The 49,304-nt window shown below is 44.1% G+C and carries 53 protein-coding genes and 1 riboswitch; of the genes, 18 read left to right on the top strand and 35 right to left on the bottom strand.

The features are described from left to right. Positions 1-448: 448 nt before the first annotated feature. Positions 449-898, top strand: a complete 450-nt coding sequence (locus H2O73_RS19155; protein WP_182110530.1) for an RNA recognition motif domain-containing protein — start codon at positions 449-451, stop codon at positions 896-898. Here H2O73_RS19155 and murI read toward each other — a convergent pair. Genes murI through H2O73_RS19140 form a run of 3 tightly spaced genes read right to left on the bottom strand, consistent with a single transcriptional unit; the run spans position 864 to position 4,310 of the window. Then, complete coding sequence (gene murI, locus H2O73_RS19150; protein WP_182110529.1) at positions 864-1,655, bottom strand: glutamate racemase; 792 nt, start codon at positions 1,653-1,655, stop codon at positions 864-866. The two genes, H2O73_RS19155 and murI, sit on opposite strands and share 35 nt — an antisense overlap. Positions 1,656-1,686: 31 nt before the next feature. After that, positions 1,687-2,373: a Dph6-related ATP pyrophosphatase gene (locus tag H2O73_RS19145; protein WP_182110532.1), complete on the bottom strand. Its 687-nt coding sequence runs from the start codon at positions 2,371-2,373 to the stop codon at positions 1,687-1,689. A 44-nt stretch (positions 2,374-2,417) separates the two neighbouring features. Beyond that, the gene (locus tag H2O73_RS19140; protein WP_182110528.1) at positions 2,418-4,310 is read right to left on the bottom strand and encodes a TonB-dependent receptor domain-containing protein; all 1,893 of its coding nucleotides are present in this window, start codon (positions 4,308-4,310) and stop codon (positions 2,418-2,420) included. A 52-nt stretch (positions 4,311-4,362) separates the two neighbouring features. After that, positions 4,363-4,563, bottom strand: a riboswitch (cobalamin riboswitch). 184 nt (positions 4,564-4,747) lie between these two features. On the opposite strand from H2O73_RS19140, the gene trmA reads away from it, so the two are divergent. After that, on the top strand, positions 4,748-5,854 hold the full coding sequence (trmA, locus tag H2O73_RS19135; RefSeq protein ID WP_182110527.1) for a tRNA (uridine(54)-C5)-methyltransferase TrmA: 1,107 nt from the start codon (positions 4,748-4,750) through the stop codon (positions 5,852-5,854). Between the two features lie 68 nt (positions 5,855-5,922). On the opposite strand, the gene H2O73_RS19130 is transcribed toward trmA, so the two are convergent. Both H2O73_RS19130 and fabR read right to left on the bottom strand, forming a co-directional pair. Next, positions 5,923-6,312, bottom strand: a complete 390-nt coding sequence (locus tag H2O73_RS19130; protein ID WP_182110526.1) for a YijD family membrane protein — start codon at positions 6,310-6,312, stop codon at positions 5,923-5,925. Then, entirely contained in the window at positions 6,312-6,953 is a 642-nt protein-coding gene (fabR, locus tag H2O73_RS19125; RefSeq protein WP_182110525.1) for an HTH-type transcriptional repressor FabR, read from the bottom strand. Before fabR ends, H2O73_RS19130 begins: the two co-directional genes overlap by 1 nt. 248 nt (positions 6,954-7,201) lie before the next feature. Between fabR and sthA the strand changes: the two genes are divergently transcribed. Beyond that, on the top strand, positions 7,202-8,632 hold the full coding sequence (gene sthA, locus H2O73_RS19120) for a Si-specific NAD(P)(+) transhydrogenase (protein ID WP_182110524.1): 1,431 nt from the start codon (positions 7,202-7,204) through the stop codon (positions 8,630-8,632). Positions 8,633-8,710: 78 nt separating this feature from the next. Here sthA and H2O73_RS19115 read toward each other — a convergent pair whose 3' ends face one another. From H2O73_RS19115 to H2O73_RS19105, 3 genes are all read right to left on the bottom strand, one after another. Next, positions 8,711-9,529: a class I SAM-dependent methyltransferase gene (locus tag H2O73_RS19115; RefSeq protein WP_182110523.1), complete on the bottom strand. Its 819-nt coding sequence runs from the start codon at positions 9,527-9,529 to the stop codon at positions 8,711-8,713. Between the two features lie 91 nt (positions 9,530-9,620). Next, a complete protein-coding gene (lexA, locus tag H2O73_RS19110; RefSeq protein WP_182110522.1) occupies positions 9,621-10,241 on the bottom strand; it encodes a transcriptional repressor LexA in 621 nt (206 codons plus the stop codon). Between the two features lie 85 nt (positions 10,242-10,326). Next, a complete protein-coding gene (locus H2O73_RS19105; protein WP_182110521.1) occupies positions 10,327-10,689 on the bottom strand; it encodes a diacylglycerol kinase in 363 nt (120 codons plus the stop codon). Positions 10,690-10,883: 194 nt separating this feature from the next. Between H2O73_RS19105 and plsB the strand changes: the two genes are divergently transcribed. Continuing rightward, complete coding sequence (plsB, locus tag H2O73_RS19100) at positions 10,884-13,340, top strand: glycerol-3-phosphate 1-O-acyltransferase PlsB (protein ID WP_182110520.1); 2,457 nt, start codon at positions 10,884-10,886, stop codon at positions 13,338-13,340. Between the two features lie 70 nt (positions 13,341-13,410). Here plsB and ubiA read toward each other — a convergent pair whose 3' ends face one another. Together ubiA and H2O73_RS19090 are read right to left on the bottom strand one after the other, a co-directional pair. Further along, complete coding sequence (ubiA, locus tag H2O73_RS19095) at positions 13,411-14,265, bottom strand: 4-hydroxybenzoate octaprenyltransferase (protein WP_182110519.1); 855 nt, start codon at positions 14,263-14,265, stop codon at positions 13,411-13,413. Continuing rightward, positions 14,266-14,805, bottom strand: coding sequence for a chorismate lyase (locus tag H2O73_RS19090; protein WP_182110518.1), 540 nt, complete (start codon positions 14,803-14,805; stop codon positions 14,266-14,268). It lies immediately after the preceding gene. A gap of 162 nt (positions 14,806-14,967) precedes the next feature. Here H2O73_RS19090 and H2O73_RS19085 point away from each other — a divergent pair, with 162 nt between their 5' ends. Continuing rightward, the gene (locus tag H2O73_RS19085; RefSeq protein WP_182110517.1) at positions 14,968-15,378 is read left to right on the top strand and encodes a flagellar basal body-associated protein FliL; all 411 of its coding nucleotides are present in this window, start codon (positions 14,968-14,970) and stop codon (positions 15,376-15,378) included. A gap of 48 nt (positions 15,379-15,426) precedes the next feature. Here H2O73_RS19085 and glpG read toward each other — a convergent pair whose 3' ends face one another. The 6 genes from glpG to ftsY all read right to left on the bottom strand — a co-directional run bounded on the left by glpG (position 15,427) and on the right by ftsY (position 20,860). Then, positions 15,427-16,248, bottom strand: coding sequence for a rhomboid family intramembrane serine protease GlpG (gene glpG / locus H2O73_RS19080; protein WP_182110516.1), 822 nt, complete (start codon positions 16,246-16,248; stop codon positions 15,427-15,429). An 8-nt stretch (positions 16,249-16,256) separates the two neighbouring features. Beyond that, a complete protein-coding gene (gene glpE / locus H2O73_RS19075; RefSeq protein ID WP_182110515.1) occupies positions 16,257-16,577 on the bottom strand; it encodes a thiosulfate sulfurtransferase GlpE in 321 nt (106 codons plus the stop codon). A 393-nt stretch (positions 16,578-16,970) separates the two neighbouring features. Continuing rightward, positions 16,971-17,828: an RNA polymerase sigma factor RpoH gene (gene rpoH / locus H2O73_RS19070; RefSeq protein WP_182110514.1), complete on the bottom strand. Its 858-nt coding sequence runs from the start codon at positions 17,826-17,828 to the stop codon at positions 16,971-16,973. A gap of 184 nt (positions 17,829-18,012) precedes the next feature. Next, positions 18,013-18,975, bottom strand: a complete 963-nt coding sequence (gene ftsX, locus H2O73_RS19065; protein WP_182110513.1) for a permease-like cell division protein FtsX — start codon at positions 18,973-18,975, stop codon at positions 18,013-18,015. Next, entirely contained in the window at positions 18,965-19,639 is a 675-nt protein-coding gene (ftsE, locus tag H2O73_RS19060; RefSeq protein WP_182110512.1) for a cell division ATP-binding protein FtsE, read from the bottom strand. The genes ftsX and ftsE overlap by 11 nt, the downstream gene beginning before the upstream one ends. 27 nt (positions 19,640-19,666) lie before the next feature. Continuing rightward, on the bottom strand, positions 19,667-20,860 hold the full coding sequence (gene ftsY / locus H2O73_RS19055; protein WP_182110511.1) for a signal recognition particle-docking protein FtsY: 1,194 nt from the start codon (positions 20,858-20,860) through the stop codon (positions 19,667-19,669). A 210-nt stretch (positions 20,861-21,070) separates the two neighbouring features. Here ftsY and rsmD point away from each other — a divergent pair, with 210 nt between their 5' ends. Together rsmD and H2O73_RS19045 are read left to right on the top strand one after the other, a co-directional pair. After that, positions 21,071-21,670, top strand: a complete 600-nt coding sequence (rsmD, locus tag H2O73_RS19050) for a 16S rRNA (guanine(966)-N(2))-methyltransferase RsmD (RefSeq protein WP_182110510.1) — start codon at positions 21,071-21,073, stop codon at positions 21,668-21,670. Positions 21,671-21,680: 10 nt separating this feature from the next. Beyond that, the gene (locus H2O73_RS19045) at positions 21,681-21,947 is read left to right on the top strand and encodes a DUF1145 domain-containing protein (RefSeq protein WP_182110509.1); all 267 of its coding nucleotides are present in this window, start codon (positions 21,681-21,683) and stop codon (positions 21,945-21,947) included. Between the two features lie 57 nt (positions 21,948-22,004). Here H2O73_RS19045 and H2O73_RS19040 read toward each other — a convergent pair whose 3' ends face one another. The 4 genes from H2O73_RS19040 to H2O73_RS19025 form a co-directional block, all read right to left on the bottom strand. Then, complete coding sequence (locus tag H2O73_RS19040; RefSeq protein ID WP_182110508.1) at positions 22,005-22,592, bottom strand: YhgN family NAAT transporter; 588 nt, start codon at positions 22,590-22,592, stop codon at positions 22,005-22,007. 102 nt (positions 22,593-22,694) lie between these two features. Further along, positions 22,695-22,928: a YecH family metal-binding protein gene (locus tag H2O73_RS19035; RefSeq protein ID WP_220457672.1), complete on the bottom strand. Its 234-nt coding sequence runs from the start codon at positions 22,926-22,928 to the stop codon at positions 22,695-22,697. A gap of 69 nt (positions 22,929-22,997) precedes the next feature. Beyond that, complete coding sequence (locus tag H2O73_RS19030) at positions 22,998-23,621, bottom strand: lysoplasmalogenase (RefSeq protein ID WP_182110507.1); 624 nt, start codon at positions 23,619-23,621, stop codon at positions 22,998-23,000. Positions 23,622-24,579: 958 nt separating this feature from the next. Beyond that, positions 24,580-24,945 carry a DUF4145 domain-containing protein gene (locus H2O73_RS19025; RefSeq protein WP_182110506.1) on the bottom strand — a complete coding sequence of 122 codons (366 nt, stop codon included), beginning with the start codon at positions 24,943-24,945 and terminating at the stop codon, positions 24,580-24,582. 253 nt (positions 24,946-25,198) lie between these two features. On the opposite strand from H2O73_RS19025, the gene H2O73_RS19020 reads away from it, so the two are divergent. Next, positions 25,199-25,528 (top strand): DUF2500 domain-containing protein, encoded by a 330-nt coding sequence (locus tag H2O73_RS19020; protein ID WP_182110505.1) that lies wholly within the window; start codon positions 25,199-25,201, stop codon positions 25,526-25,528. A gap of 22 nt (positions 25,529-25,550) precedes the next feature. Here the strand turns inward: H2O73_RS19020 and H2O73_RS19015 are convergent, their stop codons facing one another. The 7 genes from H2O73_RS19015 to rhtB form a co-directional block, all read right to left on the bottom strand. Further along, positions 25,551-26,564, bottom strand: a complete 1,014-nt coding sequence (locus H2O73_RS19015; RefSeq protein WP_182110504.1) for an acyltransferase — start codon at positions 26,562-26,564, stop codon at positions 25,551-25,553. A 117-nt stretch (positions 26,565-26,681) separates the two neighbouring features. Further along, on the bottom strand, positions 26,682-27,902 hold the full coding sequence (gene arsJ, locus H2O73_RS19010) for an organoarsenical effux MFS transporter ArsJ (RefSeq protein ID WP_182110503.1): 1,221 nt from the start codon (positions 27,900-27,902) through the stop codon (positions 26,682-26,684). A 70-nt stretch (positions 27,903-27,972) separates the two neighbouring features. Next, on the bottom strand, positions 27,973-28,464 hold the full coding sequence (locus H2O73_RS19005) for a cyclin-dependent kinase inhibitor 3 family protein (protein WP_182110502.1): 492 nt from the start codon (positions 28,462-28,464) through the stop codon (positions 27,973-27,975). 10 nt (positions 28,465-28,474) lie between these two features. Further along, complete coding sequence (locus tag H2O73_RS19000; protein WP_182110501.1) at positions 28,475-29,476, bottom strand: ArsJ-associated glyceraldehyde-3-phosphate dehydrogenase; 1,002 nt, start codon at positions 29,474-29,476, stop codon at positions 28,475-28,477. 20 nt (positions 29,477-29,496) lie between these two features. Next, positions 29,497-29,838, bottom strand: a complete 342-nt coding sequence (locus tag H2O73_RS18995) for a metalloregulator ArsR/SmtB family transcription factor (RefSeq protein WP_182110500.1) — start codon at positions 29,836-29,838, stop codon at positions 29,497-29,499. A 120-nt stretch (positions 29,839-29,958) separates the two neighbouring features. Further along, positions 29,959-31,185: an EAL and HDOD domain-containing protein gene (locus H2O73_RS18990; RefSeq protein ID WP_182110499.1), complete on the bottom strand. Its 1,227-nt coding sequence runs from the start codon at positions 31,183-31,185 to the stop codon at positions 29,959-29,961. 31 nt (positions 31,186-31,216) lie between these two features. Further along, complete coding sequence (rhtB, locus tag H2O73_RS18985) at positions 31,217-31,834, bottom strand: homoserine/homoserine lactone efflux protein (protein WP_182110498.1); 618 nt, start codon at positions 31,832-31,834, stop codon at positions 31,217-31,219. An 85-nt stretch (positions 31,835-31,919) separates the two neighbouring features. Here rhtB and H2O73_RS18980 point away from each other — a divergent pair, with 85 nt between their 5' ends. Both H2O73_RS18980 and H2O73_RS18975 read left to right on the top strand, forming a co-directional pair. Beyond that, a complete protein-coding gene (locus H2O73_RS18980; protein ID WP_182110497.1) occupies positions 31,920-32,909 on the top strand; it encodes an alpha/beta fold hydrolase in 990 nt (329 codons plus the stop codon). A 127-nt stretch (positions 32,910-33,036) separates the two neighbouring features. Beyond that, on the top strand, positions 33,037-33,864 hold the full coding sequence (locus H2O73_RS18975; RefSeq protein WP_182110496.1) for a Cof-type HAD-IIB family hydrolase: 828 nt from the start codon (positions 33,037-33,039) through the stop codon (positions 33,862-33,864). A 33-nt stretch (positions 33,865-33,897) separates the two neighbouring features. Here H2O73_RS18975 and H2O73_RS18970 read toward each other — a convergent pair whose 3' ends face one another. After that, the gene (locus H2O73_RS18970; RefSeq protein ID WP_182110495.1) at positions 33,898-34,365 is read right to left on the bottom strand and encodes an EVE domain-containing protein; all 468 of its coding nucleotides are present in this window, start codon (positions 34,363-34,365) and stop codon (positions 33,898-33,900) included. Between the two features lie 38 nt (positions 34,366-34,403). Between H2O73_RS18970 and H2O73_RS18965 the strand changes: the two genes are divergently transcribed. Continuing rightward, positions 34,404-35,945 carry a COG3650 family protein gene (locus tag H2O73_RS18965; RefSeq protein WP_182110494.1) on the top strand — a complete coding sequence of 514 codons (1,542 nt, stop codon included), beginning with the start codon at positions 34,404-34,406 and terminating at the stop codon, positions 35,943-35,945. After that, positions 35,945-36,553, top strand: coding sequence for a tRNA-uridine aminocarboxypropyltransferase (locus H2O73_RS18960; RefSeq protein WP_182110493.1), 609 nt, complete (start codon positions 35,945-35,947; stop codon positions 36,551-36,553). The genes H2O73_RS18965 and H2O73_RS18960 overlap by 1 nt, the downstream gene beginning before the upstream one ends. A gap of 4 nt (positions 36,554-36,557) precedes the next feature. On the opposite strand, the gene yigB is transcribed toward H2O73_RS18960, so the two are convergent. The 6 genes from yigB to lptM are packed head-to-tail and all read right to left on the bottom strand — an operon-like array spanning position 36,558 to position 41,203. Further along, on the bottom strand, positions 36,558-37,271 hold the full coding sequence (gene yigB / locus H2O73_RS18955) for a 5-amino-6-(5-phospho-D-ribitylamino)uracil phosphatase YigB (RefSeq protein WP_182110492.1): 714 nt from the start codon (positions 37,269-37,271) through the stop codon (positions 36,558-36,560). A gap of 42 nt (positions 37,272-37,313) precedes the next feature. Continuing rightward, positions 37,314-38,243, bottom strand: a complete 930-nt coding sequence (gene xerC / locus H2O73_RS18950; protein WP_182110491.1) for a tyrosine recombinase XerC — start codon at positions 38,241-38,243, stop codon at positions 37,314-37,316. After that, positions 38,215-38,919, bottom strand: a complete 705-nt coding sequence (locus tag H2O73_RS18945) for a DUF484 family protein (protein ID WP_182110490.1) — start codon at positions 38,917-38,919, stop codon at positions 38,215-38,217. Before H2O73_RS18945 ends, xerC begins: the two co-directional genes overlap by 29 nt. 13 nt (positions 38,920-38,932) lie before the next feature. Beyond that, entirely contained in the window at positions 38,933-39,763 is an 831-nt protein-coding gene (gene dapF / locus H2O73_RS18940) for a diaminopimelate epimerase (protein WP_182110489.1), read from the bottom strand. Between the two features lie 10 nt (positions 39,764-39,773). After that, positions 39,774-41,027, bottom strand: a complete 1,254-nt coding sequence (gene lysA, locus H2O73_RS18935; RefSeq protein WP_182110488.1) for a diaminopimelate decarboxylase — start codon at positions 41,025-41,027, stop codon at positions 39,774-39,776. Positions 41,028-41,086: 59 nt separating this feature from the next. Beyond that, positions 41,087-41,203 carry an LPS translocon maturation chaperone LptM gene (gene lptM / locus H2O73_RS23435; protein WP_438696097.1) on the bottom strand — a complete coding sequence of 39 codons (117 nt, stop codon included), beginning with the start codon at positions 41,201-41,203 and terminating at the stop codon, positions 41,087-41,089. 75 nt (positions 41,204-41,278) lie between these two features. On the opposite strand from lptM, the gene cyaY reads away from it, so the two are divergent. After that, positions 41,279-41,593, top strand: a complete 315-nt coding sequence (gene cyaY / locus H2O73_RS18925) for an iron donor protein CyaY (RefSeq protein WP_182110486.1) — start codon at positions 41,279-41,281, stop codon at positions 41,591-41,593. Positions 41,594-41,644: 51 nt separating this feature from the next. Here cyaY and H2O73_RS18920 read toward each other — a convergent pair whose 3' ends face one another. Then, on the bottom strand, positions 41,645-44,176 hold the full coding sequence (locus H2O73_RS18920) for a class I adenylate cyclase (RefSeq protein WP_182110485.1): 2,532 nt from the start codon (positions 44,174-44,176) through the stop codon (positions 41,645-41,647). 346 nt (positions 44,177-44,522) lie between these two features. Between H2O73_RS18920 and hemC the strand changes: the two genes are divergently transcribed. The 5 genes from hemC (at position 44,523) to H2O73_RS18895 (ending at position 49,114) form a co-directional block, all read left to right on the top strand. Next, the gene (gene hemC, locus H2O73_RS18915; RefSeq protein WP_182110484.1) at positions 44,523-45,461 is read left to right on the top strand and encodes a hydroxymethylbilane synthase; all 939 of its coding nucleotides are present in this window, start codon (positions 44,523-44,525) and stop codon (positions 45,459-45,461) included. Positions 45,462-45,466: 5 nt separating this feature from the next. After that, on the top strand, positions 45,467-46,213 hold the full coding sequence (locus H2O73_RS18910; RefSeq protein ID WP_182110483.1) for a uroporphyrinogen-III synthase: 747 nt from the start codon (positions 45,467-45,469) through the stop codon (positions 46,211-46,213). Further along, positions 46,210-47,448 (top strand): uroporphyrinogen-III C-methyltransferase, encoded by a 1,239-nt coding sequence (locus H2O73_RS18905; protein WP_182110482.1) that lies wholly within the window; start codon positions 46,210-46,212, stop codon positions 47,446-47,448. The genes H2O73_RS18910 and H2O73_RS18905 overlap by 4 nt, the downstream gene beginning before the upstream one ends. After that, positions 47,448-48,629, top strand: a complete 1,182-nt coding sequence (locus H2O73_RS18900; RefSeq protein WP_182110481.1) for a heme biosynthesis protein HemY — start codon at positions 47,448-47,450, stop codon at positions 48,627-48,629. The genes H2O73_RS18905 and H2O73_RS18900 overlap by 1 nt, the downstream gene beginning before the upstream one ends. A 134-nt stretch (positions 48,630-48,763) precedes the next feature. Further along, the gene (locus H2O73_RS18895; protein ID WP_182110480.1) at positions 48,764-49,114 is read left to right on the top strand and encodes a c-type cytochrome; all 351 of its coding nucleotides are present in this window, start codon (positions 48,764-48,766) and stop codon (positions 49,112-49,114) included. The last annotated feature ends 190 nt before the right edge of the window (positions 49,115-49,304 follow it).

Below are 49,304 nucleotides of genomic sequence, written 5' to 3'. Positions count from 1 at the left end.
TACCTAAGTAACAACTTATTGGATTATCATCAACGAGTGCCCACACAGATTGATAGGTTTATATTTTTAAAGAGCATTTTCTAACAAGCTAGGCGCTCAGCGCTTCGTTGCTAGGGGTGCGTATCTTACGCTTCCCGCTTTGAGAGTCAAGCGTTTTAATAAACTTTCTTTTCTCTCTCACTTTCTTCGAATCGTGACTTACGTCTCGTTCCGTGTCAGTGAGGCGGCATTATAGGGAGCTTTGAGAACATGACAAGTGTTTTTTGATAAATAGATTTTGTTTGCCTAAAAAGGCAGCAAATCTTTAAAAATAGTATAAAATATCAACATTTGAGTCATGTCACATCAATATATTGGAAAAAGAGCCGCTATAGACGTAAGATCCATGTGTCTATTTTGTTAAAAGTAGGCATCTAATTTTCTCTGACCTAGAAGTAGTATTCTGATTATGAGTTCAAATAAATCAATAGTTATGATCATTGCCTTGGCAGTACTCGGCGGTATTGTCTTTTCTCAGGTAGATCTCTCCCCCGCCATTAGCTTTGTTGTTGGTGTTGTTGCTTCCGCTTTTGTTTTGAAATTTTCTAGCGCAACAATTGATACAACGCCTCTAAATGATCCTGCGACTAAAACGCTTTATGTGGGCAACTTACCCTACAAAGCAAATGAGTCTCACGTAAAAGAGTTGTTTGCTAAACATGGTGAAGTGTTTGCAGTTCGCCTAATGAAAGACAAACGTACAGGTAAAAGACGTGGATTTGGTTTTGTCGTAATGGCAGCCTCTGATGCAGAAACTGCCATTGCAGCCCTAAATGAGAAGGATTATATGCAGCGTACACTAAAAGTACGTATTGCTAATGAACCTAAAGCTCTAGATGAAAGGGACGAACTGGATTAAACCCTAACTTAGCTAACGCTATATTCAGCGCTTCTTCTTGCCAAGGAGTTGCGCTGGAATAGATTTCTTTTATTCCCTCTATATTATTACTTTTTTCGATGCTCAGTAGTTCTTGTACTCGACGAGCTATCGCCTCTCCCGAATCCACCAGCAGCACCTGCTCTCCAAGCACTGATTGTATTTCTTCTTTTATAAGAGGAAAGTGAGTACAGCCTAAAACAGCAACGTCCACTTTATTCGCAATAGGCGCTAACAGCTGATGTAATTCTTCAAGTGATACGGGAAGCCCTCTTAACTTCTCTTCCGCAATATCCACCAAACGCGTTAGCCCAAGCAATTCAACAGGTTTATTCTGCGAAAAGTCTCTGATCAGTTCGTGAGTGTATTCTCTTTTTACCGTTGCGGGTGTGGCTATCAGCCCAACCGCTTTATGCGCAAGGTTCGAGGCAGGCTTAATCGCAGGTACAACTCCAACGACAGGAATCGTCAATAGTGAGCGTAGAGAAGGCAATACAATGGTGCTTGCTGTATTACAGGCAATCACCACTAAATCAATCTGGTGTTTCGCAACCATACTTGAGACCAGTGAATCCACTCGTTCAATCAACGTTTGGCGATTTAATTCCCCGTAGGGGTAAGCGGCGTTGTCAAACAGATAGTAATAATCTAATTGTGGCAAGCGCGCTTCAATCTCTTGATAGACTGACAGCCCGCCGACACCAGAATCAAAAATCAGAACTTTGGGTTGTTGAGACACTTAACTTTTCCCGTAATGAATATGAGGCAAATCATACCCTGCGATTTGGTTTTAGCAATGATTTGGCTTGATACCTTTGATGAGAAAATCGCTTACCATGCTCTATATAGGTTAGTTGTAATTCTAGCTTGCCGTTAAAACTGCGAGTTTCAGTGACTAGTGTATGGAATTCGCCATGCTCACCACATGGGTCAGCCTCTTTCGGTAGCTCTTGCAACAACTGTTCGTCATACCAACGTCCACAAAGATCTCGAGAGATTCGATCGCCATCTGCTGTCACTAACATAGTGATAATTCCTCGCGACAAGATTTCGTTTGCAAGCTTATTACTTGCTTCTCCCATAAGAGGAAAAACACATTGCCACCCTGCTGATTCAATATAGCTACGACGGTAATCGGCAATGCCATTACAGAACATGTCACCAAATGCCACATACTCAAAATCAAGGTTCGACGATTTTAAGCCATTTACAACTAAGGATTGGTATAACTCGTTGCTTGGAAATACTTCCGGTAGAGCGATTTTAACAAGAGGAAACCCTAACAGTTCAGCTTGCATCTCAACCACTTCTATCGGCGTGGCTTGAAAAGGAACTTCGTCTTCAAGATAAGTGGTAAACAAACCGACTACATTGTATTCATCGCTTTCCATCAAGCGCTCTAGAGTGAGCGTTGAGTCTTTACCAGAAGACCAACTGACAATGATGTTTTTCAAAATTTTTATCTCAGAAAGTAAAAACCGCCCGAAGGCGGTTTTCGTGGTTAAAATTTATAATGAGCATTTAAATAGTAAGCACGTTCCTGCGTATTATACGTCGCGACTGTTTCATAATCTTCATCAAACAAATTTGAAACCTTAGCCTGCATTTTAAGCTGTTCTGTTACGTCGTAGGATAGAGATATGTCAACTAAACTATAGGAATCCAACTTCGTTAGATTTTTTGTATCATCGAATCTTTCGCCTTGATACATGTAAGCTAAATCAGCTTGGAAATCATTGCATGCATAGCTAACTAACCATTTATAGACTTCTTCCGCTCGTCGATTTAGCTTTTTAGATTCAATTTGTGCAGGTTGTCCAGAACCAGCTACGTTAACCGGATTATCAAAATCAAGAAGATCAACTGATACGAAATGGCTAAATGGTCCTGTATCAAAACTTGCGCTGATTTCCACACCTTTGATAACCGCGTTCGAGCTTTCTAAATCTACGCCTCTTCCTTGATACGAAATTAGGTTATCAATTTCACTTCGGTAACCAACAACTCTCACATCAACATAGTCAGAGTAAGCCTCAAAACCAGCCTCATAGCCAAATGACTCTTCAGGCTTAAGTTCTGGATTACCATACTCAGGCCAATACAAGTCATTGTATGTAGGCGTTTTAAATGCTGTACCTGCTGATGAAATCAATCGAAAAGATTGACTTACATTGTAAGCCGCTCCAAGTTGCCAGGTGGTATATTCACCATATGCGTCATTATCATCATGACGGAGGCTTGCTTCTAGATCTAGCTGACCAAATTGAGCAATAGAAGAAATATAGCCTGCTAGATTCTTGCGATCTTCATCATCGTAACTTTGGAACTCACTATCCCAAACACTATATAGAATTGAGTCTGATACAGAGTCTTTAAGATACTCTAATCCTCCCAGTAGCTTAAAGAAATCATCAATCTCATAAGATGCTAACCAACTTGCCACAAAACGATCTGTCACGATGGTGCTACCCGGAAATTCACCATTCAACTGGACTGATTCATCACGATTCTGTGCCACTGTAATAGATGAGAACCAACTAGCACTAGAGTACTCTAGCTGCCCTGCAACATTTAATAACTTACTTTTTTGCTTATTAGGTGATACATACTCATTAAATGATGAATCATAATCAATGTAAGCATCGTACTCACTTCGTGAGTCATGGTAAAAGCCACTTAAACGACCCTGCCAATTATCATTTAACTTTGAACCAATTTCTAATGATAAGTCATAACGCTCAAATCCATCTTTATCAGGCTGTGATGGTGTGTATGTTTCATCTGTAGCATCAAACCCATCAGCTCCTTCTGCATTGACACCAACTTTAAACCAGCCACTATCACCGATGCGCGTATAGCCACCAGCATTTGCTTGTTTATACCCATCACTACCGAATCCAACATTGGCTTGTGCGCTGTTTTCACCACTGTTATCTACATCTGTCACAATGTTAATTACACCACCAATCGCATCCGCACCATAAATAGCAGCACGAGCACCTCGAACTAACTCTATTTTCTCAACACCGGTCAAAGGAATTGCAGTAAAGTTCGCACTGCCTAGTGTTGAGCTACCTATACGTACGCCATTAAGTAATACAATTATATGACTAGAAGAGTTACCACGAATATATACGTCACTTGATTGCCCTTGCCCACCATTATTGGTAACTTGAACTCCTGGCAACCACTTTAGAGCTTCCGTTAAAGTCTTAAGCTGTAACTGTTCAATTTGTTGTTTGGTAATTACATCCGCAGACGCAATTACCGAAGACTTAGGCTGCTCAAAACGGTTGGCGGTAACAACCATTGTCTCATCAGCTTGCTGAGCTAGGGAATAAGGGGCGTAAGAAAGCAGCGACGCTACGGTCACAGCTAAAATTGATCGGTTCATTTTATAATCCTAAATCGCGTAAATCCTACTGAGCATGAAGCGATTGCTTCCAGTGTGGCTCAGCTGCTGGCAGGTATTCGGACTTAAGAGCTTTGCATCTTCATCTACTTGCTCGACTTCCCACATCAATCTAGGTGCAGTGTCTTTTGAGCGTTCGTTCTCTATTACCGCTGCGCGTCAGTTCTGGATTCTAACCAGATTCCCTATTCAGCCATCTATACTTCTAGATAGCACCAGCTACGCGACGATGGTATTAAGCTATTGATTATTTGTCCAGCAAATATCTGATACTGAAATCATTTGTTAACAAATGACGGATGCATAACTTCGTTTTGACACCTTATCTTTTACACATATTCTTTCTAAACTGGACATATAGCTAATATCGAATAAAATCTGCGCTCTTAAATAAAATGCACCATACAAAGGTTATTACTATGGCGACTCTTGATGTAAATCCACAGCACTATCAACAGCAGCTGGCTGAGAAAGTTGAACGTCTTAACGAGATGTTTGCTCAATACAATGTGCCAGAGTTGGAAGTGTTTGAATCTCCAGAGCAACACTACCGTATGCGTGCAGAGTTTCGCGTTTGGCATGAAGGCGAAGAGATGTACTACATCATGTTCAACCAAGAAACTCGTGAAAAGTACCGTGTAGATCAATTCCCTGCGGCCAGCCGTCTCATTAATGATTTGATGCCACTGCTTATTGAAGCGATGAAAGACAATGACTCACTGCGTCGTAAACTATTCCAAGTTGACTTCTTATCAACGCTAAGTGGTGAGATTCTGGTTTCTCTGCTTTACCACCGTCAACTAGACGAAGCTTGGATTGATGAAGCAAAAGCACTCAAGCAACGCCTAAACGATGAAGGTTTTAACCTTAACTTAATTGGTCGTGCACGTAAGATGAAAGTCGTGCTTGACCGTGACTACGTGGTAGAGAAGATTGATGTCAATGGCAAGCCATACATCTACCAACAAGTAGAAAACAGCTTTACTCAACCAAATGCAAAAGTGGCAACAAAAATGCTGGAGTGGGCTGTCGACTGCACACAAGAAAGCCAAGGTGATTTGCTTGAGCTTTACTGTGGTAACGGTAATTTCTCACTGGCTCTTGCTCAAAACTTCAATCGCGTACTGGCAACTGAACTGGCAAAACCATCAGTAGAATCAGCACAATACAACATTGCTGCAAACAAGATTGAAAACGTGCAAATCATCCGTTTGTCTGCGGAAGAGTTTACTCAAGCGATAGAGGGTAAACGCGAGTTCCGCCGCTTGAAAGACGCGGGTATCGACTTGAACAGTTACAACTGCAATACCATCTTTGTTGATCCACCACGTTCAGGCATGGATATTGATACTTGTAAGATGGTGCAAGGTTACGAACGTATTCTATACATCTCATGTAACCCAGAAACACTAAAAGAAAACCTAGACGTGTTGTGTGAGACCCACAAAGTGACACGCTTTGCATTGTTTGACCAATTCCCATACACCCACCATATGGAAGCTGGTGTGATGTTAGAGCGCAAATAGTTCTCTATCTGCCCAAATAGAAAAAACGAGCCAATTGGCTCGTTCTTTATTTGATTACTTTTGTTTCATTACTCTGCGGCTGCGTCTTCTTTTGACTTCGACATATAGCCAAGCTTCTTACCAATCCAAAGCATTAATAGCATAGATACCATAATGGCGAAGAAGTTTGAGCCTGATTCTGGATATTGTGCTTTTAGGAATGCTGAATGTCCAAATGCCCCAACAAAGAAACACGCCAGACCAATAAGAGGGATATCTTCTGATACTGGGTTGCTTAGGTACTCTTTGTATAGCGTTTGAACTGCCAATACTAGCGCTATGATAGGAAAAATAGAGAAGCCTACTTCACTCATGGTTAACCATGAAAGCAATGCATCACCACACATACCAGCAATTAAAGCCAGAACCAGTGTCTTTTTTTCCGAGCCACGATTAATTGGATTATTTTCATTAGACATTAATCTATCCCGCCTTTTAGTCGGTTACGTTCACGTTCTTTGCGATACCAATAAGCCCCTTTGGCTATCATTCGCAACTGCATGATCAAACGTTCAGCCAAAATTTCACGCTCACGTCGATCGAGATCTAAAGCTTCTGCGCCTGAGCTAAATACTAATGTGACGGACGCTTCTGCTTGGGTGAAGGCTTCATCGCGGGTCATTCCGGTACTGATCAGGAACTCGGTTAACTCTGCCGCAAAATGTTGAATTTCACGCGCAACCGCGGTACGAAAAGCAAATGAGGTTCCTGAGCGTTCACGTAACAACAATCGAAAAACGTTAGGACTACTTTCTATGAATTCCATAAAGGTTTCCACAGAGGTGCGAATCACGCTACCTTCTTTGACAATCCGCTGTCGAGCCTGGCGCATCAATTGACGCAGCAACAAGCCACCTTCATCTACCATGGTTAATCCTAGCTCATCCATATCTTTAAAGTGACGATAAAATGAGGTAGGCGCGATTCCCGCTTCACGCGCGACTTCTCGAAGACTCAAATTAGAAAAGCTTCGATCTGCACTCAATTGGCTGAATGCCGCATCGACAAGTGAGCGACGCGTTTTCTCTTTTTGCTGTGCGCGAATTCCCATGGTTTTCATTTTCTAATTTTCTACTTTTCTGACAAGGGAGTCCCTAATATACAATGATTCTCCTTATGACTTAAGCCTTTCCTTGCTAGGAAGAAATAAACCCCAGTTGAGTATTGATTACAATCTTTTCGCCTCAAATTAGAGATCTCAAACAGAGTTAACACCACAAATTTCATCCACAGCACGTGATCACATCGACTCTCTAGTGTGACAAACATTTACCAAATTACAGAATTCGTTAAAATCACGCTAAAGCAATGTTAAAACAGTATAACAAGGAAAGAGTTATGACCGTAAACAATCATTTTGATGTCATTGTAATCGGGAGTGGTCCTGGTGGCGAAGGGGCTGCCATGGGGCTCACCAAAGCCGGTCTTAACGTCGCGATCATTGAAAAGGAGAGCAGTGTTGGGGGCGGTTGCACACACTGGGGCACGATTCCATCAAAAGCACTTCGCCACGCCGTCAGTCGTATTATTGAATTTAATAGCAACCCACTCTTTTGCAAAAACAACACCAGCTTACACTCTACCTTCTCTAATATTCTTAGCCACGCTAAATCCGTTATCGATAAACAGACCCGTCTACGCCAAGGGTTTTATGACCGTAATGAATGTACCTTACTTTTTGGCGCGGCACGCTTTACCGACAACAACACTGTCGCGGTAATGCAAAGCGATGGCAGTGAAGAAATTTACACCGCCGATAAATTTGTGATTGCTACGGGCTCTCGCCCTTATCAGCCAGACAATATCGATTTCAATCACGAACGTGTTTATGACAGTGATTCAATCCTCAGTCTCAAACACGATCCGCGTCATATCATCATCTACGGTGCTGGCGTCATCGGTTGCGAATATGCCTCTATCTTTCGTGGTTTAGGGGTTAAAACTGACCTAATTAACACCCGTGATCGTCTGTTAAGCTTCCTAGATAATGAAGTCTCCGATGCACTCTCTTACCACTTTTGGAACAGTGGTGTGGTGATCCGCAACGATGAAACGTTTGAGCGCGTTGAAGGCACCGAAGATGGTGTCATTGTGCATCTCGAATCTGGCAAAAAAATGAAAGCAGACTGCATTCTCTACGCCAACGGACGCACAGGTAACACTGATAAGCTCAACTTGAGCGCGGTCGGTTTAGCCCCCGATTCTCGCGGGCAAATAAAAGTAAATAGCAATTACCAAACGGACGTTGAACACATTTTCGCTGTGGGTGATGTGATTGGCTACCCTAGCCTCGCAAGTGCCGCCTATGACCAAGGTCGTTTTGTCGCACAAGCGATCACAAAAGGGCAAGCCGATCACTACCTAATTGATGATATTCCTACTGGTATCTATACCATTCCAGAAATCAGCTCTGTCGGCAAAACTGAACAAGAGTTAACGGCGGCAAAAATACCTTATGAAGTGGGTCGTTCTTCATTCAAGCACTTAGCCCGCGCTCAGATAGCTGGTAAAGATATTGGCAGTTTGAAAATCTTGTTCCATCGTGAAACCAAAGAAATTCTCGGCATTCACTGCTTTGGTGAGCGTGCCGCCGAGATCATCCATATCGGGCAAGCGATCATGGAGCAAAAAGGCGAAGCAAATACCATCGAGTATTTTGTAAACACCACCTTTAACTACCCAACGATGGCAGAAGCGTATCGCGTTGCCGCACTTAATGGTTTGAATCGATTGTTCTAAAGCAAAACCATAAAAACAACAAAGCCGCTCTTAATAAGCGGCTTTGTTTTCAATAGTATCAGTCAACAGCTTACAGCTTCACCAGCGCAGTAGAACAACAACCGGCGTAAGGCGATGCTTCGCTCCTGACAACTTAGTCAGCAATCGTTGCCACCATTTCCAGCGACGACATTGTGTATCTATCGGTGAGAATACTCGCACCCTACGTACCCACGGTAAATACTGCAACATGGCTTCTTTGGCTGATGTATAGCCATGCGCATACTCTCCCGATCCCATCTTTTGTCCTAGCTTGGTTTGGCTAAGATCCCCTGCCAGTACTAAACAAGCACGCGCGTCATCAAAGTGTCGCCCTAGAGCCTTAATGAAACTCGCCACTTGAATCTGTTCAATATCCAATAAGGCATGCTCGCAAACCAGCATCACTGGTGCTTTCTCTGCAATGTTTAGCTCATCAAGCCAAGAAATATCGGTCACGCTACCGCAATGGTGGTGATAGCGTTCACTGTTATGGAATAGCTTTTGTCGCCACAGTAAGTTTTCGGTGATATCCAACTCAATCCAGCGACACAAACCATTATCAACTCGGTAAAAGCGCGTATCGAGACCGGCGCCCACATTGATAATCCAACCGTCAGGATTTTGTTTGAGAAAAGCATTCACTTGATCATCACAAAGCTGGGTCAAAGTTGCGTGCAATAATTGCTTCTGATCGATATCACCAGAGAAGCACTCCGGTGCCAACTGACAGCGATGACAGGCGGTTGCAGCGATAGGATCGTAAACCAAGCCATCATCAGCCAAGCTCTCCCTGCTACGGAACCATAATGGTTGCAGTAAATTTGCGGGTATCTGATAACGCTTTTGTGGGGAATGTTGGGGGGTAACCATTATCATCTTCCTTCCTTAGCAAGAAAGAAGATGATAATGAATATCACTTACAAAGACAAGTTAATGATAGCTTTTCTCATTATCTCGTTGTAAATGATCACATCCAATCAGTATTACGGATAATTCCGACTGCAATGCCTTCAATAGCAAGGTGCTGGCTAGTCAGGTCAACTTTAATCGGTTCAAACTCTTGGTTCTCTGCATGCAGCAGGATCGTTGAACCTTTGCGTTCAAGGCGCTTAACCGTCACGTCGTCATCCACTCGTGCAACAACGACTTGTCCGTCACGTACATCTTGAGTTTTGTGAACCGCAAGTAAATCGCCATCCATAATACCGATGTCTTTCATTGACTCGCCGTTAACTCGCAGTAAAAAGTCTGCTTGAGGCTTAAACATGCTTGGATCAACTTTGTAGTGTGCTTCCACATGCTCTTGAGCCAAAATTGGCTCACCAGCAGCAACTTGACCGATCAACGGCAAGCCTTGGTCATCATTCGCTGCATCCGTTAGCAAAATACGGATCCCACGTGAAGCACCAGGAATGATCTCAATCGCTTGCTTACGCGCAAGCGCTTTAAGATGTTCTTCAGCGGCATTCGCTGAGCGAAAACCGAGTTCTTTGGCAATTTCAGCTCGCGTTGGCGGCATGCCTGTATCTTCGATTTTGCTTTTGATTAAATCAAAAACTTGTTGCTGGCGGGGCGTTAACGGCTTCATAAGTCACCTGTCTTTTTATACAGTTAACTGTGAGTATATCCAGTAACTGAACAAATGAAAAGCGAATTGATGATTTTTTAGAAGGTTAGAAAAATACGATTTCTAGCCATGTGTAACCCGTTAATAACATCGCCAACAGCACGGCTGCCGAGCCAATATCTTTCGCTCTTCCCGACAGTTCATGATGTTCAGAACCAATTCTGTCAACCACCGCTTCTATCGCGCTATTAATCAGCTCAACTAACAAAACTAAGAGAACCGTCGCAACCAAGAGAATTCTTTCAACTTGACTCACATCTAGCCAAAATGCGACAGGCAGCATGATTGCCGCGAGAAGAATTTCTTCACGAAAAGCCGCTTCATGTTTAAATGCTGCTTGCAGCCCTTGCAATGAATATCGCGTGGCATTGAATACTCGCTTTAAGCCATGGGTTGTTTTTGGTTTCACATTAATCTCTCAAAAAATGACACAGCTCTGGCAAACTATCACCAGGATTGCTGCTTTTACACTCAATAATAATTAAAAGGTTCGACCAGTTTCTGGTATCCTTGCTGCCTTAAAAAATCGCTTGGGCACATTTCGAGTTCTAAACTAAAAGAACTGGAAATGTGCTTATCATCTATTTGAGGCAAAGAACCTTTATGTCTTCTGGACGTTCTCTATCACGCTCCCTTTTAAAACTACCATTATCGGTATTAGTAAAGGGAACGGCTATACCTTCAAATCCGATTGAAGATCATAGCATTGATATTAACAAGCCCATCATTTATGCACTACCTTACCGCTCTGCGGTTGACTTGCTTAGTGTACAAAAACAGGTAATGGCGTTAGGGCTACCGGATCCGTTACAGCCTCTTGTTATTAACGGTAAGAGTTTTAGCCGTTATGTGTTTACCTCATCTCGCGACACTGTCATTGGTTGTGATAGTGATGTGCCGACAGAGTCTATCGCTCTCTTTTCAGAACTGCTAGCGCTTCATGAAGAAGATACTGAACTTGATGTTCAAGTTATTCCTGTCACGGTGCTTTGGGGTCGTAAGCCAGGTAAAGAAGATAAACACAGCAATTATCTACAATCACTCAATGGTCCGCAAAAAGCCAAAGCCGTGTTACTCGCAGGTCGTGACTGTTTAATACGGATCAGCCCAGTAGTTTCGCTACGCTATATGGCAAACTCACACGGCACTGATTCATCCATCGCACATAAACTGGCTCGTGTTGCTCGCATCCACTTCTCACGCCAGAAACTAGCGGCTTCAGGTCCTAACCTGCCAAGCCGTCAAGCACTGTTTAGCCGCTTAATGAAATCAAAAGCGATTGAAAAAGCAATTGAAGATGAAGCGAATGAGAAAGGTATTGCTTTAGAGAAAGTACGTAAAGAAGCCCATGACATCATGGACGAGATTGCGGCTGACTTCTCTTATTCCTTAGTCAAAAATGGTGACCGTATTCTTGGTTGGTTGTGGAATCGCATCTACCAAGGCATCAACATCAACAATGCGGCAACTGTGCGTCGCCTAGCACAAGATGGTCATGAAATCGTTTATGTACCTTGCCACCGCAGCCACATGGACTACCTGCTACTATCCTATGTGCTTTATCACGAAGGGATGGTGCCACCGCATATTGCGGCTGGTATTAACCTAAACTTCTTCCCTGCGGGTCCAATTTTCCGCCGTGGTGGTGCGTTCTTTATTCGTCGTAGCTTTAAAGGTAATAGACTTTACTCGACGATTTTCCGCGAATACCTAGCAGAGTTATTTGCTAAAGGTTATTCGGTAGAATATTTCAGTGAGGGCGGTCGCTCTCGAACTGGTCGCCTACTGCAAGCTAAAACCGGCATGCTTGCCATGACGGTACAAGCGATGTTGCGTGGTCTAAACCGACCTGTAACTCTAGTACCTGTCTATATTGGTTACGAACACGTGATGGAAGTGGGTACTTACGCCAATGAGTTGCGTGGTAAACATAAAGAGAAAGAAAACGCTGGCTTGGTACTGCGCACGATTCGCAAATTGCGTAACTTTGGACAAGGCTATGTGAACTTTGGTGAGCCAATCCCTGTTAACCAATATTTAAATGAACATGCGCCAGAGTGGACCAAAGATATCGACCCGATGGGCGGTTCAAAACCACAATGGTTGACGCCTGTAGTCAATGGTCTCGCAACCAAGATGATGACCAACATCAATGATGCCGCCGCAGCAAACGCATTAACACTGTGTGCAACTGCACTGCTTGCTTCACGTCAGCGCGCGCTCTCTCGCGACAGCTTAGTGGAACAGATTGAATGTTACCTATCACTATTAAAGAACGTGCCTTACTCTTCTACTTACACTATGCCAAGTGAAGATGCGGAAACGCTGGTAAAACATGCGGTGTCTTTAGATAAGTTTGTGATTGACGCTGACAGCATGGGTGAGATTGTTTCGCTGGATCGCAATCAATCAATTTTGATGACCTATTACCGCAACAACATCATTCACTTGTTTGCTATACCTGCGCTTATCGCACAGATGCTGGTTCGCCGTCAAAAACTGAGCCTAGAGCAGATCAAAGTGAATGTGGCGCAGATTTATCCATTCTTAAAGCAAGAGCTGTTCTTAAGTATTGAAGAATCGAGACTTGATGAGGTGGTTGAAGCATACGTGACTGAACTGGCAAACCAAGGTTTGATCAGCATTACCGATGATATGGTTGAACTGAAACAAAATAATACTCAAGTGTTAGTGCTGTTGGGTCGCACGATTTCAGAAACACTGCAGCGCTATGCGATCGCCTTGAATCTTTTGGTTGCTAACCCTGAACTGGGTAAATCTGACATTGAGTTGAAGAGCCAAGATATTGCTCAGCGTTTAGGTCGCCTACATGGTATTAACGCGCCAGAATACTTCGATAAAGGCGTATTCTCATCAATGTTCACCACTTTGAAAGAACAAGCCTATTTAGATGTCGATGGTAATAGCGATCATAGTAAAACCAGTACATTAGCAGAGTTACTCTACTCACTGCTTTACCCTGAAGTTCGTCTAACCATTCGCGAAAGTGTTTGTCAGGCAATGGAACACTGCAATAGCAATGAACCCACTGCGGAGTAATCCAGACTAGCGACAAAAAAGGGCATCCATTGATGCCCTTTTCTTTTGTTTACCATTGGGGTTAAGCCCTCTACCAAAATGCGATAAGCAAACCTATGGTAATCGCCATGCCAACATAGTTGTTATTCAGAAAGGCTTGGAAACACAAATCACGCTCACGGTGACGGATCAAATGTTGTTGGAAAACAAACAACGCCCCAACCACCAACACACTCCAATAGAAACTGGTCCCTAGCGAATACCACATTCCCAAAACTATCAACATCAGCAAGGTAATCAGTTGTAGAGCACCAATGATCATTTTGTCGAAGCGACCAAACAAGATTGCCGTCGACTTAATGCCAATCTTTAGATCATCATCGCGATCAACCATGGCATATTGCGTGTCATAAGCGATGGTCCACAACGCATTCATCACAAAAACAAACCACACCACTGGCGGTAATTCGTTAGCTTGCGCCGCCCATGCCATTGGAATTGCCCAGCTAAACGCCAGCCCTAAAAACAGTTGCGGCAAATGGGTATAACGCTTCATGAATGGGTAAATGAATGCGAGGAAAATACCGATAAATGACAACTTAATGGTCAATGGATTCATGGTCAGTACTAATACGAACGACAATCCAGCCAAGACAATAAACAAACTGACCGCTTCTCTAGAGCTAATCAGACCGGATGGCAGTGGTCGATGCTGAGTCCGTTTTACGTGACCATCCACTTTGCGATCGGCAAAATCATTGATCACACAGCCCGCAGCTCGCATTAATATCACACCGAGCGTAAACACCAGCAAGACTTCCAAACTGGGGAGCCCCTGCGCAGCAATAATCAACGCCCACATGGTCGGCCATAGTAGCAAAAGAGTTCCAATCGGCTTATTCATTCGCATTAATTGCCAATAAGCGCGCGCTTTTGCGGTCGTCATTTACACTCTCTCCTTAGAGTAGATCGGTGCATTGGGTAAAAAGAGTTCTGCTACCAACATCGGCTTTTGGTTCATCCACAATCGAGAACGTCGAACAAGACACAAACCGCTTGGCGTTTCCGCCCAGCCAACTTGTAATGCATCTCGCTTAACGCTATTGGAACTAAACACTGTGAGACCAAGAGGAATCTCCCCTTGTCTTGCCAAATCGTGAGGCTGACCAACCAAAGACGATTGTGGTATCAAAGTGCGACCTAACACCCATGGTTCACCATCGCCATTGAGCACCACCTTACGTAATAAACATGGCTCATCAGCAAGCAAAGCCCGTTCTTGTTGATCAAGCTGCTGTGCTGAAACAATGTCATTATGAAATAGATCTACATTCAATTGTTGGCAATAAGTTTCTAATAAACGTGACAAAGAACCCTGTTCTTGTAGCCAATCCTTCGCGATCTGAGAAGGAAAGCTAAACTTTTCAGGTTGTTGCCATTTAACTTGGCGCAGTGAAGACAAATAAAGCGCAATCATTTGATTCATACTAGTATTCAATCAGTCGCTCTATCGCGTACAATAAAGCTACAATTCGTTGGTTAACCGCCACAAGAGCGATTGACCATTATTCCTTACAAATAGATGCTCTATTGTAACAAGACTCCAGCGATTCGAGTATCGTGATCAGAAGAAAGAAAAGTTAGAAATATGTTTAAACGTTACCTAGCCCAAATATTTGCATCTTTAGCTCTGATTATCGCTATGCCAACCTTAGCTAGTGACGATGCAAGCACACCCCAACTCGCCTATTTCACTCTTGAGCCAGATTTAACGACTAACTTCTATACCAAAGGCAATAAGCTTGGTTATGTTCAAGTTCGAATTGATATTATGGTAGCGAACCAAACTGACTTGCCATTGATTGAGAAACATCAACCTTTGATCCGCGATGCGGTCATCGAGATGTTGGGTAAGCAAACCGAAGAAACCATTAAATCGCTAGCGGGACGCGAAGACTTACGTAAAAGCTTAGTTGAAGGTCTTAATGCTATCTTGTTACCCGAAACGGGTAAGACCGTTATCGCCGATCTCTTATTTACTAAGTATCTATATCAATAGACGTTAGAGAATCAATAGAGACAAAAAAAGCGGCGTATGCCGCTTTTTTTATTTTCGTGAGTCCCACAACCCTATCGCCACACCGGAAAGTAAACCGGCTAAGTGAGCAGTATTGGCAATAGCCATAAACGGTTGAACAAAGCCTAATACCAACCACACCAACATAAAGCCAAGGATAGGTTTTGGCATACTTAAACCTTTACTAGGTGCTCGATACCCAAGCATCCAAATGTATCCAACTAAGGCATACACCACACCAGACAAACCGCCGAAATTAGCCCCTTCTACCCAATATTGCCCAAAGCCAGAAACCGCGGCAGACAAAGCAAAAATCTGCGCTAACTTACCACTACCGAGGCGAAGCTCAATATCGCCACCAAGCTGCCACCACCAGAGTAAGTTGAATGCTATGTGCATAATAGAAAAATGCAAAAGCGCATGGCTAAACCAGCGCCAAACCTGCCATTCTTGACCGCTGAATGCCGGAAAATGCAATGCATCAAAAACAGGTTGCCCCGCGCCAAATTGCTGCAATGCAAAAATGATCACACAGGTTGCCATGATCAATAAACTAAATGGTCCGGCTTTCGCCTTGAGCATCGACATCATACTTGGCGAGTGATAGCTGAAGTTATTTTGTCGCGTTTCCACCATATCCCAAGAAGCCGCTTGGTACTTCGCATCATTCGGCTTAGCAAGGAACATTTTCAGTTCAGCTTCCGTCTCAACTTGGTGCTCTGCTTCCATCAGCCAAAGTCCAAACTGACCACCACCTTCGGGCATCATTTTTATTTCCACTTGGCGTGATGCCATATAGTCAATAAAAGCCTGAGCCATTCTCGGCTGATTTAAGGTAATCAGTTTGATCATAATTCTACCTAGTTTGATTCAACGGGTAAGCTTGCACGCTGCCAAGCTTCGAAACCACCATCCACACTATACACCTGCTCAAAGCCTTGGTTAACCAAATACTGCGCTGCGCCTTGGCTACTCACGCCGTGATAACACATCACCAATATTGGTTGTTCAAAGTCCGCTTCTTGCATGAATTGAATAATCGTATCGTTGGTCAAATGGAATGCTTCTACCGCATGTGAAAGGGCGAAGGATTGAGGGTCTCGAATATCAAGCATAGGCGCTTGTGCGGTTTGCATTAAAGCGTGAGCGGCTTGTACATCAATATGTAGGAACTGGTCCATTTACTTTCTCTTTTTGAGTTTCTTATTGTTGACAGTATTGTAACCTATCCAGTGCTCAACAAGTACACAGTCACAATAAGGTTATCCACTTACGATCACTTCTTCACCGTTTGTGGATAAAGCTGTGGATTACGTTGATAAAGTGTCTAATTCAATTTCGATCCACTAGATGTAGTAATGATCCTTGTTTTTTTGTGAGTAATTAGAACTATATCCCCAATCGAAAAGTCTCGTTTAAGCCTTTATTCACCCCGCTTTCTGACATGTAACCAAGAAATTTACCACAGAGTTACCCACAGGCTAAAAGCACTAAAGAGATCAGCAAAAGCGATCAGGCATAAAAAAACCGAGATCATTTGATCTCGGTTTTTTTTGAATTCTTAGCGAGTAAATTTACATTTCGCCGACAGCCATTTTGAGCTTCTTCATCGCATTCTTTTCAAGTTGACGAATGCGTTCAGCAGAAACACCGTAATTCTCAGCAAGCTCTTGCAACGTTGCTTTGCTGTCCACCAGCCAGCGAGAACGAACGATGTGCTGGCTACGTTCATCAAGAGTCGCTAATGCGAGGCTTAAACGATTATTGGTGTGCGCTTCCCAGTTCGCCGCTTCAACATTTTCTGCCACATCTGACGAGTTGTCTTCTAGGTAAAGCATTGGCGCAACGATCGATGTGCCATTGTCATCATCATCGGCGGTGAATTCAAACGTCGCATCTTGCGCAGCTAAACGAGATTCCATTTCACGAACTTCAGAGGGTTCAACACCCAATTCACGCGCAACAGTCTCAACTTCATTATTATTGAACCAACCCAAACGCTTTTTAGACTTACGCAGATTAAAGAACAATTTACGCTGTGCTTTGGTGGTCGCCACTTTCACAATACGCCAGTTGCGTAGTACGTATTCATGGATTTCAGCTTTGATCCAATGAACAGCAAATGAGACAAGTCTAACGCCCACTTCAGGGTTAAAGCGTTTTACCGCTTTCATCAAACCAATATTACCTTCTTGAATTAGGTCAGCCATTGGCAAACCATAACCTGAGTAACCGCGAGCAACGTGCACGACAAAACGCAGATGTGAAAGGATCAACCCTTTCGCTGCATCAATTTCACCGTCGTAATGTAAACGCTCTGCAAGTTCACGCTCTTCATCAGCTGTCAGCATTGGATAGCCATTCACTGAACGGATGTAGCTATCTAAACTGTCTTGTGAAACAGCTGCTATCGGATACGCTTTGTTAGTCATTCAAGTCCTCATCAAACTCTGATCTGGATTGTAAGTTTTAGCCCATCAATACTGAACCCAAAATGAACAGGATTCAAGCAAGTGACACTAACTTTGTTCAAACAAAATGTTTCAACAAGTAGAAAAGTATACGGTAGCGTATACTTTTTGCAAGTAAAGTTGTGATAAATATTTAATCACTTTTTTATACTGGTTCTATCTCATTGAGGTGGCGCTGAGCAGACACTTTTGCCGCCAAACACCCTAGGAATGTGCCCAACATCAGCAACAGCAAGGTTTCATCCCAACTTAAGCCGATTAATCGGAAGCGGCTATCATACAGAAGCGCCAATTGTTCCACACTGCTATTAAGTAAAATTGTGATTACCGCTGTAAGAATCCAAGCGCTTAATGAACCTAACAGACCAAACCACATCCCTGAATAAAGATATGGACGCAAAATAAAGCCGTCGGTTGCACCAATGAGCTTCATGGTTTGAATTTCGTGCTTGTTGGCCTGTACATTAAAACGCAATGTATTGCCGACAATAAGAAATACCGACCCTAGCATCAACACGGATAGTGTCACGACGATCCCTGCCACCAAACTCTTGATCGCATCTAGACGGCTTAGCCAATCTTCATCCATGCGAACATCGCTAATTTCATCTTCTACGCGTACACGTTCAGCTAATGCTTTGACCGCTTGTTTGTCATCACTCGCTGGAGAGATAACAAGAACACCAGGTAATGAATAATCTTCTAGCAGTGAGATAGCTTGGTCAAAACCAGAATATTGGCTCAGATCTGCCAAACCTTGCTGCGGTGAGATGTACTCAACTGCGTTAACTTCTGGCAGGCTTTCCAGTTCATCTTTTAACACCATGATACGAGGTTCTGGTGTTTGCTCTTTAATATAAGCACTCACGTGTGATGGACCGGCAACACTGGTGGTAGCAACCGCTACATTTTTACCGAGAAGATAAAGAGTCGCGGGCAACGTCAGCGCCATAGAGATCACCGCTAACGTTAATACATTGCCCAATGGGCGCGACCACAAATTAATAAAAGAGGTTTTTGCCTGCTTATAATGAACTGAAAAATAGCTATCGCGCTTAATACGATCGCTCTTTTTCGCCGCTTTCTTGTTACGGATATTAGCGGCCATAGTTTTCTACCTCACTCAAAAAACCTTGGTTCAACTCCAAGTGACGATATTGCGGACGTGAGTTAACTAAATTGATGTCGTGAGTAGCGAGTAAAATAGTAACCCCTGCACGATTGAACTCTTCAAGCAATTTAAGTACTCGGCTAGATAGCTCTTGGTCTAAGTTACCCGTTGGCTCATCGGCAAGTAATAAGGTTGGACGATTCACGACAGCACGGGCAATGCCGACTCGTTGCTGTTCACCACCAGAAAGCTGGCTAGGCAAGCAACGTGCCTTGTCTAATAAACCCGTTTTATCTAACGCCGCAGAAACACGGCGTTTGATTTCATTTTCAGAGATGGATTCGATGCGCATCGGTAAGGCGACATTGTCATAGACAGAACGATCCATCAATAAACGATGATCTTGGAACACAATCCCTATGTTGCGACGCAACAGAGGGATGTCTTTATTGGGGATCCGGGTGATATCGTGGCTATTGAAACTAATTTTACCGTCGGTTGGACGCTCTATCGCACATATCAATTTAAGCAGGGTACTCTTACCGGCACCGGAGTGACCACCTAGAAACGCCATTTCGCCACGGCGAAGATGAAAATCGACCTTTTGCAGAGCTTGTCGACCACCACGGTAAGCTTTGCTTACTTGCTGAAACTTAATCACCCGTTGTTCCTCTTACTCACAAACCGATCAATCTTCTCGGCTAAATAGTGCGTCAATAAACTCTTGAGTTTCGAACGGACGCAAATCATCAATACCTTCACCCACGCCAATAAAACGAATTGGGATTTGGAATTGATCAGCCAATGCAAAGATAACACCGCCCTTCGCGGTACCATCAAGTTTAGTTAATGTAATGCCGGTGACTGGGGCAACATCGCTAAATAATTTTGCTTGGCTAATTGCGTTTTGACCCGTGCCAGCATCAAGCGTCAGCATGACTTCATGCGGTGCTGAATCATCAATCTTCTTCATCACACGCACAATCTTACGCAGCTCTTCCATTAAGTTAGCTTTGTTTTGCAAACGACCCGCGGTATCAGCAATAACGACATCAAAGCCACGGGCTTTCGCCGCTTCTATCGCATCATAGATTACTGAAGCACTGTCAGCGCCAGTATGTTGAGCAATAACAGGAACATCATTGCGCTCACCCCATACTTGTAGCTGTTCAACTGCCGCTGCACGGAAGGTATCACCCGCAGCCAGCATCACTTTTTTACCTTGTGATTGGAACTGCTTCGCCAGTTTACCTATCGTTGTCGTTTTACCGACACCATTCACGCCCACCATTAAAATAACGTAAGGTGTTTTAGCACTATCGATTTCAAGCGGCTGCTCGACACTCGATAGAATTTCCGCCATTTCATCTTTCAGTAAGCCGTATAGAGCCTCACCGTCTTTTAGCTCTTGGCGAGACGCTTTGTCAGTTAAGTTTTCGATGATCTTTAGCGTTGTATCCATGCCGACATCAGCCATCAACAACTGCTCTTCTAGCTCCTCAAATAACTCATCATCAATTTGCTTTCCTTTGAATAGACCAAAGAAACCCGCACCGATGTTAGCTTTGGTTCGCGCTAGGCTACGCTTTAACCGAGCGAAAAAGCTCTCGGTTGGTTTTTCTTGCTCTTGAACTCGAGCTTCTACAGGCACTTCTGCTTCTGCTTCTGCTTCTGCTTCTGCTTCTGCTTCTGCTTCTGCTTCTGCTTCTGCTTCTGCTTCTAGAGCCTGTTTGATTGGCTCTGGTTCGGCAACGGTTTCTTGCTCTTCTACCACTTCAGGTTGAGATTGTTCTACCTGCTGTTCTTCTACTGGCTGCTTCGCTTGGTCTTCATCACCGAAACCAAGCCAAGAGAGCAATCCGCGCTTCTTTTTTTCCGTCATCTGGGGATATCCTAGATTGTCTAAATTAACTCTCATTCTTTCTCATTCCATTTTGACGAAATGAAAAAAGAAGATGACAACAGAGTGAAAAATTACCACCTTTAAGGCGTTTTAAGGTTACACTTTGTCATCAATGAAATTTGGCTGTACTCAGGGCGTAAACGCTGAGCGACTGGGTATAGTATCACTTTATTAGCGGTCAAAAAATCTATGGTAAGACGTCGCCAGCAAAACACATCACAAAATAAACCTTCAACCGGCTTTATACGCATTATTAGTGGCTTATGGCGTGGACGAAAATTGCCCGTTCACGATGCCGAGGGACTTCGTCCAACCACCGATCGCGTCAAAGAAACTGTATTTAACTGGTTAGCACAAGATGTACCCCAAGCTAAATGCCTCGACTTGTTTGCAGGTTCTGGCGGGTTAGGTTTTGAAGCCGCTTCGCGTCAAGCGGAAATGGTCACACTGATTGAACTCAATCCTGCGGCATTTAAGCAACTTGAACAAAATATTACATCACTAAAAGCATCAAATATCACCGCAAAGAATACCGATGCGCTCGCTTTCTTAAGCCAGCCCGGTACACCACAACACGTGGTATTTATTGACCCGCCATTTCGTAAAGGGCTATTAAACGAAACGGTCGCTCTACTTGAGCAAAATGGCTGGTTAGCGGAAGATGCCATGATTTATATTGAAACGGAAAAAGAGCTGACCATTGAAGGTCTTCCGGAACATTGGCATTTGTACCGTGAAAAGAACGCGGGCCAAGTTAGCTTCCGACTCTACCATCGACAATCAGCATAAAGGACAAATGATGAAAGCACTGATTATGTTAGCAAAAGCCGCCATTGGCTTTGTGTGGTTTATTTTAATTCTCAATATTTTTATGCCATTTCCAGGCACGGCAGCTATCGCACTCTACATTATGACTGCATTTTTGTTTTGTATGCATGGCTTGCAGATGTTGATCTTCATCGGTGCGTTCGGTGACAAGATTGAAATGAGCAGTTGGGAGAAATGGTCGATATTGATCTTTGGTATTTTTGCCCTACTCGACATTCGCCGCAAGCATATGATGTAAATTGACCTCAGCTTTACGACATAAAAAACGCCGCTCATTGAAGCGGCGTTTTCGTTTCTATACGTTCATATAGCTTTTCATACCATCAAGGAACATTTGCGTAGAAATCATCACAAGCAGTAGTCCCATCAATCGTTCAACGGCTTTCAAGCCTCTCTCACCCAATAGTCGGTGCAATACGCCAGAGAACATCAAAATAACAAATGTCGCAGACCAAGCAAGAACGACTGCGCCTGAAAGTTCTAATAACTTATTAGGATGTTGAGTAGATAACAGCAGTATTGTGGCAATCACGGATGGACCTGCCAACATTGGAATCGCCATTGGCACGATAAACGGCTCTTCTCCCGCCGCTAACCCTGTCACACTCCCCGCAGAAGGGAAGATCATTTTTATCGCGATGATGAACAGGATGATACCACCCGAAATACTCAATGTTTCCGGCTGAACGTGCAAGAAAGCCATAATGCCTTTACCTGCAAAAAGGAACAGCAATAAAATTGCTAGCGCAAAAAGCAGCTCCCGAATCAATACGATACGACGTCTCTTTGGCTCTAAGTGTTTTAGAATCGAGAGAACAATTGGTAAATTGCCCAATGGATCCATAATTAGAAACAGTAACGTCGCCGCAGAAAGAATATCCATCAATTACCTCCAAGACTTTGCGGCGAAGTATATACCGATCTTAGAGTAAATGCCCATTTTGCGTGCTACACGCAATGCCTGACACGAAAGCTCATACCACGATTAGTGACCACAAACCTGCTCTTGGTTGATCGTCCAACACTCGCCCTGTTGAGTGATTTTTTGTCTGTCGATGAAAAACGCAAACAGCTTTTCAAAATCAAAACCCGATAATTTGCAGGTACGAAACTGTGCTTGCTCGCCAAACTCAACACAAACAGCTTGGCGTAACTCTTGCTCAGTCATTGGTTTGTCACGCAATAAGTTAAGCACTTTGTGGGCGTGGATTTCACTCATAATAGATGGCTCCTGTAGATATATAACGGCGCCAAGAATAGACGAATCACACTAAAGCCGTCTTTGATATTAGATAATGAAGGAGGCGGTTATCAATGAATGAGCCAACAAGTAGCTACCTGAAACGATGTAGCGCCCAAGCTTAATTGAGTGGCGAAAATCATGTATCGCCAGCAGAACCGCAGATGTCGTTAATGACAAACTACCAATAAATGCCAGCAGTGCCTGATGACTTTGCTTTATCAGCCACAACTCACCAGTAATCCAATTAAGTTGCAGCAATACCATACCCATAATGACAACAGGAAAGATAAGACGATCAATTTTAGGAAGTAGTAAGAAGAAAGCGACGATCCCCATGGCTAATAACATCGCGGCTAGCCACCAGACAACTTCTCCGGAAAGTTGTAACCAAAAAGCGGTGCTATAGCACAACTGGACGGCAATAAAACTGGCGAAACAGAAACGTTTAAAGCGTTTGGTAATGTAGAGGCTATCTGCAAACATCGAAATGATGAGTCCGAGTGATACCCACCATTCGAGTTGCCCAACGACGCTCTCTTTCCCCCAAAGCATGACAAGAAGTAACAGTAGTGAAAAACAGGAAAAAAACATCGCTTGTTTAGGTTGGTTATTTTCACAAGCAGAGGTTGTAATAAACCCCGATAGCGCAACGGCAAGCCAGCTCCACATGATGATACCTCAATAACTTTGAACGGCCAGTTTAGGCAGGAAGTCACGATTGTCCACACTCTGAACAAAAAACTTGGATCTTGGTTGCGATTCAAACTTGATTCGTTTTTAACCTGCCTCTAATGGTTCGAGCCTCTTCACTCTCTTGCTGAGCACTTTGTTTTTTCACTCAACCAGCCCTAAGTGACTTTAAAGCCACAAAAGCCAAACAAAGCAACCTCACCCGTGTTAAATTAACAATCATAACAACCACAAAAAACCTTAAACAACAAACACTTAAATAAGATTACCACTCACAAAAAACTCGAATATTCATTATTTTCAAAATATGAAAATAATTTTTCGCCCAGTGAATCACATTACACTCTCATTTGATGAGAATTTATTGCATCCACGCATAAATGAAAAAGCAAAAACCACGACAAACGAGCAAAAACACGATCTGAACAACCGAAAACACCAAAATATCACAAAAAACGATTGAACACTTATTGAGCTTGTTTTTATTTATTTAAATACAATAACTTACACAAAAAAACATCCAGCTCACACGTAATACTCTAGCGACAAAATTGAAAAAACGCTCACCAAAACATCCGATAAACAGCCATAATCGAGACCATTAATTTGTTTTTATGGCATGTTTTAAGCTTAATCCTTGATCAAGTGGGTGAAATTCTGCTATTCTGTAAAACATAACATTAAACATCATAATAAGGGAGCAGACCTATGATTACTTCTTCACAAAAACAAGGACTTGTAATGATCGCAGTCATCGTCGGCTTGATGACCCTACCGATGATGTACTAGTTAACCTTAAAAAAACAAAAGGGACGCCAATGGCGTCCCTTTTTGCTTTATGACTCAATAATGACCAATTGATGTTCAATATTTAAACTCACTTCTAATTTTACACCTTAATGTAAAACCTTCCGTTTTATTCATTTCAATTCAATCACTAGAAGTGTTCCGTTAAAACATCCCAATGTGCGTAATAAAACAGCATTGCCGCCAAAGTAATCAACGCCATCAACGAGATTGCTACCCGCCATATAAAGCGGCTACTTCTTGGTGTGAGCTCTTTTTCACATTCATCGCAAACCGCAAGAAATTCACGACGGTTTTCTAGCTCATAGTCATATTCATGAACAACTTTATTGCGAATAGTCGCAATAAAGCGCAGCTTTCCTACAATCGTATGAGGTAAGCGCTCTTCACAGCTAGTGATCAACTGATGCAGACCTTTACCTTCTGCATGGTATTGGGTTCTCAGCAGATGCTCGATCTTGCGAGTGCGTGTAATTACGCTATCGATATCTGACATAACTTCTCTCCCTGGATATGTACGACAGTTTTCGCCCCTATTCTCATTTTAATAATGACTCGTTCTATGGCTAATCATACAAATGAAATATCTGATCATCTCTAGATTAACGACTTAATCGTCAATAGCTTGTGATATAGATCGAAGATCTATTTTCGATATCAACAATATGTGCTTCATATCTCAGAGCATAGTCAACATCCATTCAAAAAAGTAGCTAGAATGCATGCTTAGGTTCATGGAGGAGGAACGAATGCCTATTTCAATATTTTTCGCCATCGCATTACTGTGTCTCTTGGCGGGTTGGGTATTTACCAATTTCTATCGTCGACATGTACAAGGTGAAAATGCACCAGAACAAACTGTGAATGTCACGATATTGGACAAACAAGCGATAGAGCTGAAAGAGACACAACCAGGCCAGGATGATCAAGAATATTGGATTTACGTGCAACGAGGGCGTCTCGGTCCAAAACGTGAGTTTCAAGTTGGTATTCATTACTTTCACGCACTAAACCCAGGCGACAAAGGCACACTCACTTATCAAGGTGATAAGTTTCTTCACTTCGCAATAAAGCGTTAATCCATTATTGACCAGATCATCACTAAGGAAGTAGCCACGCCGTTTTCTTTGTTCGCGCTAGCAACCAGCTCAAAGCTAGCGCGCCACCACCACTCACCATCACCCACAGCGGGATCACCCAAATAGGATGCCCCTCATCCCAGCCAAACGCCTTCATTGGCCACAAGAATATCGGGTGTAGGATATAAATACCCAAACTGTATTGGCTGACAAACTCAACCACTTTGTGCCCTCGCGGCGAAATGAAGTCACTCACATAGCGGCAAACCACAAAAATCATGCTCGCCGCAAGCACCACATTGAGCGTTTTATAAGACAGCCAGCGCCCTACGGTATATTTGCCTAATTCGACACTGTTCGTGATCACCATAAATACCGTGAGCATCAGGGCTGCAATGCCTAACCAAGTAAAGCCAATCACAACCGCACGCTTCATCGGCAACTTTTGATACAACAGATACCCAAGCGGCAAATAGCCACTATAGAGCCATAACTCAGCGTTCCAAGGTCCATTAATTCCGAGTAGATACAATAAGCTTGTGGCTAGCCAAATCGCGACATAGGCGTATAGCGCGCCATCATTGCCTTGTTTTACAACCCATTGAAAAAACGGAATAACAAAATAGAGCGGTATAAAGTAGTAGAAGAAACCAAGGTGATAATAGGTCGCATGAGAAGGGCTTTCAACCAATACCTGCTGCGCCACTTGACCATCAAACCCTTGTGCAGACCAACCGGATAAATAGGCATAGAACAACGACCAAACTAAGAAAGGCAGCATCACTTTGCCTAAGCGCCGCTTAACGTAATAGCCGAACTCGAAGTCACGCTTATCACTCAACATCAAAGCACCAGTGATCAAAATAAACACAGGGACTGCCCAGCGGCTAATACTGTTAATCGATACCGCTGTCGCCCATTGATCAAACGGAATAATCCCCAGTTCATGTCGATAAGGCGCAAGCACATGAATAGCAATCACGGCAACAGCCGCCACACAGCGTAAAAGATCAAAAAAGCGAACGCGTTCTCTCATAAACGACCAATCGATAAAACCAAGTGTATTGAATATAGCAATAAAAAAGCTGACTAAACCAATGTGATGTAACGGTTTAGTCAGCTTTTAGTAAGCTCTTAAAAACACAGCAGACAATTACGAGCTCGCCACAGCCTCTAACTTAGGTAACTTAATCGAGATAAGTGTGGTGATCGCCAGGAAAGCAAACGAGACCCATAGGCAAGCTGAAAGTCCCGCAATTTGGAATACCCAGCCTGAAAGAACGGTTCCAATTAAGCGCCCCATCGCATTCGCCATATAGTAAAAACCGACATCGAGCGACACCCCATCCCCCTTGGCATAGCTAACAATCAAGTAAGAGTGAAGTGAAGAGTTAACCGCAAATACTGCGCCAAAGATAAGTAAGCCAACCACAATCACCAATTGAGGTTGCCATTCAATTTGTACCGCATAAGCGATACCTGCGGTGATCACCGCTAATAAAGCCGCCCAAACGAGTGCTGCATGACCATCAGGCACTCGACCTTGTGCCTTACCGGTAATTTTTGGGGCAAGTCCCTGCACAAAGCCATAAGCAATGACCCACAACGCCAAAAAGCCCCCTACCCATAAATGCGACCAGCCAAATACGCTGCCAAGATAAATAGGCAATGCAATTACAAACCAGACATCTCGTGCTCCAAATAGGAACATACGCGCGGCAGAGAGAATATTAATCGAGTCAGACTTAGAAAAAATTTGGCTAAATTTGGGTTTTATTTTGGCTTTACCCATATCACGCTCAAGCCCTAACAAGCTACCGATAAGAACCAGTGTTAACACGCCAGCCATCAAAAGCACTGCGGCTTTAAAGCCCACCAGCGACAACAACAATCCACCGACAAAGAATCCGACACCTTTCAAAGCGTTTTTTGAGCCCGTCAAGATTGCGATCCATTTGTAAAGTGCTCCTTGCTGATCATCTGGCACTAACGCTTTGATCGAACTCTTCGCACTCATCTTATTGAGATCTTTAGCAATACCAGACATAGCCTGTGCCAACATAACCCAAGGAATCGTTAACCAAGCATTAGGCACCGCAAGCATCACGAGCGCAACGACTTGCATCGCTAAGCCTAAGTTCATGGTTTTATTCAAGCCGAGTCTCGCGCCCAGCCAACCACCAATGAGATTGGTTACCACACCAAAGAATTCATAGAAAAGGAAAAGTGAGGCAATCTCTAATGTGCTGTAACCCAAATCATGGAAATAGAGCACCACCAGCATGCGCAGTGCACCATCCGTAACGGTAAAATTCCAATAATTGAAAGTGACCAACATGTATTGGCGAACACTTTTGCTTAGATTGGCAAACATAAGCCACCTTATGTGAACAGCGAATAGAGCTTTTGGACACCGATGATCTAAAAGCTCTTAGAGCGAATTATTAGCGTTGAGCAACTTGCTCAATGTACTCAAGTTGAACCGGTTTGGTGAACGCGCCAGGGCGTAAACCTTGCACTTGCGAAACAATGTCAGCCAATACCCAATCGCGCTCTAACAGTAAATGGGCAGCGAGCAACCCCGTACGACCAGAGCCCCCCATGCAGTGCATAGCCACTTTGCCACCTTGATCAACTATCGCTTGCAACGCAGGGGATGCGGCTTGCCATTTAGCAGCAAAACTGGCATCTGGTGCACAATCATCTTCAATCTCAATTTGGAACCACTGCATACCCAACTCTTGGGTCAATGAACCAAGTTGAGCGACATTTTTCTCTGCCAGTTCATGGTCATCTAACGCGGTGACCACCGCTTGCACACCTTGCGCTTTCAATTGCTCTAAGCTCTCTTGCAAAGACGCATCTTTGGTTCCTGGGCAAGGGGTTAAAATTAACGCGCCTTGCTCAACATCAAGCTGCCATGTTGGATGTGTCATCATTCTCTCCTTACGCCAAACCGACTGTACGTACCAACTCAGCGGTGCGTGTCGCATAGCCCATCTCGTTATCGTACCAAGCGTAAATTTTTACCATGCGCGTACCGACAACCATGGTAGATAGTGCATCGACGATGGTTGAACGTTGATCACCTTTGTAGTCAATTGAGACCAGCGGGCGGTCTTCAAAACCTAGAATACCGTTTAGCTCACCTTGCGCCGCTTCTTTCAACAATGTGTTGACCTCTTCAGCGGTAGTATCACGCTTCACATCAAAAATGATGTCAGTAAGTGATGCATTGGCTAGCGGCACGCGAACGGCATGCCCGTTAATCTTTCCCGCAAGCTCAGGAAAGATTTCAACAATCGCTGTCGCAGAACCCGTGGTGGTAGGAATTAAGCTCATGCCGCACGCACGAGCACGGCGGAGATCTTTATGTGGCGCATCCAAAATGGTTTGGGTATTAGTTAGGTCATGGATTGTCGTAAAGGCCGATTGCTCAATACCCAGTTTTTCGTGAATAACTTTCACTATTGGTGCAATGCAGTTAGTGGTGCACGATGCAGCAGTCACGATACGGTGAACATCCGGATTGAAAATGTCGTCATTGACCCCGACCACGATATTCGCAATGCCCTCTTCCTTTACAGGAGCAGAAACCACTACGCGTTTTACCCCTTGCTCTAAATATTTATTAAGAAACTTAGTGTGACGATGAACACCCGTCGCTTCAATCACTACATCACAGCCAGACCAATCAACAGCATCAATCTCTCTTTCACACGTTGTCTTGATACGCTGACCAGCAATTAGCATTTCATCGCCTTCGGTTTGTACCGCGTGACTCCAGCGCCCTTGTACTGAATCAAACTCAAGTAGATGAGCAAGAGTTGCGCAATCACCAGCGGCATCATTAATCAATACAAACTCAAGTTCAGGCCAATCAAATGCCGCGCGAAGTGCCAAGCGCCCAATTCGGCCAAATCCGTTAATCCCTACTTTAATTGTCATAGTCGTATCTCTTTCTATATTTATTGGCAGCAAACAGGTCGAGCCTGCATCGTGTGAAGTCTTTCAATATCTTGCTGGTATTGCGTTTTTAAACAGCTTGATGCCACCAGATCATCAATCAATTTATTCATCCACCCCGGTAATAAAGGAGCACGGCGATAGAACACCCATTGCCCTTGTCGTACATCGACCAAAATGCCACTTGAGCGCAACTGGGCAAGGTGTCGCGAAATCTTAGGCTGGCTTTCTTGTAGCGCTTGGGTCAATTCCCCTACAGATAAGCACTCTTCACGCATAATCAACATTAGGCAGCGAACTCGAGTCTCATCGGAAAGTAATTTGAAAAACTGATGTGGCAGCATAACTAAAATATACTCATATATGGATATGCGTATATTCTTGTTTGTTTGCAGTGGTGGGTCAAGTACGAACACATACTTGTCATAGAAAATTCATATTAGCAGTCAGAAACCAGGGAGGGGCTAGTTAATGGCGTGAATTGATTGGCTCCAACGTTGAGCTTCAGAAATTTTCAGCATCACGTCGTCTATCGATAGGTTCAGCAGCTCACATGCGTTTTGCATGCCTTCCCAATCGGCTTTTTCATAACACTCTTCGATCGTCAGCAAAATACCATAAGGTCCTTGGCGTTCGAGCAAGGCTAACTTAATCGCTTGGCTTAATGGTAATTGCTCAACCAAATACTCAATAGAAAGATCGAACATGGCATCCAATATTGAAAACAAACCAATTAAGAATGCGTGGTCTTTGTGTTGTTGCAGTGGGTTGTAAATCGACATTAGTGAACAAAACTGAGCTCGCTGCAATGAGAGGCAAAGCAGTTCACGAGGCTTTTTATTGGAAATGAAAGAGGCTACCGTTAAAGAAACAAACATCTTTAAACGTTCTTGACCAAGATAGATCAACGCTTGTCGGAAAGAGCAAATAGACACTTCTAAGCGATCAGAAAGGCTATTTACAAAATGCAGTAACTTATACGAAAGTGTGGCATCTCTTGCCACAATACGCTCTACCTTGTCAAAATCGACATCGTCTTTACACACTTCTTTAAATAGCTCAATCGCAATCACTTGCTCTGGGCTAATATAACGCTGACGAATCATTTCAGGTTTGCTAAAGAAGAAGCCTTGGAAAAAATGAAACCCCGCTTCACGAGCTTTCACAAATTCTTGTTCTGTTTCAACCCGCTCAGCCAAGTACTTACGCTTACTCCCACCAGCAATACGTTGCTTAACGAACTGGCAGGCATTTTCTAACCCCATCGCACAAAGATCAATTTTGACGATATGCACTAAAGGTAAGAAGCGTTCCCATTCGCTACTGTAGACAAAATCATCCAACGCGATCATATATCCATGCAATTTGAGATCGCGGATAGCCTCATACAACTCGTCAGTCGGCTGACAAGTCTCTAAAACTTCAATAACGATTTTATTTTTTGGTAAAGAGAGAGGCAAACGTCTCAATAAGCTTTGATAAGGGAAGTTCACAAAACAGCGAGAGTGAGCAACGACAGGGTTAGTGCCGATGCTCAAAAAATTTTCTGCAATTAAGCGATAAGTGGCTCGATTCGATTCTACGTGCGCAGGGTAAGCATTGCGCTCCCCGTCGCGGAACAACAACTCGTACCCGAGGGTTTGCCTCCGAGCATTTAGTATGGGTTGCCTCGCTACGTAAGTATCTTTCATTCGCCTCTACATTATTAATATTAACAGTAAGTTATGACTTTGCTGCGGCTAATAATGCACCACATCCAACAAACATGGAACCAAATACCTTATTGATTTTGCCCATCACTTTGTCAGAACGGATAAATCGTCCCATTTGTGATGCCAATGTGGTGTAACCCAACATCACAATTGCGTCGATCACCACGGTTGTCACACCCAAAACGACAAACTGTATTAGCTGCGGTTGGCTAGGGTTGATGAATTGCGGGAAAAGAGCCACCAAAAAGACAATTGACTTAGGGTTGGTCAAATTAATCACAATCGCACTGCGTAACAATGCCCAGCTCGAGCGTTGGTCATCACCACTGAGAGTCGCTAAACTCGATTTATCACGCCACTTTTGAATACCCAACCAAACTAGGTAAGCCGCGCCGACCCACTTAATCACAGTAAACGCCATAGCTGACTGCGCCACCAGCGCACCAATTCCGGCACCAACTAAGATAATGTGGCAAGCCAAACCGACCTGTAATCCAACTATCGCACCTAAAGATTTACGAGTACCGTAGCTCAAACCATTACTGATCGAGTTAACAGTGCCCGAGCCCGGTGCCAAGCTAAAAACAATTGCGGTGACTACATACGCTAACCAAACATGCAATTCCATGTTGTATTACCTCTCGACTAAACTATATTAGCCAAACATAATGAAAACTTGTCGTGAAACCCAAAGAAGTTTAGGCCCCGAAACCATGACCACTAACAGCGCAGCCAATCCGCCTCCTTATACTCAAGAGTCCAATTTTGAGCAAGCAATCAATAAGGAAATTGCTGAACTATGGCACACTCGAGAAGAAGGTTTTTGCCGCTCATCAGACAAACGCAACCTATTCTGGGTTTCACTTACTTCAAAACACCATACTAAAGCAATTGTAGTCGTAAATGGGCGAATAGAATGCACCCATAAGTATCAGGAACTGTTCTACGATTTATTTCACCAAGGCTATGACATTTACTCGTATGATCACCGCGGGCAAGGGCTCTCTGAACGCTTAGTTAAAAACCGCGATATTGGTTATGTTGAGGAGTTTGATGATTACGTTGAAGACCTAGCATTAATGGTGGAGCAGTTTGAATTAAGCCGTTACCAAAAGCGCTACCTACTTGGGCACTCAATGGGGGGAAATGTTATCACCCGTTATGTGCAAACCCATCCCTGTCACCCATTTGATGCGATGGCGCTAAGCGCCCCTATGTTTGGCGTTAATGTTCCTTGGTATTTAAAACCCATTGCACGTTGGGTAGGCCAATTACTTACGGCGTTTCACGCCGAGCCGGCTTATGCCCCAGGGCAAGCGCCATACTACGCTAAGCCTTATGAAGGCAACCTACTGAGCCAAAGTAGCATTCGTTACCATTGGTTCCGAAATTTATATGAAAGCAGACCAGAACTGCAAGTTGGTGGAGCAAGCTCACGCTGGGTATGGCAAGGGCTAATCGCTTGTAAACAAAGTATTCTGATGACTCGTCAAGTGAAGATACCATTGCTTTTGTTGCAAGCCAGTGACGATAAAATCGTCGCCAATGACGCGCAAGTGCAATTCATTAAAAAGTTAGCGAAAACCAACTCCGATTGTGCAATGAGCATTATTTATCACGCCAAACATGAACTTTTTTTCGAGCAAGACGAATACCGCAACCAAGCATTGCATAACACACTACAATTTTTCTCGGCTCATTAAGAGAAATTAAAATAAGGAAAGAGAGGGTTGGTTTTTTACCCTCTTTTTCGTTCCTCAATTAGAGTAAACTAACGGCTCTCGCAATTCGGCTCTTCGCATTGCAGCGTTATGTTCAGATGAGGACAATATGACCACACCACGCAAAGATACTCCATTCCAACTCGTCGCCTCGGATCTTGACGGTACCCTTTTAGCGCCAAACCACAAGCTAAGTGATTTCTCTAAGAAAACGCTGAAAGATCTCCATGGAAAAGGCTTCACCTTTATCTTTGCTACTGGTCGTCATCATATTGATGTTGCAGGCATTCGCGAACATGTGGGAATTCCTGCCTACATGGTGACTTCAAACGGTGCCCGCGTACACGATCAAAATAGCAAATTGATGTACAGCAATAACGTACCGATGGACTTGGTAAAGCAAGTGATCGACACGATCAAAGTGGATCCGGAAATCTTCATTCATATCTACCGCAATGATGACTGGATGCTAAACCGTGATGATGAATTCTTACGTAACTATCATGAAGAATCCGGCTTTAGCTACACTTTATATGATGTGAACAACCCGCCGACCGATGGTATCGCGAAGCTATTCTTTACTCACCCAAACCAAGATCATGAATATTTGGTTAAGTTTGAAGACCAACTAAACGAAAAGTTTGGTGACCAATTAAATATCGCATTCTCTACGCCTTGGTGTTTAGAAGTGATGGCTGCCGATGTATCAAAAGGTGAAGCACTGAAGGTGATCGCCGAATCATTAGGATTAGCGTTGGAAAACTGTATCGCCTTTGGCGATGGCATGAACGATGTCGAAATGCTGCAAATGGCAGGAAAAGGCTTGGTCATGGAAACGTCTCATCAACGAGTGAAAGAGACGCTGCCAAACAATGAAGTGATCGGTAGCAACGCGGATGATGCCGTTGCTCATTACCTACAAGATCACCTATTGTAATGTTTAAAAAGGTAGCTTCGGCTGCCTTTATTTTTACCGTGACGGCAACTGTTCTTTGCTTAGAATGGCTTGCCACTCCGGTTCGGAAACGGGCATCACGGAAAGCCGATTACCACGCTTCACCAATGGCAAGTTTGCTAACTCAGGCATCGCCTTCAAAACCGCCAGAGGGATCACTCGCTCAGTCTTACGCACAAACTCAATATCCACCATAAACCACCGTGGATTATCCACCGTCGACTTGGCATCGTAATAGTCACTCTCAATATCGAAAGCGTAATGGTCGGGATAAGACGCCTTAGTCACTTTAGCTATTCCGGCAACCCCCACATGCTTACATGAAGAGTGGTATACCAATACTGAATCCCCTACCTTTACATCATCACGCAACATATTACGCGCTTGATAATTGCGGACACCTTCCCAGCATGAGCGTTTTTGTGTCCGTAGAGTGTCAATAGAGAAGGTGTCTGGTTCAGTTTTAAACAGCCAGTATGCCATAATGTCCTCAATATCAGTTCGGATAAGGAAGATATAGCATGAAGGCATTAAGAAACCCAGCGACGCTGGTCAGCCTTTTCGCATTGCAAGCGTGCTCAATGTTTGATTTTGGGTCTCAACAACAATCCACTCAACCGACAGAGCCACTCGCCAATTTGGAGCAGCCTAGTTCCGTGACGCCGCAGACATTCATTCTTCGTGGTGAAGTCATACTGGGTCATGAAGCACAGTCCATTCAGCCTTGCGGCAGTGATAAGCAATATTGGCTATCCATTGATAACGACAAATTCAAACAAGCAATGCGCCTGGTCAATACACCTTATCAGCCATTGTATGGCGAAATGATTGGGCATTTAGAAACCTCAAGCCAAGATGGATTTGATGGTGATTACAATGCACGATTTGTTGTCGATAAAATCAATGTGTTATCCGCCGAGAACCCAAATCGCTGCGAACAACCCGTTCAACCAACACGCGCTTTTGGCAATGAACCATTTTGGTCATTGAGCTTTACTCCTTCTGCTTTGATCTTTCAGCCTATGGGTGGAGAAAAGCACCAACTAGCCATAACTTCTTCACGCATTGAGCCAAACCGTCGCCGTTACGATTTTGAACAAGGGCAACTCGAGCTGAATCTGCGTAGTTGTTCAGACAGCATGAGCGATACTCTTTATGGCTGGAGCTCAACCTTAAATCTGGATGGCAAAAAATACCAAGGTTGTGCCACTCTCTCTAACATCGATACGACGCTAGACTGGGCTGGTATTTATCAAGCAGCATCAACACAAAGCAGTGGATTCAGCGTTATTCTGGAAATGAAAAATGATCACTCCGCAACAACCACCTACCGCTATCAAGATGGCAGTGGTGATTTAGTGGAACGAGGTTATTGGCAACAGTTAAGCCCAAGCCAAGTTCAAGTCGTGATGACTCACCACCAGCAACAACCACTACTTTCGGAACGCTTATTCGTACGCGATGGTTATCAGCTCACCGCCGATAAAGAAAAAGTAGGCGATGTTATTTATCCCATCGCTGATGGTGGCTTAGTGCTGTTTAAATCTCAATTAAGTGCCGCTGAAAGCAGCCCGCCTCCAGCATTGGGTAACTCGAATGCCATCCCTTCATCCGCGCAATTTAACCCAAAAGTTGATCGCGCTTTACGTGCGTATTTTGCCATGCACAAAACCGATCCGAGTGGCACCCGTTACCGCTGGCTTACGTATGATCTCAATGGCGATGGGCAAGAAGAGTTACTCGCCCAACTAGATTGGTGTGGCTCTGGTGGATGCACATTGCTGATTTTTGAGAATCATCAACAACAGTGGCGCTTCAACAGCCGCATGACGCTAGTAAATACACCGCTTAATGTAGGGCAAAAGACCAATCATGGCTGGCGCGATTTAGTGCTGTTTGTGCGTGGCGGTGGGGCAGAGCCGAATCAACACGTACTTCGTTACGACAATATAAGCTACCCACTAAATCCTAGTACGGCACCGATTGCCAGCTTTGATGATATCAGTTCAGTGCAACTATTTAGCGATGGGCTGACTCCACATCAAGAAGGAGTGGCGCTTTAATGGCTCAAAACGTACCGTGTGCAGATTGTGGTTTACGCTATCAGTGTGTTTGCCACTTACTGCCTCATTTTGAGTCCCCAGCCCATATTGCGCTGCTGATGCACGAAAATGAACTCAGCCGAGAAACCAATACCGGGCAATGGCTACTTAAAGCGATCCCTTCAACTAGCCAGCATATCTGGCAACGTAAAACGCCTTGCCCACAACTAATGACCTTGCTCAATGATGCGCAGTATCAGCCCTACTTGCTGTTCCCAAGCGAATCTAGTTTATCGCTATCACAAGCGAGCCAATCGGCACTTATTGCAAAGAAGAAGCCGCTGTTCATCATTCTTGATGGCACATGGCAAGAGGCGGGAAAGATGCTGAGAAAGAGTGCTTGGTTGAAAGAGTTAGCTTGTGTACACCTACAACCGAGTGAACAATCTGACTACCAACTCAGACGAAATCAGCAGCAAGGCCACTTGTGCACTTTAGAGGTCGGCGCTGAAATCATCAAAGAGCTCGGTTGTGTTGAACAAGCCTCTCAACTGACTGATTTTTTCCACCACTATATGCGTGCATTCAACGCAGACAAAAGCGGGCACGCGTTCAAAGGTGAAATCTAGGTGATTAGAGAAGCAATAATGACTCTAATTGGTGAATTTCGATATCAGGCAATACACTGCTGTGCTTTGCTTGACGTAACGATATGCCTTGATCGTTAAACCAACATGCCTGAAAGCCATTATGTTTTGCTCCTGCGACGTCCGTTTTAAGATGATCACCCACATGCAAAATCGATTGGCTTTCTACCCCTACAAATTGCTGTGCTTTAACAAACATATCAGGGTGAGGCTTGGCGTAGCCATCTCGCCCACCTTTTAGAATTAAAGCAAAGTAACCACTCAAGCCAATTCGTTCGACGTCCACATTGCCGTTAGTGATCGCCACCAGCGGATATTTCTCTGCCAATTGACGCATAACTTGATGGGTAACATCGGGGACAGAAAAGTCACTGCGCAGAGCAAAGACCACTTCCAGCAACTCATCCGCCGCTTGCTTGGCCTGCTGCGATGAGTATCCCAGTTGAGTTAACCCTAGTTGCGCGGTGCGATGACGCCACAGCGTCAAGTCACTGTACAACCAAGGATCTTGCTCAGCCAATTCAAGCTTAAGCTTCAACCACCACGCCTCATCACGGGTTGCGGCAAGCGGATGATGTTGATGAAACCATGCCGTAGCTTCACGAGTGAGGCGAGTAATCACTGGACGGTTGTCATATAGCGTATCGTCCAAATCAAAACTCATCGCCTTGATAGGCTTTAGCTGTCGGTAATATTTCATCGCCTCACCTTACTCATTCCACTGACTGAAGTTGCTGATGGTTTAGTTTGCTGGTTTCTTCTTCGCACGCGGATGCGCTTGGTCATACACTTGCGCGAGATGTTGAAAGTCTAAATGGGTATAGATTTGCGTGGTTGAAATGTTTTCATGCCCAAGCAACTCTTGCACCGCACGTAAGTTATTGCTCGACTCAAGCATATGGGTCGCAAAAGAGTGGCGCAATTTATGTGGGCTAATATGGCTTGCTACGGATTGCTTCTGCCCCCACTCCGCCATACGTTTTTGCACATTTCGGTGAGAAATGCGTACGCCAAGCTTCGAGACAAACAGTGCTTTCTCATCACCTTTTGCTAGGCTTGAACGAACTTTAAGCCATTTACCAACCCACTCTTTCGCTAAACCAGAAAAAGGGACTTTGCGTTCTTTGTCGCCTTTACCCACCACGCGCAGTTCGCCACTGAAGAAGCTGACATCCTTAACGTTAACACTCACCATTTCAGCTAATCGCAGACCAGCACCATACATCAACTCCATCATTGCTCGGTCACGAATCGACAACGGATCGTCATCGGTCACTTCAAGTAATTGACCAACCTCATCGACATCAAGGTTCTTTGGTAATGGGCGCTTTTTGCGTGGGGCGGAAACCCCTTTCGCTGGGTTGGCTGAAAGCTCACCGCGTAGAATGAGGAAATCAAAAAAACTACGTAGAGAGGAGAGACGCGTAGCAAGGCTACTCGGTTTCATCCCTTCTCGCATCCCTTTACTCGCCAGTTGTCGAACCCAAGCCGCGTCGACCTGTGCCCACTCCTTTAAGCCCATAGTCACAAGATGCTGAGCCATGGTTTCAAGTTGCTGTTTGTAGTTACGTTGGGTGTGGAGACTCAGCCCTTTCTCACTTCGTAGGTATTCATAGAAGCGTAGCAAGGGCTGCTGTAAGCCGTTAGGCAGAGGTTGTACTGATTCGCTCATCGGTGTCCATATGCCAAGGCAATGTTGCTATCACATGTGAAAGAACAAGAGCCAAATGACGTAAAAATAGGGTATCCATATGGGGCTGAAAGTGACCGCCATCTTCGCTAGAAAAAGCGATAAGCCCTTGCGCTTTACCTTTAACTAAAGGTAGCACAACGTAGGAACCAAGCTCCGGTGAACGGTTTTGCTCACCAAACAGTAATTCTCTATCCGCCTTGCGCATGCGACCCAAGTAAGCCGATTTACCATTGAGGTTATTGGTCGCAAACCGTTGGTAATGCTCAAAGCTGGTTTGATAATGTTTTGATGGTGCATCAAACAAACGTACATAAGCGACTAAACCCAATGTTTTAGCTTTACTCTCAATCGCTTTAAGTACCGATAGCAGCGAATCACATTTTAAAATCTGCTCTTGCAGATCCATAAACTCATGAAAGGTTCTATCGTTATTCGCCGCTAGAGACATCAGGGCGGTGATCTCTTCTTCGAGCTCTTCAATCCGTTGGCGTTGGCGATTTAACTGCACATGCACCAAAGAAACGGCACCTTGTTCTTGGTTTGGCAGTGCTAGGCGATCCACCAATTCACGACGTTCTACAAAATAATCTGGGTTATCACGCAGATACTCTGCCACTACTTCTGCAGTTAATGCATCTGCTTCAATCTGAGACACTACTGATCCTTAATTAACAGTTAATTTGACCGTCGAAGACGTGCGTTGCAGGGCCGGTCATATACAGTGGCGAACCCATACCTTGCCAGTAAATATTCAGCTCACCACCAGGTAAATTGACTTTCACTTGCGAATCTAACAAGCCTTGCACAATACCCACAGCAACCGCTCCACAAGCACCGCTACCGCAAGCCTGAGTTTCACCCGCACCACGCTCATAGACACGTAGGTTGATTTCACTACGACTGACTACCTGCATAAACCCAGCATTAACACGCTCAGGAAAACGCTCATGTGACTCTAGCATTGGACCCAATGTGTCAACATCCGCCGTCGCCACATCATCAACCACAGTTACAACATGTGGGTTACCCATACTCACCGCGCCACAAAACAGTGTTTTGTCTTCAGCACGCATAATGTAGGTCTTTTCCATCTGCTTGGCTTTGAATGGGATTTTGTTCGGCTCAAACTCGGGCACACCCATATTCACGGTAACTTGGTCATCTTCTTCAATGCTGAGCACCATTTTGCCTTTTTTGGTACTAACACTGATGCTGTATTTATTGGTTAATCCCTTCATTCGCACAAAGCGCGCAAAACAACGAGCACCATTACCACACTGCTCTACTTCACTACCATCAGCATTGAATATACGGTAGTGAAAGTCACTTTCAGGATCATAAGGAGCCTCAACCACTAATAGCTGATCAAAGCCCACCCCAGTATGTCGATCCGCCAAACGGCGGATCAAATCCGGGGAGAAAAAAATGTTTTGGGTAATACAATCCACAACCATAAAGTCGTTACCCAAACCATGCATTTTAGAAAAATGGAAATGCATACAGTTTTAATTACTCCGGTAATACGCTTTCAAGCTCCCACAAGCTCGACAGTTCTTCACGTTGACGAACCAAGTGCGCACGATTGCCATCAATCATGACTTCCGCTGCTCTTGTACGAGTATTGTAGTTTGATGACATTACGAAACCATAAGCACCTGCAGAGCGAACAGCCAGTAAATCATTTGCTTCAAGAGCTAAGGCGCGATCTTTACCCAAGAAGTCACTGGTTTCGCAAATCGCACCCACCACGTCGTAAGTTTTCGCTTCGCTTTGACGCGGTTGAACAGGCACGATGTCTTGCCATGCTTGGTAAAGAGCGGGACGCATGAGATCATTCATCGCCGCATCCACAATGGCAAAGTTTTTATGTTCGGTATGCTTTAAGAATTCGACCTTAGTCAACAACACACCGGCGTTAGCGACAATGGCGCGACCAGGCTCGAATATCAACTCAAGATCTTGATGGTTACCTAAACGACCAAGTAGCGCCTTGGCATACTCAGAAGGTTGTGGTGGCAACTCATCACGATAAATCACACCTAAACCACCACCCACATCCAAATGGCGGATATTGACACCTTGTGCCTGCAATTCATCGACCAGCGCTAGCAAACGATCTGTGGCATCAATAAAGGGGTCAATATCGGTGAGTTGAGAGCCTATGTGGCAATCAATACCTTTTACATCGAGGTGCTCTAGGCTATTGGCTAGCTTGTACACCACAGGAGCGCGATCAAAAGCGATACCAAATTTGTTGTCACGCAGACCGGTTGAAATATAAGGGTGCGTTTGAGCATCAACATCAGGGTTGATTCGTAATGAGACAGGCGCTTTAACCCCTATCTCGCTCGCGACTTTATTTAAGCGTTCAAGCTCAGGTTCTGATTCAACATTAAAGCACTTAATGCCCACTTCGAGCGCACGCTTCATTTCGGCTTCAGTTTTACCTAAACCAGAAAACACCACTTTACTTGGATCACCACCCGCCGCCAGTACACGTTCTAACTCACCACCAGAGACGATATCAAAACCTGAGCCTAAGCGAGCTAAGGCATTCAATACGCCAATGTTTGAGTTTGCTTTAACCGCAAAACAGACCAAATGGGGATGGTCGCCGACCGATTTATCAAAGGCGTGCCAATGACGCTCAATCGTCGCGCGAGAATAGACATAAAGTGGCGTTCCAAACTGCTCTGCTAAGTCAGAAAGAGGAACCTCTTCGGCCCAAAGTTGGCCATCATCCTGATAGTTGAAGTAATCCAATTTGCTTTCCCTTTAATTATTGTGTTGTTTACCGCCTGGCGTCATTGCCGATTGCGATATTACTGAGACTGCTCGTTTTGTTGAGCGTCATCAGGCATATAGAGTGGTCCCGTTTGGCCACAACCAGCCAAACCTAACATAGAGACAATAAATAGAGCTAAGATTGATTTTTTCATAGGTCTAACCGTGATTATTCTTTCAATGCCCCCTATAATCGCACCACACTCAGGAAAAGCAATAGGATAGACAAGATGAACGATACAGAATTTCATCAACTTGCGGATGAGCAAATGCAATTCATTGAAGAAATGATCGATGATTCAGGCGCTGACGTCGACTACGAAACATCAGGCAATGTCATGACTTTGGAGTTTGATGATCGCAGCCAAATCATTATTAACCGCCAAGAACCGATGAAAGAAATCTGGCTTGCTTCTCGTTCCGGTGGATTCCATTTTGCTTTTGTTGACCAACAGTGGATCTGTTCAAAAACTGGCATGGAATTGATCACTATGGTGAAACAAGAATGCGAAAAACACGCGGGTGAAGCGATTGACTGGGTGTAAGGGTTAAAAGTTTCAAAACAAAAAAGAGCACATTCGTGCTCTTTTTTGTTTTTAGGCGTTAACTGCGCGAGTTGGCTTTACGTATGTGGCACCATCATTACGATATGGCACGATATAAGGCTCGCCACCCTCTTCGCAATAAACAATTTGATAGTATTGCGGTAAGTTGAAGTTGATAAATTTTGATGCCACGGCATTATCATCACGAACTGAAGTATAAAAACTGTTCACGCTGGCAATCATTTCATCTTTTTCACCATTGTACTGATGGTAAACCTCTACTCGGTTTGCTTCATCGAGAACATAGATATTGAAACCTTGTTCTGAATCTTCAAAAAAGAATTGTACTAAACCTTCGCTGGCACAATTATCAACAATCTCAGGCAACTGATAATCTTGCTCTTGGTCCAACATCAATAGCGGTGAACCTTTCAGTTTATTGGTTGAAATACTCCGGTAGAAATCGACCGAGTTCTCTAACATCTGCACTGATACGCCACGGCGTTCAAAGAACAAACCATACATTTGCTGACCAATACGCAACGCTTTAAAGCGGCGACGTTTTTCTTGTTCAACTGGCTTTAAGCGCAAATCAATACACTCTGCTAGCAACTGGTACACCATATTACGCATGACACCGCGTAAATTTTTGCTGTAACAGAATACATCAACAGATTCAGGTGGTAGCGCATCTTGGTGCATTTTACCCAAAACGGTTTTCAACCCGTCCAGCATTGCGGTTTCACCTTTGAAATGCAAAGTACGTACTTCATGCCAAGAATTTCGATAAACCAGATCCACACTACCGACTAAACATTTCTGCTCAGGACCATAGCTAAAGATATCGATATTCTTCAGGTCCACTTTCAGCGACTTACCACTGAGTTCCGCCGTTGGGTCTTCTTCAAAGTTAATAAACATCGCCAGTTGGCTGATCTCACATGGGCTTGCCAACGCTTGCATAGTTGGGCGGCGCTTACGCAGTGAGAAGGTATTACGTAAATCACTCACCATCTGATAGAACTTATCAATGTCTAGGTGGGCATCACGAATCACCGCATTCAAATGGGTTGATTCAGTGATCAAGCCATTAAAAAACGCCCAAGCAACTAACTTACTTAAGTATTCGTTATGATCGAGAGAGGGTTGACCCAAAATTCGATGCGGCTGCAAAGGTTGTTTATAAAGATACCAGCCAGATTGATTGGTACGTCCCGGTTGAACTTCAATAAAAGTCAGCTCTGGTTCGTGCAAATCAGGAGAAATTTGTGGGTTGAGCAAAGTCACTTTGCCCGGTAAAACTTCAAATGCAGCGTACAACTTACGCGCAAGAATACTGATATCTTGTGGGCTAATGGCTGACGTGATGTCGTTGCGACGTGCGAACTGGATCAAGTTGCGATAACTGAGCATCAATGCATCTAACAACGAATCATGCACCAATTTAACTTGCTCAACCTTCCAATGACGACGGTTGTCCAATTCAGCAATAATTTGCGGTTGCCACTGCCATTGCTCAACCAAAACACTGAGTACCTCACGGCGCCAAGGCACGGAACCAGCCCCAGGCTCACGGGATAATTTTTCGTGAGTTTTGAGGTAGAAACAGCGGCGGACAAGCTCAAGACGTGTGGTATCACCAATGCGCTCAAGGTAACGAGTCACCTTTTCCAGCATAAGATAATAAGCATCCATACAGTAGAGAGCTGGCTCATTCGCAAAGAATCGACGCTTAGTATCTATACTGAGTAACTGGGCATTTGGGTACTCCCACGAATACGCTTCCAATAAGATTGCTTTCAGTACCGATTTATAAGGCGAATCGATACTTTTGTATAGCTGCCACAAATTCGAGCCAAAATACTCTTCAGCTGGAATGCGGTGTAACTGACCAAAATCGATCCAAGTACTGCAATCAATAGAGCCATTATTGCAAAGCTCTTTAACGTATTCGTCGTAGCACTCTTCCATTTCTGGTGGGACGATTTGCCACAATAAGCGTTGTCCGGCTAAACGGACGGCACTGCGATAAAACTCATCCAACAACAACATGTGTTGCGATGAACCACAGTTATCGCCGGTCATTTCCTCAGAGCGATTTGACCTAAAACGATCTTCATCCATGATGAAGAAATTCGCTTCAACACCTTGGCTCTGAGCCCAATCAGTGATGAGCAAGCATTTGTTGTTAAGGTATTCTCGCTCGTCGCGACTCATCAACGGTGAAACGCAAACCCAAATATCTAAATCACTAGAAGTACTTTGACCGATTGATGAGGTACTCCCCATCGTGTAAAGCGCTAAAATGGCTGGGGATACATTTTCGGTGAGCGGCTGACCAATGGTTAGCTCGGTATCTTCAATGAACTGCTGTTGTTCATTGTTCAACTCAAAGCCATAAATACCGTAAGGTACTAGCGAGTCATAATAACCGGGAAAAACGGGGTGGTTGTAATGCAGAAGAGCAGGAATAAGATGGAATACTCGCTGAGCTTGCAAATCCATAAGTGCCAGCGCGCGATCAATTCGCTGCTGGTTCAAACTATCTAGTCTTTGAATTAACTTCTCAGTGTAAGCCTGCAAGGGAGATTCCTTGGTTATTTCCTATAATACGCCTTGCTCAATAATCAGGCTAAAGCGCCAACAAAACGTGATCAATCTATCATTTTTATTTTAATTGGTAAAGATTTGTACGATCGAATCTACATTGTTTTGTGTTTCAACATCCGTGAATTTCCTGTCTCCTAGTTTGGTCTGTAACGGTCTTTTCTAATAATAACCTAGTTAACAAACGAGACTTTTATCACAATATTTTGACCGATTTATGCCACGTCGAGTCCATTTCTTCATTCACAGCATAGATCAGTAAATTTTTTGTCCTCTCAGTGGTAGGATTACTCTATCTACCATAAATTCAAAACAGGCGAATATGACAAACACTTCTCCAATTCGAATTGCAACTCGCAAAAGCCCTCTTGCCTTATGGCAAGCATATTATGTAAGAGACGCTTTGCAAGCCGCTCACCCAGGTCTTGAGGTTGAACTCGTGACTATGGTAACCAAGGGTGACATCATTTTGGATACGCCGCTAGCGAAAGTAGGTGGTAAAGGTCTGTTCGTGAAAGAACTCGAAGTCGCAATGCTAGAAGGTCGAGCTGATCTTGCGGTGCACTCAATGAAAGATGTGCCTGTCGACTTCCCTGAGGGCTTAGGTCTGGTGACAATCTGTGAACGTGAAGATCCACGTGACGCATTCGTCTCCAATACCTACACCAATGTAGATGAACTGCCTCAAGGTGCTGTAGTGGGCACTTGTAGTCTTCGTCGTCAATGTCAGCTAAAAGAATATCGCCCAGATTTAGTGATTAAAGAACTGCGCGGCAATGTTGGCACGCGCCTAGGGAAACTAGACGCTGGTGAATACGATGCAATTGTACTCGCAGCCGCTGGTCTTAAACGCCTTAAATTGGAAGAACGTATCGCCAGCTTTATTGAACCAGAGCAATCTCTTCCAGCGGTAGGTCAAGGTGCGGTTGGCATTGAATGTCGACTTGATGATGAACGCCTGATCAAGTTACTTGCGCCACTAAACCACAAAGATACCGCCGATCGCGTTAAGTGTGAGCGCGCGATGAATATTACCCTAGAAGGTGGCTGTCAGGTACCAATCGGCAGCTACTCACTACTTGAAGGGGATGAGCTATGGTTGCGTGCGCTGGTTGGCGAACCAGATGGAACCGAAATGGTTCGTGGTGAAATTCGCGGTCCACGCGAGCAAGCTGAAGAGATGGGTGTCAAACTCGCTAACCAACTGCTTGATGCTGGTGCTCGTGAAATCCTAACTAGATTGTACGCTGAACACGAGTAATCACTATGACAGTGTTGGTTACTCGACCTGGCGAACAGGGAATATCGCTTTGTCGTCAACTTAATCAGCAGGGCATCAAGGCAATCAATCATCCATTGATTGCCATACGAGCTGGGGAGCAACTCCCTAGCTCAACTAAAATGTTACCGCAGGCTGACATTATCATTACGGTGAGTCAGCACACGATAGAGTTCACCCACCAATCTCTCACGATCGCCAACTCTTGTTGGCCCAAAAATGCGACCTACCTTGCCGTCGGTCAAAAAACCGCGCAGTTTTTAAGCAAATTTACCAATCAGAAAGTACACTACCCTGAGATAGGTGACAGTGAAAACTTACTTGAACTACCCCAGCTAAAGAATGTGTCAGGCAAACGTATCGTCATTTTAAGAGGTAATGGTGGTAGAGAGCTAATCTATGACACGCTCATCGCTCGAGGAGCTCATGTCGAGTACTGCGAAGTTTATAAGCGAGAAAACCTCGCTTTCCGCTCAGAAATTGCAGTACCGTTCTGGCAAGATAGCCAGGTAGATCAACTAATAATTACTAGCTCGGGACAGCTGAGTTTTTTCATAGATCAAATCGCGCCGCCCTACAGAAATTGGATTTTCAAATTGGCGCTTTTTGTTCCGAGTGAACGCATAGCTATCGAAGCGCGGCGAGTTGGCTTCCACACCGTCGTCAATACAGGAAGTGCTTCAAATAAAGACTTATTGGCAGCTCTGGCCAAGGAAACAGGACGAAAACAATGACAAGTAAAAAAAATAACGACCAAGTTAAATCAGAGAAGAACGAGGAAGTTCAAGAGCAAAGCGTCGAAACGACCTCTCCAACTGAAACGAAATCAGAAGCTAAATCAGAAACAGTCACCGACACTGCCGTTGAGCCAAAAGCTCAACCTGAAAGCACAACGGTAGAACAAGACAAACCAACCACTACACCTCAAGTAGAAGAGAAGCAAGGTAAACGAGGCGTCAAGTTAGGTGTTATTGCTATCGTTCTTTCCATCTTATTTGGTGGCGGCTTAACTTACCATATGCAGCAAAAAGACGCGCAATACCAAGCGCAGCTAAACGAGCTCACCGCAAAACTTGAGCAAACCAAAACGGCTTTAACCAATGAAGTGGTCGCAGCAGAAAAGGCAACCATTGCTAAGGCGACCGAAATTAGCCACCGCGCTGATACGGTGCTAGCCCAGCAACAAAAAAGTATCGAAAGCCTACAAGTCGCATTAGCTGACGTGAAAGGGCGTCGTCCAAATGACTGGCTATTAGCGGAAGCTGATTACTTAGTTAAGCTCGCTGGTCGTAAACTGTTTCTTGAAAACGACGCAGAAAGTGCAACCCTTTTGATGGAGAGTGCGGACCAGCGCATTGCGGCATTGAACGACCCAAGTCTTGTACCACTGCGAAAATCAATGGCAAACGACATCACAAAACTAAAATCAATACCACTAATTGACCGTGATGGCTTGGTTTTACGCTTAACGGCACTGCAGCAGCAAGTCGATGATCTTCCATTAGCCAATGCCATTCTTCCAGAAGCGAAGGTAGAAAAACCAGAGCAGGTATCGCAAGACATCAATGACTGGCAAGCAAACCTGAAAACGTCTTTGAAAGACTTCTCAGAAAACTTCATTACCTTCCGAACTCGTGATGGTAACGTGATCCCGCTACTTTCTCCTCAGCAGCATTTCTACTTAAAAGAGAACATGAAAGCTAAGTTGGAAACAGCGATCAAAGCGGTCTACGTTGAGCAGCAAGATATTTATGTAGCAGCACTGACTACGGCAGAGAAATGGTCTCAATCTTTTTATGATCAAGAGAACAATTCAGTAAAAGAGTTTAATAAGACTCTCGAACTTTTAAGTAAGCAAACCGTTCAAGTTGAGTACCCAGTAAAACTCGAAACTCAGCAAGTTTTATCTGACGTAATCCGTGAGCGACTACGCCGTGAAGTCACAACGCTAGTAACGGAGGAGAAATAATGTTTCGACTTATTTTCCTCTTTGCCATTCTTGGTGCAGGGTTGTTTGTAGGCAGTCAATACACTGGTCAGCAAGGTTATGTGCTTGTCTCAGTAGCAGATAAAACCATTGAAATGAGTGTGACAACACTCGTTATCTTTATCATTGCTGCTCTAGCTGCTCTTTTCGGTTTAGAGTACGTCATCAAGAAAATTTTCTATGCTAGCTCAGCAACATGGAACTACTTCAGTGTACGTAAAATGCGTCGCTCTCGCCGCTATACCAACGAAGGCATCATCAAACTTCTTGAGGGTGATTTCAAAGATGCAGAGAAGAAGGTCACTCGCTGGGCAAATCACCACGATATGCCTCTGCTGTGCTACCTTGTTGCTTCTGAAGCTGCACAAGGCATGGGAGATAGCAATAAACGCGACCACTACTTAAAACTGGCATTAGAGCAAAAAGACTCTCGCCTTGCGGTTGAGCTTACTCGAGCAAAGCAGCAACTACGTGAAGCCCGTTTTGATGAAGCATTTGCCACATTATCGGACTTAAAAGGTGAGTATCCAAATAATGCGGTCGTGCTTAACTTACTCAAAACTGTTTATGTTGAGCTTAAACTTTGGCAACCTCTTTTAGAGCTACTACCTAAACTGGCTAAAGCCAAACTCATCACCAAAGAAGAGCAACAGCAATTAGAACTTGTTGCCCAATGTGGTTTGCTTGCCGAGGTTGCAGAGCAAAAAGGTAGCGAAGGTCTGATTCAACACTGGAATTCACTGCCACGTAAGGTTAAAACAGACCTTCACCTAGTTGAGTGTTTCACTAAGCAATTAATTAATCGTAAAGCTGATGACCAAGCGTTTACCATTATTAAAGAAACCCTTAAAAAACATCCGACTGCTGATCTCTATAAGTTGCTGCCTGAGCTGAACTTATCTGATAGCCACCCTGCAATGGTATTTCTAGAAGAGACACTGCGCAAAAATGGCAATAACGCGGAAGCACATAGCGCACTAGCTCAATTTCATCTACGCGGTCAAAAGTGGTCCGAAGCACAACAGCACTTCGAAAAAGCACTAGCGCAACGATCTAATGTATCTGACTATGCTTACCTTGCTGATTCATTAGAGAAGCAGAACTTTAATAAAGCCGCACATGAAGTATCGAAGAAAGCACTAACTTTGGTTAACAATCAATAACGAAATCAAACACTCATATCTAAGCCGACCTTACTAGGTCGGCTTTTTTTATTCTAAATAAACTATTCAGCTTTCATTCATAGCGAATGCCATACTCTATGTGACATTACTCTAAGATGTTATGGATTCTTATCATGCAAAAGATTGCGACTGTTCTAATTGCCACCTCACTCATTGTTCTGCCCTCTCTAGTTCTTGCTAAACCTCTTGAGGCAAACACCTTAGAAAACGGTAAACAAAACTACCAAAGGCTTTGTTTATCCTGTCACGGTGAACTTGGTCATGGTGATGGTATTGCCGGACAAGCCCTAAGCGAGCAACCTTCAAACATCTATCAAGGACTCAACTCTTGGTTTGAATCTGAAGCTGAATTGATTGATACGGTACTCAATGGCAATGAGGAGATGCCGGCTTGGGGTAACTTACTCAACGAACAACAAGTCAAAGAAATCTTTACTTACATCGAATATGTCAACAAAGACTAAGTAATTGCCTGCGGTTACAGTCAAGCAAACTCATTCGAACCAAGGTTGAAACCGTCATATAAGTCTAGGAATGATGGAGACGCCTAGGCTATCCTCGGACACTAGCGGTACTCGATTCCTTTGCAAAAGTAATTTCTTTCAGATGTGAAAAAGCCCTGCTATTTCTAGCAGGGCTTTTCAATAAGTGGCG

This window comes from Vibrio marinisediminis (assembly GCF_014050145.1).
GTDB classification, from domain to species: Bacteria; Pseudomonadota; Gammaproteobacteria; order Enterobacterales; family Vibrionaceae; genus Vibrio; species Vibrio marinisediminis.
This window is presented reverse-complemented; position numbering and strand designations above follow the sequence as displayed.

What these genes read in the sequence shown, in the direction of transcription:
- H2O73_RS19015 (WP_182110504.1), bottom strand. Translation starts at nt 26,564, where the DNA reads ATGAGAGAACGCGTTCGCTTTTTTGATCTTTTACGCTGTGTGGCGGCT.
- arsJ (WP_182110503.1), bottom strand. Translation starts at nt 27,902, where the DNA reads ATGTTTGCCAATCTAAGCAAAAGTGTTCGCCAATACATGTTGGTCACT.
- ubiA (WP_182110519.1), bottom strand. Translation starts at nt 14,265, where the DNA reads ATGACGACCGCAAAAGCGCGCGCTTATTGGCAATTAATGCGAATGAAT.
- H2O73_RS19130 (WP_182110526.1), bottom strand. Translation starts at nt 6,312, where the DNA reads ATGTCTAATGAAAATAATCCAATTAATCGTGGCTCGGAAAAAAAGACA.
- H2O73_RS18995 (WP_182110500.1), bottom strand. Translation starts at nt 29,838, where the DNA reads ATGCTGCCACATCAGTTTTTCAAATTACTTTCCGATGAGACTCGAGTT.
- plsB (WP_182110520.1), top strand. Translation starts at nt 10,884, where the DNA reads ATGTCTTCTGGACGTTCTCTATCACGCTCCCTTTTAAAACTACCATTA.
- trmA (WP_182110527.1), top strand. Translation starts at nt 4,748, where the DNA reads ATGGCGACTCTTGATGTAAATCCACAGCACTATCAACAGCAGCTGGCT.
- H2O73_RS18960 (WP_182110493.1), top strand. Translation starts at nt 35,945, where the DNA reads ATGGCTCAAAACGTACCGTGTGCAGATTGTGGTTTACGCTATCAGTGT.
- yigB (WP_182110492.1), bottom strand. Translation starts at nt 37,271, where the DNA reads ATGAAATATTACCGACAGCTAAAGCCTATCAAGGCGATGAGTTTTGAT.
- H2O73_RS18895 (WP_182110480.1), top strand. Translation starts at nt 48,764, where the DNA reads ATGCAAAAGATTGCGACTGTTCTAATTGCCACCTCACTCATTGTTCTG.
- H2O73_RS19005 (WP_182110502.1), bottom strand. Translation starts at nt 28,464, where the DNA reads ATGACACATCCAACATGGCAGCTTGATGTTGAGCAAGGCGCGTTAATT.
- H2O73_RS19020 (WP_182110505.1), top strand. Translation starts at nt 25,199, where the DNA reads ATGCCTATTTCAATATTTTTCGCCATCGCATTACTGTGTCTCTTGGCG.
- lptM (WP_438696097.1), bottom strand. Translation starts at nt 41,203, where the DNA reads ATGAAAAAATCAATCTTAGCTCTATTTATTGTCTCTATGTTAGGTTTG.
- sthA (WP_182110524.1), top strand. Translation starts at nt 7,202, where the DNA reads ATGTTAAAACAGTATAACAAGGAAAGAGTTATGACCGTAAACAATCAT.
- dapF (WP_182110489.1), bottom strand. Translation starts at nt 39,763, where the DNA reads ATGCATTTCCATTTTTCTAAAATGCATGGTTTGGGTAACGACTTTATG.
- rhtB (WP_182110498.1), bottom strand. Translation starts at nt 31,834, where the DNA reads ATGGAATTGCATGTTTGGTTAGCGTATGTAGTCACCGCAATTGTTTTT.
- H2O73_RS19040 (WP_182110508.1), bottom strand. Translation starts at nt 22,592, where the DNA reads ATGGATATTCTTTCTGCGGCGACGTTACTGTTTCTAATTATGGATCCA.
- lexA (WP_182110522.1), bottom strand. Translation starts at nt 10,241, where the DNA reads ATGAAGCCGTTAACGCCCCGCCAGCAACAAGTTTTTGATTTAATCAAA.
- cyaY (WP_182110486.1), top strand. Translation starts at nt 41,279, where the DNA reads ATGAACGATACAGAATTTCATCAACTTGCGGATGAGCAAATGCAATTC.
- ftsX (WP_182110513.1), bottom strand. Translation starts at nt 18,975, where the DNA reads ATGGCCGCTAATATCCGTAACAAGAAAGCGGCGAAAAAGAGCGATCGT.
- H2O73_RS18910 (WP_182110483.1), top strand. Translation starts at nt 45,467, where the DNA reads ATGACAGTGTTGGTTACTCGACCTGGCGAACAGGGAATATCGCTTTGT.
- H2O73_RS19045 (WP_182110509.1), top strand. Translation starts at nt 21,681, where the DNA reads ATGAAAGCACTGATTATGTTAGCAAAAGCCGCCATTGGCTTTGTGTGG.
- rpoH (WP_182110514.1), bottom strand. Translation starts at nt 17,828, where the DNA reads ATGACTAACAAAGCGTATCCGATAGCAGCTGTTTCACAAGACAGTTTA.
- H2O73_RS19000 (WP_182110501.1), bottom strand. Translation starts at nt 29,476, where the DNA reads ATGACAATTAAAGTAGGGATTAACGGATTTGGCCGAATTGGGCGCTTG.
- fabR (WP_182110525.1), bottom strand. Translation starts at nt 6,953, where the DNA reads ATGAAAACCATGGGAATTCGCGCACAGCAAAAAGAGAAAACGCGTCGC.
- H2O73_RS18975 (WP_182110496.1), top strand. Translation starts at nt 33,037, where the DNA reads ATGACCACACCACGCAAAGATACTCCATTCCAACTCGTCGCCTCGGAT.
- H2O73_RS19140 (WP_182110528.1), bottom strand. Translation starts at nt 4,310, where the DNA reads ATGAACCGATCAATTTTAGCTGTGACCGTAGCGTCGCTGCTTTCTTAC.
- H2O73_RS19090 (WP_182110518.1), bottom strand. Translation starts at nt 14,805, where the DNA reads ATGAATCAAATGATTGCGCTTTATTTGTCTTCACTGCGCCAAGTTAAA.
- ftsY (WP_182110511.1), bottom strand. Translation starts at nt 20,860, where the DNA reads ATGACGGAAAAAAAGAAGCGCGGATTGCTCTCTTGGCTTGGTTTCGGT.
- H2O73_RS19155 (WP_182110530.1), top strand. Translation starts at nt 449, where the DNA reads ATGAGTTCAAATAAATCAATAGTTATGATCATTGCCTTGGCAGTACTC.
- H2O73_RS19035 (WP_220457672.1), bottom strand. Translation starts at nt 22,928, where the DNA reads ATGAGTGAAATCCACGCCCACAAAGTGCTTAACTTATTGCGTGACAAA.
- H2O73_RS19115 (WP_182110523.1), bottom strand. Translation starts at nt 9,529, where the DNA reads ATGATAATGGTTACCCCCCAACATTCCCCACAAAAGCGTTATCAGATA.
- H2O73_RS19025 (WP_182110506.1), bottom strand. Translation starts at nt 24,945, where the DNA reads ATGTCAGATATCGATAGCGTAATTACACGCACTCGCAAGATCGAGCAT.
- H2O73_RS18965 (WP_182110494.1), top strand. Translation starts at nt 34,404, where the DNA reads ATGAAGGCATTAAGAAACCCAGCGACGCTGGTCAGCCTTTTCGCATTG.
- H2O73_RS18970 (WP_182110495.1), bottom strand. Translation starts at nt 34,365, where the DNA reads ATGGCATACTGGCTGTTTAAAACTGAACCAGACACCTTCTCTATTGAC.
- H2O73_RS18980 (WP_182110497.1), top strand. Translation starts at nt 31,920, where the DNA reads ATGACCACTAACAGCGCAGCCAATCCGCCTCCTTATACTCAAGAGTCC.
- H2O73_RS19085 (WP_182110517.1), top strand. Translation starts at nt 14,968, where the DNA reads ATGTTTAAACGTTACCTAGCCCAAATATTTGCATCTTTAGCTCTGATT.
- glpG (WP_182110516.1), bottom strand. Translation starts at nt 16,248, where the DNA reads ATGATCAAACTGATTACCTTAAATCAGCCGAGAATGGCTCAGGCTTTT.
- xerC (WP_182110491.1), bottom strand. Translation starts at nt 38,243, where the DNA reads ATGAGCGAATCAGTACAACCTCTGCCTAACGGCTTACAGCAGCCCTTG.
- H2O73_RS18990 (WP_182110499.1), bottom strand. Translation starts at nt 31,185, where the DNA reads ATGAAAGATACTTACGTAGCGAGGCAACCCATACTAAATGCTCGGAGG.
- rsmD (WP_182110510.1), top strand. Translation starts at nt 21,071, where the DNA reads ATGGTAAGACGTCGCCAGCAAAACACATCACAAAATAAACCTTCAACC.
- glpE (WP_182110515.1), bottom strand. Translation starts at nt 16,577, where the DNA reads ATGGACCAGTTCCTACATATTGATGTACAAGCCGCTCACGCTTTAATG.
- H2O73_RS18900 (WP_182110481.1), top strand. Translation starts at nt 47,448, where the DNA reads ATGTTTCGACTTATTTTCCTCTTTGCCATTCTTGGTGCAGGGTTGTTT.
- H2O73_RS18905 (WP_182110482.1), top strand. Translation starts at nt 46,210, where the DNA reads ATGACAAGTAAAAAAAATAACGACCAAGTTAAATCAGAGAAGAACGAG.
- hemC (WP_182110484.1), top strand. Translation starts at nt 44,523, where the DNA reads ATGACAAACACTTCTCCAATTCGAATTGCAACTCGCAAAAGCCCTCTT.
- H2O73_RS19030 (WP_182110507.1), bottom strand. Translation starts at nt 23,621, where the DNA reads ATGTGGAGCTGGCTTGCCGTTGCGCTATCGGGGTTTATTACAACCTCT.